Annotated in this window: 59 protein-coding genes and 1 pseudogene (1 of these 60 only partly in view); 28 read left to right on the top strand and 32 right to left on the bottom strand. The window is 70.0% G+C overall.

What is annotated here, in order from left to right:
• The 6 genes from rpsM to AVW09_RS02900 form a co-directional block, all read left to right on the top strand.
• Positions 1 to 273, top strand: the 3' portion of a protein-coding gene (rpsM, locus tag AVW09_RS02925) for a 30S ribosomal protein S13 (RefSeq protein WP_063256596.1). 102 nt of this gene lie to the left of the window's left edge; only the last 273 of its 375 coding nucleotides appear in the window; its start codon lies off the left edge, out of view; it ends in the stop codon at positions 271 to 273.
• A gap of 34 nt (positions 274 to 307) precedes the next feature.
• On the top strand, positions 308 to 706 hold the full coding sequence (gene rpsK, locus AVW09_RS02920) for a 30S ribosomal protein S11 (RefSeq protein ID WP_013583990.1): 399 nt from the start codon (positions 308 to 310) through the stop codon (positions 704 to 706).
• Between the two features lie 173 nt (positions 707 to 879).
• Entirely contained in the window at positions 880 to 1,869 is a 990-nt protein-coding gene (locus tag AVW09_RS02915; RefSeq protein ID WP_022879045.1) for a DNA-directed RNA polymerase subunit alpha, read from the top strand.
• Positions 1,870 to 1,911: 42 nt separating this feature from the next.
• The gene (gene rplQ, locus AVW09_RS02910) at positions 1,912 to 2,487 is read left to right on the top strand and encodes a 50S ribosomal protein L17 (RefSeq protein WP_063256595.1); all 576 of its coding nucleotides are present in this window, start codon (positions 1,912 to 1,914) and stop codon (positions 2,485 to 2,487) included.
• Between the two features lie 80 nt (positions 2,488 to 2,567).
• Entirely contained in the window at positions 2,568 to 3,425 is an 858-nt protein-coding gene (gene truA / locus AVW09_RS02905; protein ID WP_063256594.1) for a tRNA pseudouridine(38-40) synthase TruA, read from the top strand.
• 55 nt (positions 3,426 to 3,480) lie between these two features.
• Positions 3,481 to 4,176, top strand: a complete 696-nt coding sequence (locus AVW09_RS02900; protein WP_063256593.1) for an endonuclease/exonuclease/phosphatase family protein — start codon at positions 3,481 to 3,483, stop codon at positions 4,174 to 4,176.
• A 68-nt stretch (positions 4,177 to 4,244) separates the two neighbouring features.
• Here the strand turns inward: AVW09_RS02900 and AVW09_RS02895 are convergent, their stop codons facing one another.
• The 3 genes from AVW09_RS02895 to AVW09_RS02885 all read right to left on the bottom strand — a co-directional run bounded on the left by AVW09_RS02895 (position 4,245) and on the right by AVW09_RS02885 (position 7,095).
• Positions 4,245 to 4,844 (bottom strand): hypothetical protein, encoded by a 600-nt coding sequence (locus tag AVW09_RS02895; protein ID WP_063256592.1) that lies wholly within the window; start codon positions 4,842 to 4,844, stop codon positions 4,245 to 4,247.
• 135 nt (positions 4,845 to 4,979) lie between these two features.
• Complete coding sequence (locus AVW09_RS02890; RefSeq protein WP_063256591.1) at positions 4,980 to 5,234, bottom strand: hypothetical protein; 255 nt, start codon at positions 5,232 to 5,234, stop codon at positions 4,980 to 4,982.
• Between the two features lie 94 nt (positions 5,235 to 5,328).
• Positions 5,329 to 7,095, bottom strand: coding sequence for a DUF4012 domain-containing protein (locus tag AVW09_RS02885; protein WP_063256590.1), 1,767 nt, complete (start codon positions 7,093 to 7,095; stop codon positions 5,329 to 5,331).
• 85 nt (positions 7,096 to 7,180) lie between these two features.
• Here AVW09_RS02885 and AVW09_RS02880 point away from each other — a divergent pair, with 85 nt between their 5' ends.
• Complete coding sequence (locus tag AVW09_RS02880) at positions 7,181 to 7,807, top strand: hypothetical protein (protein WP_063256589.1); 627 nt, start codon at positions 7,181 to 7,183, stop codon at positions 7,805 to 7,807.
• Here the strand turns inward: AVW09_RS02880 and AVW09_RS02875 are convergent, their stop codons facing one another.
• Both AVW09_RS02875 and AVW09_RS02870 read right to left on the bottom strand, forming a co-directional pair.
• Positions 7,808 to 8,926 (bottom strand): diguanylate cyclase domain-containing protein, encoded by a 1,119-nt coding sequence (locus tag AVW09_RS02875; RefSeq protein ID WP_063256588.1) that lies wholly within the window; start codon positions 8,924 to 8,926, stop codon positions 7,808 to 7,810.
• Entirely contained in the window at positions 8,923 to 10,590 is a 1,668-nt protein-coding gene (locus tag AVW09_RS02870; RefSeq protein WP_082822784.1) for a sensor histidine kinase, read from the bottom strand. The genes AVW09_RS02875 and AVW09_RS02870 overlap by 4 nt, the downstream gene beginning before the upstream one ends.
• A 177-nt stretch (positions 10,591 to 10,767) precedes the next feature.
• Here AVW09_RS02870 and AVW09_RS02865 point away from each other — a divergent pair, with 177 nt between their 5' ends.
• The gene (locus AVW09_RS02865; RefSeq protein WP_063256587.1) at positions 10,768 to 11,571 is read left to right on the top strand and encodes a hypothetical protein; all 804 of its coding nucleotides are present in this window, start codon (positions 10,768 to 10,770) and stop codon (positions 11,569 to 11,571) included.
• A gap of 16 nt (positions 11,572 to 11,587) precedes the next feature.
• On the opposite strand, the gene AVW09_RS02860 is transcribed toward AVW09_RS02865, so the two are convergent.
• Positions 11,588 to 12,667: a hypothetical protein gene (locus AVW09_RS02860; protein ID WP_063256586.1), complete on the bottom strand. Its 1,080-nt coding sequence runs from the start codon at positions 12,665 to 12,667 to the stop codon at positions 11,588 to 11,590.
• A gap of 146 nt (positions 12,668 to 12,813) precedes the next feature.
• Here AVW09_RS02860 and AVW09_RS02855 point away from each other — a divergent pair, with 146 nt between their 5' ends.
• Complete coding sequence (locus AVW09_RS02855; protein WP_063256585.1) at positions 12,814 to 14,289, top strand: glycosyltransferase family 2 protein; 1,476 nt, start codon at positions 12,814 to 12,816, stop codon at positions 14,287 to 14,289.
• A 98-nt stretch (positions 14,290 to 14,387) separates the two neighbouring features.
• Here the strand turns inward: AVW09_RS02855 and AVW09_RS02850 are convergent, their stop codons facing one another.
• Together AVW09_RS02850 and AVW09_RS02845 are read right to left on the bottom strand one after the other, a co-directional pair.
• Positions 14,388 to 15,383, bottom strand: a complete 996-nt coding sequence (locus tag AVW09_RS02850) for a response regulator transcription factor (RefSeq protein ID WP_197462544.1) — start codon at positions 15,381 to 15,383, stop codon at positions 14,388 to 14,390.
• Between the two features lie 134 nt (positions 15,384 to 15,517).
• Entirely contained in the window at positions 15,518 to 16,540 is a 1,023-nt protein-coding gene (locus tag AVW09_RS02845; RefSeq protein ID WP_063256584.1) for a glycoside hydrolase family 6 protein, read from the bottom strand.
• Between the two features lie 140 nt (positions 16,541 to 16,680).
• On the opposite strand from AVW09_RS02845, the gene AVW09_RS02840 reads away from it, so the two are divergent.
• Positions 16,681 to 17,001: a DUF7882 family protein gene (locus AVW09_RS02840; RefSeq protein ID WP_063256583.1), complete on the top strand. Its 321-nt coding sequence runs from the start codon at positions 16,681 to 16,683 to the stop codon at positions 16,999 to 17,001.
• 6 nt (positions 17,002 to 17,007) lie between these two features.
• Here AVW09_RS02840 and AVW09_RS02835 read toward each other — a convergent pair whose 3' ends face one another.
• Positions 17,008 to 17,463 (bottom strand): MarR family winged helix-turn-helix transcriptional regulator, encoded by a 456-nt coding sequence (locus AVW09_RS02835; RefSeq protein ID WP_063256582.1) that lies wholly within the window; start codon positions 17,461 to 17,463, stop codon positions 17,008 to 17,010.
• 201 nt (positions 17,464 to 17,664) lie between these two features.
• On the opposite strand from AVW09_RS02835, the gene AVW09_RS02830 reads away from it, so the two are divergent.
• The gene (locus AVW09_RS02830) at positions 17,665 to 17,994 is read left to right on the top strand and encodes a DUF7882 family protein (protein ID WP_063256581.1); all 330 of its coding nucleotides are present in this window, start codon (positions 17,665 to 17,667) and stop codon (positions 17,992 to 17,994) included.
• 37 nt (positions 17,995 to 18,031) lie between these two features.
• On the opposite strand, the gene AVW09_RS02825 is transcribed toward AVW09_RS02830, so the two are convergent.
• The gene (locus AVW09_RS02825) at positions 18,032 to 18,325 is read right to left on the bottom strand and encodes a hypothetical protein (RefSeq protein WP_063256580.1); all 294 of its coding nucleotides are present in this window, start codon (positions 18,323 to 18,325) and stop codon (positions 18,032 to 18,034) included.
• Between the two features lie 170 nt (positions 18,326 to 18,495).
• On the opposite strand from AVW09_RS02825, the gene AVW09_RS02820 reads away from it, so the two are divergent.
• From AVW09_RS02820 to AVW09_RS17135, 4 genes and pseudogenes are all read left to right on the top strand, one after another.
• Positions 18,496 to 18,873: a DoxX family protein gene (locus AVW09_RS02820; protein WP_063256579.1), complete on the top strand. Its 378-nt coding sequence runs from the start codon at positions 18,496 to 18,498 to the stop codon at positions 18,871 to 18,873.
• A gap of 7 nt (positions 18,874 to 18,880) precedes the next feature.
• Positions 18,881 to 19,414, top strand: a complete 534-nt coding sequence (locus AVW09_RS02815; protein ID WP_063256578.1) for a 2'-5' RNA ligase family protein — start codon at positions 18,881 to 18,883, stop codon at positions 19,412 to 19,414.
• Positions 19,408 to 19,785, top strand: coding sequence for a PPOX class F420-dependent oxidoreductase (locus tag AVW09_RS02810; protein WP_269454544.1), 378 nt, complete (start codon positions 19,408 to 19,410; stop codon positions 19,783 to 19,785). Before AVW09_RS02815 ends, AVW09_RS02810 begins: the two co-directional genes overlap by 7 nt.
• A gap of 262 nt (positions 19,786 to 20,047) precedes the next feature.
• Positions 20,048 to 20,509 (top strand): annotated as a pseudogene (locus AVW09_RS17135) (FBP domain-containing protein); the annotation flags it as partial.
• A 94-nt stretch (positions 20,510 to 20,603) separates the two neighbouring features.
• Here the strand turns inward: AVW09_RS17135 and AVW09_RS02805 are convergent.
• Positions 20,604 to 21,422, bottom strand: a complete 819-nt coding sequence (locus AVW09_RS02805) for an endo alpha-1,4 polygalactosaminidase (RefSeq protein ID WP_063256576.1) — start codon at positions 21,420 to 21,422, stop codon at positions 20,604 to 20,606.
• Positions 21,423 to 21,461: 39 nt separating this feature from the next.
• Between AVW09_RS02805 and AVW09_RS02800 the strand changes: the two genes are divergently transcribed.
• From AVW09_RS02800 to AVW09_RS18305, 4 genes are all read left to right on the top strand, one after another.
• A complete protein-coding gene (locus tag AVW09_RS02800) occupies positions 21,462 to 22,451 on the top strand; it encodes a hypothetical protein (RefSeq protein WP_063256575.1) in 990 nt (329 codons plus the stop codon).
• A 104-nt stretch (positions 22,452 to 22,555) separates the two neighbouring features.
• The gene (locus tag AVW09_RS02795; RefSeq protein ID WP_063256574.1) at positions 22,556 to 23,812 is read left to right on the top strand and encodes a glycosyltransferase; all 1,257 of its coding nucleotides are present in this window, start codon (positions 22,556 to 22,558) and stop codon (positions 23,810 to 23,812) included.
• A complete protein-coding gene (locus tag AVW09_RS02790) occupies positions 23,805 to 25,931 on the top strand; it encodes a right-handed parallel beta-helix repeat-containing protein (protein ID WP_063256573.1) in 2,127 nt (708 codons plus the stop codon). Before AVW09_RS02795 ends, AVW09_RS02790 begins: the two co-directional genes overlap by 8 nt.
• On the top strand, positions 25,928 to 26,875 hold the full coding sequence (locus AVW09_RS18305) for a helix-turn-helix domain-containing protein (protein WP_063256572.1): 948 nt from the start codon (positions 25,928 to 25,930) through the stop codon (positions 26,873 to 26,875). The genes AVW09_RS02790 and AVW09_RS18305 overlap by 4 nt, the downstream gene beginning before the upstream one ends.
• A 28-nt stretch (positions 26,876 to 26,903) precedes the next feature.
• Here AVW09_RS18305 and AVW09_RS02780 read toward each other — a convergent pair whose 3' ends face one another.
• Entirely contained in the window at positions 26,904 to 27,869 is a 966-nt protein-coding gene (locus AVW09_RS02780) for an LLM class F420-dependent oxidoreductase (protein WP_063256633.1), read from the bottom strand.
• Between the two features lie 102 nt (positions 27,870 to 27,971).
• Complete coding sequence (locus tag AVW09_RS02775; RefSeq protein WP_063256571.1) at positions 27,972 to 28,985, bottom strand: TerC family protein; 1,014 nt, start codon at positions 28,983 to 28,985, stop codon at positions 27,972 to 27,974.
• Positions 28,986 to 29,263: 278 nt separating this feature from the next.
• Between AVW09_RS02775 and AVW09_RS02770 the strand changes: the two genes are divergently transcribed.
• Positions 29,264 to 29,449: a hypothetical protein gene (locus AVW09_RS02770; RefSeq protein ID WP_197462543.1), complete on the top strand. Its 186-nt coding sequence runs from the start codon at positions 29,264 to 29,266 to the stop codon at positions 29,447 to 29,449.
• A 242-nt stretch (positions 29,450 to 29,691) separates the two neighbouring features.
• The gene (locus tag AVW09_RS02765; RefSeq protein ID WP_063256631.1) at positions 29,692 to 30,384 is read left to right on the top strand and encodes an esterase/lipase family protein; all 693 of its coding nucleotides are present in this window, start codon (positions 29,692 to 29,694) and stop codon (positions 30,382 to 30,384) included.
• 45 nt (positions 30,385 to 30,429) lie between these two features.
• Here the strand turns inward: AVW09_RS02765 and AVW09_RS02760 are convergent, their stop codons facing one another.
• Positions 30,430 to 32,280, bottom strand: coding sequence for a DUF2207 family protein (locus tag AVW09_RS02760; RefSeq protein ID WP_063256570.1), 1,851 nt, complete (start codon positions 32,278 to 32,280; stop codon positions 30,430 to 30,432).
• Positions 32,281 to 32,360: 80 nt separating this feature from the next.
• On the bottom strand, positions 32,361 to 32,921 hold the full coding sequence (locus tag AVW09_RS02755) for a MarR family winged helix-turn-helix transcriptional regulator (RefSeq protein ID WP_082822783.1): 561 nt from the start codon (positions 32,919 to 32,921) through the stop codon (positions 32,361 to 32,363).
• Between the two features lie 91 nt (positions 32,922 to 33,012).
• Here AVW09_RS02755 and AVW09_RS02750 point away from each other — a divergent pair, with 91 nt between their 5' ends.
• On the top strand, positions 33,013 to 33,399 hold the full coding sequence (locus AVW09_RS02750; RefSeq protein WP_063256569.1) for a DUF7882 family protein: 387 nt from the start codon (positions 33,013 to 33,015) through the stop codon (positions 33,397 to 33,399).
• Between the two features lie 81 nt (positions 33,400 to 33,480).
• On the opposite strand, the gene AVW09_RS02745 is transcribed toward AVW09_RS02750, so the two are convergent.
• Genes AVW09_RS02745 through AVW09_RS02735 form a run of 3 tightly spaced genes read right to left on the bottom strand, consistent with a single transcriptional unit; the run spans position 33,481 to position 36,039 of the window.
• Positions 33,481 to 33,729: a hypothetical protein gene (locus AVW09_RS02745; RefSeq protein ID WP_063256568.1), complete on the bottom strand. Its 249-nt coding sequence runs from the start codon at positions 33,727 to 33,729 to the stop codon at positions 33,481 to 33,483.
• Positions 33,730 to 33,760: 31 nt separating this feature from the next.
• Positions 33,761 to 34,696, bottom strand: coding sequence for an aldo/keto reductase (locus tag AVW09_RS02740; protein ID WP_063256567.1), 936 nt, complete (start codon positions 34,694 to 34,696; stop codon positions 33,761 to 33,763).
• A 35-nt stretch (positions 34,697 to 34,731) separates the two neighbouring features.
• A complete protein-coding gene (locus AVW09_RS02735) occupies positions 34,732 to 36,039 on the bottom strand; it encodes a cell division initiation protein (RefSeq protein WP_197462542.1) in 1,308 nt (435 codons plus the stop codon).
• 373 nt (positions 36,040 to 36,412) lie between these two features.
• Between AVW09_RS02735 and AVW09_RS02730 the strand changes: the two genes are divergently transcribed.
• Entirely contained in the window at positions 36,413 to 37,123 is a 711-nt protein-coding gene (locus tag AVW09_RS02730; protein WP_063256566.1) for a DUF998 domain-containing protein, read from the top strand.
• 9 nt (positions 37,124 to 37,132) lie between these two features.
• A complete protein-coding gene (locus tag AVW09_RS02725; protein ID WP_063256565.1) occupies positions 37,133 to 37,324 on the top strand; it encodes a hypothetical protein in 192 nt (63 codons plus the stop codon).
• Positions 37,325 to 37,339: 15 nt separating this feature from the next.
• Here AVW09_RS02725 and AVW09_RS18155 read toward each other — a convergent pair whose 3' ends face one another.
• Positions 37,340 to 39,811 carry a helix-turn-helix transcriptional regulator gene (locus tag AVW09_RS18155; protein WP_082822782.1) on the bottom strand — a complete coding sequence of 824 codons (2,472 nt, stop codon included), beginning with the start codon at positions 39,809 to 39,811 and terminating at the stop codon, positions 37,340 to 37,342.
• A gap of 347 nt (positions 39,812 to 40,158) precedes the next feature.
• Between AVW09_RS18155 and AVW09_RS02715 the strand changes: the two genes are divergently transcribed.
• Positions 40,159 to 41,808: a polysaccharide biosynthesis tyrosine autokinase gene (locus AVW09_RS02715; protein WP_231901755.1), complete on the top strand. Its 1,650-nt coding sequence runs from the start codon at positions 40,159 to 40,161 to the stop codon at positions 41,806 to 41,808.
• A 67-nt stretch (positions 41,809 to 41,875) separates the two neighbouring features.
• Here AVW09_RS02715 and AVW09_RS02710 read toward each other — a convergent pair whose 3' ends face one another.
• Entirely contained in the window at positions 41,876 to 43,237 is a 1,362-nt protein-coding gene (locus AVW09_RS02710; RefSeq protein WP_231901752.1) for a sugar transferase, read from the bottom strand.
• A 450-nt stretch (positions 43,238 to 43,687) separates the two neighbouring features.
• On the opposite strand from AVW09_RS02710, the gene AVW09_RS02705 reads away from it, so the two are divergent.
• The 3 genes from AVW09_RS02705 to AVW09_RS18415 all read left to right on the top strand — a co-directional run bounded on the left by AVW09_RS02705 (position 43,688) and on the right by AVW09_RS18415 (position 45,277).
• Positions 43,688 to 43,963 (top strand): helix-turn-helix domain-containing protein, encoded by a 276-nt coding sequence (locus AVW09_RS02705; RefSeq protein WP_063256561.1) that lies wholly within the window; start codon positions 43,688 to 43,690, stop codon positions 43,961 to 43,963.
• Positions 43,964 to 44,054: 91 nt separating this feature from the next.
• A complete protein-coding gene (locus tag AVW09_RS02700) occupies positions 44,055 to 44,387 on the top strand; it encodes a hypothetical protein (protein ID WP_156495942.1) in 333 nt (110 codons plus the stop codon).
• A gap of 176 nt (positions 44,388 to 44,563) precedes the next feature.
• Entirely contained in the window at positions 44,564 to 45,277 is a 714-nt protein-coding gene (locus AVW09_RS18415; protein WP_063256559.1) for an arsenate reductase/protein-tyrosine-phosphatase family protein, read from the top strand.
• Here AVW09_RS18415 and AVW09_RS02690 read toward each other — a convergent pair.
• From AVW09_RS02690 to AVW09_RS02645, 12 genes are all read right to left on the bottom strand, one after another.
• A complete protein-coding gene (locus tag AVW09_RS02690; RefSeq protein ID WP_063256558.1) occupies positions 45,213 to 45,641 on the bottom strand; it encodes a VanZ family protein in 429 nt (142 codons plus the stop codon). The genes AVW09_RS18415 and AVW09_RS02690 overlap by 65 nt on opposite strands.
• A 52-nt stretch (positions 45,642 to 45,693) precedes the next feature.
• Positions 45,694 to 45,864: a hypothetical protein gene (locus tag AVW09_RS17525; RefSeq protein WP_156495941.1), complete on the bottom strand. Its 171-nt coding sequence runs from the start codon at positions 45,862 to 45,864 to the stop codon at positions 45,694 to 45,696.
• Positions 45,865 to 45,973: 109 nt separating this feature from the next.
• Positions 45,974 to 47,977, bottom strand: coding sequence for an ABC1 kinase family protein (locus tag AVW09_RS02685; RefSeq protein WP_063256557.1), 2,004 nt, complete (start codon positions 47,975 to 47,977; stop codon positions 45,974 to 45,976).
• A 21-nt stretch (positions 47,978 to 47,998) separates the two neighbouring features.
• On the bottom strand, positions 47,999 to 48,181 hold the full coding sequence (locus AVW09_RS18410) for a zf-TFIIB domain-containing protein (RefSeq protein WP_442922728.1): 183 nt from the start codon (positions 48,179 to 48,181) through the stop codon (positions 47,999 to 48,001).
• 138 nt (positions 48,182 to 48,319) lie between these two features.
• Entirely contained in the window at positions 48,320 to 48,526 is a 207-nt protein-coding gene (locus AVW09_RS02680) for a hypothetical protein (protein WP_063256556.1), read from the bottom strand.
• A 10-nt stretch (positions 48,527 to 48,536) separates the two neighbouring features.
• A complete protein-coding gene (locus AVW09_RS02675) occupies positions 48,537 to 49,124 on the bottom strand; it encodes a hypothetical protein (RefSeq protein WP_063256555.1) in 588 nt (195 codons plus the stop codon).
• Positions 49,121 to 49,711 (bottom strand): hypothetical protein, encoded by a 591-nt coding sequence (locus AVW09_RS02670; RefSeq protein ID WP_063256554.1) that lies wholly within the window; start codon positions 49,709 to 49,711, stop codon positions 49,121 to 49,123. The genes AVW09_RS02675 and AVW09_RS02670 overlap by 4 nt, the downstream gene beginning before the upstream one ends.
• A complete protein-coding gene (locus tag AVW09_RS02665; protein WP_156495940.1) occupies positions 49,708 to 50,097 on the bottom strand; it encodes a hypothetical protein in 390 nt (129 codons plus the stop codon). Before AVW09_RS02665 ends, AVW09_RS02670 begins: the two co-directional genes overlap by 4 nt.
• Positions 50,094 to 50,282: a DUF2273 domain-containing protein gene (locus tag AVW09_RS02660; protein ID WP_022878139.1), complete on the bottom strand. Its 189-nt coding sequence runs from the start codon at positions 50,280 to 50,282 to the stop codon at positions 50,094 to 50,096. Before AVW09_RS02660 ends, AVW09_RS02665 begins: the two co-directional genes overlap by 4 nt.
• Positions 50,279 to 50,752: an Asp23/Gls24 family envelope stress response protein gene (locus AVW09_RS02655; protein WP_063256552.1), complete on the bottom strand. Its 474-nt coding sequence runs from the start codon at positions 50,750 to 50,752 to the stop codon at positions 50,279 to 50,281. Before AVW09_RS02655 ends, AVW09_RS02660 begins: the two co-directional genes overlap by 4 nt.
• 183 nt (positions 50,753 to 50,935) lie before the next feature.
• Positions 50,936 to 52,261, bottom strand: coding sequence for a UDP-glucose dehydrogenase family protein (locus AVW09_RS02650; protein ID WP_063256551.1), 1,326 nt, complete (start codon positions 52,259 to 52,261; stop codon positions 50,936 to 50,938).
• 73 nt (positions 52,262 to 52,334) lie between these two features.
• A complete protein-coding gene (locus AVW09_RS02645; RefSeq protein WP_082822780.1) occupies positions 52,335 to 53,906 on the bottom strand; it encodes a sugar transferase in 1,572 nt (523 codons plus the stop codon).
• Between the last annotated feature and the right edge of the window lie 337 nt (positions 53,907 to 54,243).

The raw sequence follows: 54,243 nt of genomic DNA, 5'->3' as shown, positions 1-54,243 counted from the left end.
ACCGCGACCGGCATCAGCCCGGACGTCCGCGTCAAGGACCTCACCGACGACCAGCTGGTCGCGCTCCGCGACCACATCGAGGGCACCTACAAGGTGGAGGGTGACCTCCGTCGCGAGGTGGCCGCCGACATCCGCCGCAAGGTCGAGATCGGTTCCTACGAGGGCCTGCGCCACCGCCGCGGCCTCCCGGTGCGCGGTCAGCGCACGAAGACGAACGCGCGTACCCGCAAGGGCCCCAAGCGCACCGTCGCCGGCAAGAAGAAGGCGCGCTAGGCCTCCGCCGGCGCAGGATCCAGGAGAACCGCACATGGCACAGGCCAAGTCCGCCGCGCGCAAGCCGCGCCGCAAGGAGAAGAAGAACATCGCCGTGGGTCAGGCCCACATCAAGTCGACGTTCAACAACACCATCGTTTCGATCACCGACCCCTCCGGGGCCGTCATCAGCTGGGCCTCGTCCGGCGGCGTCGGCTTCAAGGGCTCGCGCAAGTCGACGCCCTACGCCGCAGGCATGGCGGCGGAGTCCGCTGCCCGCCAGGCGCAGGAGCACGGCGTGAAGAAGGTCGACGTCTTCGTGAAGGGCCCCGGCTCGGGTCGCGAGACCGCGATCCGTTCGCTCACGGCCGCCGGCCTCGAGGTCGGCTCGATCCAGGACGTGACGCCGCAGGCCCACAACGGCTGCCGTCCGCCGAAGCGCCGCCGCGTCTGACGCATCGTTCCCGGGGAGTGCTCGTCACTCCCCGGGAACGTTTGCGCTCCCGCGCACCCACAGACATCCGGATGCCGCCGACCGGTCGGTCATCGGCATCCTGCGAGTACAACTCAACACCTCACCCCATTACACGTGTCATATAGCGGGCACGTGATCGAAAGGAACACATAGTGCTCATCGCACAGCGTCCCACTCTGACCGAGGAGAAGATCGGGGAGTTCCGCAGCCGTTTCGTCATCGAGCCGCTCGAGCCCGGCTTCGGTTACACGATCGGCAACGCGCTGCGTCGCAGCCTCCTGTCGTCGATCCCCGGCGCGGCCGTCACGAGCATCCGCATCGATGGCGTCCTCCACGAGTTCAGCACCATCCCGGGCGTGAAGGAAGACGTCACCGAGATCATCCTGAACATCAAGCAGCTCGTGGTCTCGAGCGAGCGCGACGAGCCCATCACGGCCTACCTGCGCAAGACGGGTGCCGGCGAGGTCACGGCGGCGGACATCTCCGCTCCCGCGGGCGTCGAGGTGCACAACCCCGAGCTGGTCATCGCCACGCTGAACGACACCGCGAAGTTCGAGCTCGAACTCACGATCGAGCGCGGCCGCGGATACGTGTCGGCGACCCAGAACCGCAACGAGTACGCCGAGGCGGGCCAGATCCCGATCGACTCGATCTACTCGCCCGTGCTCAAGGTCAGCTACCGCGTCGACGCGACCCGTGCCGGTGAGCGCACCGACTTCGACAAGCTCGTCCTCGACGTCGAGTCGAAGCCGTCGATCGCCCCGCGCGACGCCGTCGCCTCGGCCGGCCGTACGCTCACCGAGCTGTTCGGTCTCGCCCGCGAGCTGAACGTCGAGGCCGAGGGCATCGAGATCGGCCCGGCGCCGGTGGAGACCGTCCTCTCGAACGAGCTGTCGATGCCGATCGAAGACCTCGACCTCTCGGTGCGCTCGTACAACTGCCTCAAGCGCGAGGGCATCAACACCGTTTCGGAGCTGGTCGCCCTCTCCGAGACCCAGCTGATGAACATCCGCAACTTCGGTCAGAAGTCGGTCGATGAGGTGCGCGACAAGCTCACCTCCCTCGGCCTGTCGCTCAAGGACTCGGTGCCCGGTTTCGACGGCGCTCAGTTCTTCGGCGGCTACGACGACGAGACCGTCTGACCCGTCGGACCCGACCGAACCTTCCTACTGGAGTAACACGACATGCCCAAGCCCACGAAGGGACCCCGCCTCGGCGGCGGCCCGGCCCACGAGCGCCTGCTTCTCGCGAACCTCGCGGCGGCCCTGTACACCCACAAGTCGATCAAGACGACCGAGACCAAGGCCAAGCGCCTTCGTCCGCTCGCTGAGCGCCTGATCACGTTCGCGAAGCGGGGTGACCTCCACGCCCGTCGCCGCGTTCTGTCGGTGATCGGTGACAAGGAGGTCGTGCACACCCTCTTCACCGAGATCGCTCCGCTGGTCGCCGACCGTGACGGCGGTTACACCCGCATCACGAAGGTCGGAAACCGCAAGGGTGACAACGCCCCCATGGCCGTGATCGAGCTCGTCCTCGAGCCCGTCACGAAGAAGCCGTCCGCGTCGAAGGCTGCTGCCGCCCCGGCCGCTGCCCCCGTCGCCGAAGAGGCTCCGGCGGAGGAGGCTCCCGTCGAGGAGACCGCCACCGACGAGACCCCCAGCGCCGATGAGGCTGCCGACGCCGGCGCCGAGTCGCAGGAGGAGGGCGCCGCCGCCGAGGCTGCCGCCGCCGACGCGGTCGAGGACGACGCCAAGGCGTAATCCCCGCTCTCGTACTGAGGCCCTGTCCCACCCGGGAGGGGGCCTCAGTCGTAGGCGGGCGGTGCGAATAGGGTAGACGGGTGCGCATCCGTCTCGACATCGCCTACGACGGCACGCACTTCCGCGGGTGGGCCCGGCAGCCGGGTCTGCGCACCGTGCAGGGTGTGCTCGAGGATGCTCTTGCCCGCATCGTCGGCGGGGATCTGCGCCTGGTCGTGGCCGGGCGCACGGACGCCGGGGTGCACGCCTCGGGACAGGTGGCTCACGTCGACCTCGACGAGGCGCAGGAGACCCGCCTCCCGCGACGTCGGCGTGACGGTGACGAGACGGACGCCGTGGCCGCCCTCGCGGGACGGATCCGCGGTGTCCTCGGCGCCTACCCCGACGTGACGGTGAGCCGCACCACCGCCGCCCCGGACGGGTTCGATGCGCGCTTCTCCGCGGTGTGGCGACGGTACTCCTACCGGATCGCCGATCTCACGACGGGATACGACCCCCTCGAACGATCCAGGACGACGGCCGTGAAGGCGCATCTGGACGTCGAGGCGATGGATGCCGCGGCCCGCAGTCTCATCGGTCTCCACGATTTCGCGGCGTACTGCAAGGCGCGGGAGGAGGCGACGACGATTCGAACGCTGCTCGAGTACGACTGGCACCGCGCTGCCGACGGTGCCGTCGTCGCGAACGTGCGCGCCGATGCGTTCTGCCACAGCATGGTGCGGGCCCTGGTGGGAGCGTGCGTGGCGGTCGGGGAGGGCCGGCTGGAGGCCGACCGCGTCCTCGCGATCCGGGATGCCGCTGAGCGCACGCCGGACACGAAAGTCCTGGCTGCACGTGGTCTCGTTCTCGCCGAGGTCGGATATCCCGCGGACGACCTGTTGGCCGCGCGCGCGGAACAGACCCGCAACCGCCGCGACGCGGACGAGATCGGTTCCTGAGCGTTCCGCAACCCTCAGGCCCCGCAAGGGTGCACCGCCCTAGGCTGGCATCGCCATGAAGGTCATTTCGTACAACTTGCGGAAGCATCGCGCGGCGGGGGAGCTCGCCGCTCTCGTTGATGCGCACGCCGTCGATGTCCTCTGTCTTCAGGAATGCGACACGCGTGACATCCCGGACGAGATCTCGGGGCTGCGCTTGGCGGAGGCCACTCAGCGCAACCGCCTCGGCCTGGCCGTCTACTATCGCGAGAACACGTTCCGGGCCGTGGAGGTGCGAGCGATCGCCTTGAAGAAGTCGCTTCACGACTATGTTCTGAAGCCCGCCGAGGAGCGAATGCTCGGCGTCCGACTCCGCGACATCGACGACGGCCACGAGATCATCGTGGCGTCCTTCCACGCCGCACCCCTCACGGCGTTGAACTCGCTCCGACGCCACCAGATCCGCACCGCGCTCGCGGAACTGCAGAATCTCGGGCCCGGCCTCCCGGCGCTCATGGTCGGGGACTACAACTACCCCGTCTTCAAGGAGAACCTGGGTCAGGCCGTCCGCGACCAGGGGTACGAACTGACGCTGAGCGACTCCCGCACGTACACGAGGTATCGCTTCTTCCGGGGGCACTACGACTTCGCGACGTCGATCGGGTTCGACATCGCACACATCCGAACCCTCCCACAGGGACTCAGCGACCATCTGCCGATCCTCATCACGGCGGAGGCAGCTGCGGCGACTCAGCCCACGGGCGTCGCCTGAGTCGTTGTCGTCGACGACGCAGCGGGGGCCGTCCGAAGACGACCCCCGCTGCGAGGTTGGGGCGCGTGTCAGGCGGCGGCGCGACGGCGCCGGGCGGCCGCGCCGATCCCGACCGCTGCTCCCGCGACGACGAGAGCGCCCCCGGCCAGCCACAGGCCGAGCGTGTTGTCGGTGTCGATGCCCGTGACGGCGAGACCGGCCTTCGACCCGGACGCGCTGCTGGGCGCGACGACCGTGATCTGCGAGTGCAGGACGACACCGCTCGTCGCACCGGTGAAGGTGAGGTCGTAGGTGCCGAGGCCGTTCGTGGGGAACGTGATCGGCACGTTGAGCTTGCCCTGCACGGCCTGTGTCGTCAGCGAGGCGTTGGTCTCGACCGCGGCTTTGACGAAGGCGAGCTTGGCGCCGCCGGCACTCTCACCCGTGATCGAGATCTGGATGCTCTCGGAGGTCGCGAACGGTGCGAGGTCGGTGGTGAAGGTGCTGGTACCGCCCGCGGTGATCGTGCTCGGGGTGGCGATGACGACGGCCGGATCGGTGTACGCGTGGGCGGCCGTGGGGGCCATCAAAGCGGCGGCCGCCAGCGAGAGCGCTGCGACGGCACGGAGGATCGTGTTCTTCATGGTGAGCCCCATCTCGGTGGCGGGTACGGCCGGGTAGGTGATCACGAGCGGGTCTTCGGGGACGCCGATCGTGCAGCCAGTCTCCCGAGGTCAGTGCCCAGGGGACCCGCCGTTTCGGGGCCTTTCACGCCGTGGCGTGGCGGAAATCACCCGCGTGCTGTGCGCGCGGGCCCACCTGAATCAGACGTCGAGATCGTTCCGGTGCCGACGAACGGTGGTGCCCACGGCGACCGCACCGCCGATGAGGGCGAGGGTCCCCCCGCCGATCCAAAACCCGAGAACGGGGGCGACGCCGCCGGTCGTGCTGACCGCGGCGTGCACGGGAGCATCGTCGGGGGAGCCCACCGTCGCCGCCAGGGCGCCGGTCGGAACCGAGAAAAGGGCGCCCGCGACGAGCGCAGTGGCGGCCAGGGAACGGACGATCGTCGTCTTCATGTGCACTCTCCAGCGTCGAGGACAGAAGTCCGAGCACGGCACGTGCCACGGGCCAGCGAATGCTCGCGCCCGACAGCGCGATCCGCCTCTTCGACTATCCCTCATTCGCGCACGGGGCGCCATCCACGGGGATTTCGGTTGCGTAAAGCGTCGGTGTCGACACCACCTCCAGACCGACGGTCGGCGGCGTCGCGATCCTCAGATTCAGAGTCGCGGACTCGCCGGGGGCAAGCAGCACCGACCACTTCAGCACCTCTCTTCCCCGGTCGTCTCCGCCCACGAATCCCGACGGCGCGCCGCTCCCGGTGGCCTGACGCCTGTCGACGTGGGCATCCGGCGGAAGAACGATGTAGACACCGGAGAGCGTTTGGCCGGCGGGCACGCCGTACGCGCCGCCACCGGTGACGTACCCGGGCAGCGTCGCCGGATCCGGAGCGTCGTTGCGGAGTGTCACGCGGAGGCCGGCCGCGCCATCGGCACACCACGTCGCGGCCATGCCTGTCCGCATGTAGTAGTCCATCTTGGAGCCCGTGCCATCGTTCAGGTAGACCCCGATGGAGGTGCGCCCACCATCGCTGTCCGGGAGCGACCCCTGCAGGTTCGTCCCGTCGAGCACGGACTGCTCGTCCGGGTCGGCGCTCCACACGAGCAGTCGGCGTTCGCTGCCGACGCGGGCGAGTGCCTCGACGAGAACGCCGGTGTCGGCACGCCCCTCGGCGAGGGCGCTGAAGACCGCCGCGGCGGCGGATTGGAAGAACACATCCTGGCTCTTCGGGTCGGGATACCGGCGGTAGACCTCATCGAGGAGGAGGGGAACGGCATCCGCGCTGGTCAGGACATCGCCCGTGGGGAGGGTCACCGGACCGGTCGCCTCCAAGAGCGAGGAGAGGGCGACGGCATCGACCGCGATCACACCGTCGACCTCCGTCCCGGTCTGCCGTCGCCACATCTCGCGCGCGAGGGGTGCACCGACCGCGAAGTCGGGCACCTGCGTCACGTCCTGGATGTACTGCGCGGGGCGATCGTCGAAGAGGGGTCGCAGACCATCGGGGATCGTCGCGACGGGCTGCCCTCCGCCCCCGTGGAAGTCGGCCGACGATGCCTGCGCGCTGAGGGAGAGGCGCCCGTCGTCGGCGTCGATCTGCGCGACGGCGCCGACGACGCCGCCCAGCGAACGCCACTCGGCATTGTTCTGGAACACCACGAGATACGACCTCGGCCGCTCGGACCCCAACATGGTCGGCAGGAGTTGCGTGGTGCGATGGAGCGCATCGACGGCGCCGTACGCCTCCGTGAGGATCTCGCGGGCACGGGCGAACAGGTCTGCGACGGACGGGAGCGCGTCGGCGACGTCGACGGACGACATCTCCGCCATCGCATCCGCGAGACTCGCTTGGGCCGCGCGGGCGGGCGGCTCCCACGAGGCCAGCAGTTCCACGTCGTACCCGCCTTCCGGCGTGCGCAGGGAACCCGAGGACAGGGCGGATGCCACGTCGCCGAGGCCCGTGAGGGCGCGCAGGGCCCGGTCGCCCGCGGCCGCCGCACCCGCCATCGCCGTCAGCTGCGGGCCGATCCACGGCACGGCTCCCGCCGCGGACCACACGGGGTCGTCCGTGAGCGCGTGCGCCGCCGCGAGGTCTTCGGCGCTCTCCCCGAGTGCGTCGGTCCATCCCATCGGGTCGTCGGCCGTGGTCACAGTACTCAGGGCGGCACGAGCGGCAGAAAGATGGCGATACGCCACAGCCCCGCGCACGGCGAGCCAGACGGCCGCCCCCAGCCCCAGGACCACTACGAGCGCGGTGAGGGTGACCAGCACCCGTTCGACGGAGCCGACGGAGCGGCGCGAGAAGCGAGGCGTCACGCGAGCACCCTAGGTGGTCGCACCGGCCTGCGCCGCCACCGCCCGGTCCGCCGCCTAGACTCGACAGAACATCACAGGAGGATTCATGGGGGATCGGGTGCGACGCGGCCGGGCCGTGCTCACCGCGTCCGGCGCGGTCACGATGCTTCTCGCGCTCGCCGCGTGCGGAGCGCCGCCGTGGGCCCAGGCCGGGGGAGAGACGACGCCGTCGCCCACCCCCTCGGCATCGACCGTGCCGGTTCCCGTGCCCGTGCCCAATGATCTGTCGAGCGGGTCGACCCAGAAGAAGGTCACCGCGGGGGCTATCGCGGCGACCGTGAACTACTGGTCGACGCTGTCGATGGACCGGTGGACCGCGTCGGCCCTGAAGCCGGTCAGCATCTCCATGGTCACGACCGTCACGCCGGACGACGGGCAGAAGGTGTACCTGCAGCGCGCGACCATGACGGCGGTGCCGGGCAATGCGACGCAGTCGTTCGCCCCGCTCGCACCACAGGTCGATCAGAGCAACCCGCCGGGGTACCTGGTTCTGTCGCCGTACAGCTACTCGCAGACCTTCAACGTCGGAGAGGTCCCGGCGGAGGCGACCTTCGTGACACTGCAGTTCACCTACGAGTTCCTCCTGCAGACCACTCCGACGTCGAGCGAGTTCGCCAAGCAGACCGCGAGCGATACCCTCACCGTCGCCATCGCGCCGTCCCCCGGCGGCTGATCACGCGCGGAGGCGCTCCCAGCGGTCGCCCCCGAGAGCCGTGGCGGTGAGGGCGGCGGCATCGGCCCGGCGCACGAGCTCCGCGAGGTCGTAGTCCGCCGACTCCGCCGGCACCCATCCTACGCTCGCCGACAGCTGGACCTCGGTCCACTCCTCGGCATCCATCTCGGTCACCCGGCGAAGAAGCGTGCGCACGTGTTCGCGCAGCACGGGACCGGGACGGCACACCACCGCGACCATGCGTCCGCGCGCCGGGCGCCCGAGGTCGGCCTCGGCGGGGAGAGAGAAGGCGACCAGGGTCTCGAAGGCGGCGACCACCCGGTTCCAGTTGTTCTCCCCGATCGTGCTCCGGATCTGATCCGGGTCGTCGAGGTGGATGGCGAGCACGGCCCAGGAGGTCTCCTGCAAGCGGCGGGCACGTGTGAGGCGATCGGCGGCCGTGACGGAGAACTGCGGCCACGAACTCGCCGCACGCGTCCCGACGGGGGACACCGACGTGAAGTACAGGATGCTGACCGTCGCGCACACGAGGTAGATCAGCATGGCGAGACCGTTGAGGATCCGGGGGAGCTGCAAGTCCTGGGCGTTCGACGGAAGCGCGAGGCCGGCCACGACGATCGCGACGCCCAGGGCGACGAACCCGCTCGAGGCCACCGTCAGAGGGAGCGCGAGTCGTTCCAACCGATCGGCGGCCTGACGCACCTCGACGATGGTCAGACCGGCGAACACCGCGGCACCCAGGAACGCCACGCGGAACGTCATCCCGTACACCTGGGGCTGGACGGCCAGGACGAACGCGAGGGCGGTCGCCGCCGACTGCAGCACCGCGATCCAGGGCAGCGCCGACACGTTCCGACGGGCGCGGAAGCCCGACCAGATGAGCGCCGGGGCGCCGAGCATGAGACCCAGGCCGGCCCGTCGGACCGCCTCGTCGTCCATCACCGAACCCGCCACCGAGATCCACGTGCTCGTCATCGCCAGCACGAAGGCGAGAGACCAGAGGAGGGCAGCCCGCGACGGGCGGTGGAGGAACCCCAGGCCGATCACCATGACCGTGGCGAGCGTGGCCACGGTGGCCTGCGCCAACCCCAGGTTGGCGAGTGTCTCCTGCGGTGTCATCCTTCGGCGGTCCCCGCCCGCGAGGGCAACCGCACGGTGACCGTGGTGCCGGTACCGACCTCGCTCTCGAGTTCGAGGGAGCCGCCCTGCTCCTCGATGATGCTGCGCACGATCCCCATCCCGAGCCCCGTGCCGGGCGTCGCGCTCTCGCGGGCGGCGCGGGCCCGGAAGTACGGGTCGAAGATCCGCGGCAGGTCTTCGGGATGGATGCCGATCCCGGTGTCGGCGAACGACAGTTCGACGTGATCGTCGAAGACCCTCCCCGTGATGCGGACGCTCCCGCCGCCCGGCGTGTACTTGATGGCGTTGCTGAGGATGTTGTCGAACGCCTGCCGCAGCCGGAATCCGTCCCCGACCACCTCCGCGGAGGCGGGGAGGTCGTCGCTCACGCTCACGCGACGGGCGGCCGCGGCTGGGCGGAACGACTCGAGGGACGAGGCGATGATGCGACTGGCATCCGTCGTCGTCGCCGTCTTCTCCTCGCGGAACACGCCCCGCGAGTTGGCGAGGATCTCGGAGATCAGGGTCTGCATGCGCTCGCCGGCACCCGCGATGACCTCCAGTTGCTCGCGCACCTTGGGTGTGAGGTCCGGTGCGTCCAGCGCCAGGTCGGCGTGCCCGATGATCGCGGTGAGCGGGTTGCGAAGCTCGTGGGACACGGTCGCGGCAAGTCGCTCGCGGGCCCGCTCGGCCTCGATCAGCGCGGTGATGTCGTGCACGATCAGCAGCGTGCTCTCGGGCTCGTCGGACGACACGAGGCGCCGAGTCGAGGCGGACAGCGCGTGCCAGTCGCCCTGCGCGTCGAAGAGCCAGACGCGTTCGTCCTCGAACTGCTCACCGCGCGCCGCGCGCGCGAAGGGACGGTCGGCTTCGGGCAGCGGCTCGCCCCGGAGCGTCGCGTACTCCACCGCCCCTCCCGGACGGGAGGGCTCGTCGCGCTCGATCCCGTAGAGGCTGACGTACGTGTCGTTCAGGGCGAGGACCTCGCCGTCGGCCGAGAGACGAGCGATCCCCGTGTCGAGACCGTTGAGCATCTGCGACACGCGACGCTCCTGTCCGGTCACCCGCTGCAGCGTCCCCTGGAGCCTGTTCGCCTGCCGTCGGAGAAGTTGTTTGAACGCGCGTGTCTGGCGCGAGGACAAATATGCCGTGATGGCTATGAACGTCAACGAGAGCAGCACGACGATCAGTCGGAGGGCCGTCACCGGTCCGGTGCCGTTGGCCGAGGCATCCGCGACGATGATCACGCCCACGGAGGCCAGCGCCGCGATCATCATGCTGAGGACGAAATGGGTGGCGATCCAGGTGATCGGGAAGACCCAGAAGAATCCGAATCGGAGGTCGGTGCCGAAGCTCAGCAGCCCGATCCCGATGATGTCGCCGAACGGGATGAGAGCCACCGCGTTCCGGGGCAAACGATGCCACGGAACCATGATCGCGACGGCGGTCAGGGCGATGACCACGCCCACCCCGGTGGAGAACGTCCACACGGCGAAGAGGGACGGCTCGAGCGCCTGGACGAGCAGCACCGTGATCACGACGCTCGCGCCGAGGACCAGCTGCAGCAGCCAGACGGAGCGAGTGCGGCTGCTCGGTCCGCCGGTGTCGTCGCCCTCCGCGGCGACGGGCGGTGTCGCCGACGGGACGCTCCTCACGGCTGCCATGTGATCGAGTGTATAGACGATGGTGTAGTCTTCTGCGCGCCATCCTGTCTCTGCTCGCCCTTTCGCGTCCTACCCGTCGCGTCGTCCGGTCAGACTCCCCCTGAGGCCTGCATCCCGCAGCGTGATGGTCGTTCATCGACCTCGGCGCGCCCGCGCCCTCAGACTCTGGAGAGACCCGTGAGCAGCTCCTCTCACCGCCGTGCCGTGCGCGCCCTCGCGCTCGCCGCCGTCGTCGCCCTCGGTGGACCGATCACCCTCAGTGGGTGCACGCAGGTCGTCGACGCCTTCAACGCCATCCAGGCCCAGACCTCCGGGGGCGGGCAATCCGTGGTCGTGGCGACCCCCGCCCCGCAGGCGACGTCGACGGCCATGCCGTTCGACTCGCGCTTCACGTACGACGGCTCGGTCTCGCTCTCGACCGAGGTGGCGGACGGACTGGAACTGCGCCTCGACGTGTGGGCGGACGATCCGAAGCGAACGATGGAATGGACGACGTCGAACGAGAAGCAGTTCGGCTTCGCGCTCAACGTGCACGACAACCGCGTCGACGAGAAGGCGGTCCTCGCCCAGAAGCGACGTGTCTACATCTCGTCGGTCTCCATCACGTCGCAGACGGCGCAGTCCAGCGGACAGGTGTCGAGCCCGTTCCAGTTCAGCGCCGACCCGCGCACCCTCGTGCCGTCGGACACGCTGCGCTCGGACCGCGGCCTGCTGCTCAACAGCTTCCAGGGCGGGCTCCTCGTGCCCTCGACCTCGATCCGTCAGCTGCCCAACGACACCTACGGCATCACGCTCGAGTTCGCGCTGAACATCTTCGTCGAGGGCACGGCCAACTCGGACACCTCCTTCACCCAACAGACGGTCTACCAGTACCTGCCGATCGCCATCTTCTCGTCGGACGGCTCCGCGGCGGCGAGTGAGCCCGCCGCCTCGACCACGAGCAACGGCCGTGCGCCCGGATGGGGTCAGACGAGCAAGTGACCGGATGTGCCGGGGCTCAGCCGTGGGGGACCACGCCGGAGCCCGGGCGCAGCCGCCGACTCTCCATGAGCAGCGACAGATCGTGCACGTCCGAGACGGCGTGGTGCTCGAACACGAGATCGGGCGTGTCGGAGTAATCGATCAGCGGCATATGGCCCGCGAACGCGCGCCGCACCTCCGACTCGGCCTCGGTACGCGGGACGGAGGCGTCCCGGAGGACGAACACCGTGTCCCGCGCCGGGACTCCGGCGGAGGAGTCGGGGAGGGCTTCGTGCGCCGCGTCGACGAGGACCGTGATCATCTCGTCCGCGCGCTCGCTCCGATGCGCCGCCCGGATGAGGTCGATCTCGGGGATGCGGACGACGAGGACGTTGATGCTCCCGTGTGTGCGGAGCATGTCGTCCGCGGTCCGGCGGAGGTTCCGCCGGTCGTGCGCGCGCGTACCCGGGGCCGGGTCGTCGTCGAGTTCACGTCCCAGCCGCACGGAGCCGTATCCCATGGCCACGATGGCCAACGCGCTGAGGATGGTCGTGATCTGCGTGGACGCGGTGCGCTCCCACAGGGGCGAGGACATGCCGGCGGTCACTCCCAGCACCACCCGGTAGAGGTTGTAGGCGCCGAAGACGCTCAGCGTGAGGACCAGAACGCTCGACCCGGATAGCTCGCTGAGCGGCCGTCGCGCGAACTCCGCAGCGGCCAGGGCCGCCAAGATAGCGAGCCCCGCGGTCTTGATCAGGGTGGCGTCGTCGAGCGGCACGACGAAGGTCACGGCGAGCATCAGGATGCCGGCGGCCCCGGTGGTCACGGCGCCGATGGCGCGGCGCGAATTGAGCCGCCGCGCTCCCGCCCACGCGAGACCGACGGTGACGACGTTCGTCGCGTTGCCGACGGCGGCGGAGAACGTGCCCCCGCCCGACGCCTCGATCACGTTGGCGAGCGAGCACGCGAGGGCGGCCAGCGCGGCGACGCCCATGTACCGGACGAGCTCGGCGCGGGGACCGCCGCGGTCGTCGCCGTGGCGTCCGTGCGCCAGGAACAGTGCGGCACCGGCCACCGATGCTGCAGCGATAGCGGCGAGGAGGTCGAGGACGACCATCGTCGGAACTCTCCCTGGGCCGGGCCCCGGGGGAATCTTGAGGAAACCTTGCGGGGACGGTGGTCATGTGCGGCGGTGGCCTTGCGGTGAACCTACCAGAGTGGGACCCGGCTGAACCGCCGCCCCACCGACAGGAAGACACCGCCATGACCGATGCGCGAAGCTTCGCCCCCCAGAGCCGGGCGCTCACCTACTCCACGGGCGCAGCGACCGGTCCGGTCGTCGAGGAGCACGCGTTTCCCGACGACTTCGCGTCGGTGCTCGAGCACGCGACGGTGCACCGGTCGACGATCGGGTGCATCATCCCGGCATACAACGAGGAGGAATCGATCGCGCAGGTGATCGAGGCGCTCCTCGGACAGACGCGCGTCCCCGATGTCATCCACGTCGTCGTCAACAACACCTCGGATGCCACGGTCAAGATCGCCTCCGAATACAGCGGTCCCCACGAGATCACGACCGAACTCGGCGAGCAGTTCACCGAAGTCTTCGTGCACGACATCGGCAAGAACCCCGACAAGAAGGTCGGCGCCCTCAACTACGGCTACTCGCTCGTCGAGGGCTACGACTACCTGCTGGGCGTCGACGGCGACACCATCGCCGACAGCAAGGCCGTGGAGTACCTCGAGACCGAGGCCGTCTCGGACTCCCGCATCGGCGGCATCTCGGCGATCTACACGATCGACGACAAGCCGATCAAGGGCATGATCGCCCGCTTCCTCACGGCCGGGCAGCGCACGCAGTTCGCCGCGTTCAACCTGCAGAACCTGCTCCGCGGGCGCAACATGGCGGTGCTCGGCGGCCAGTTCTCGATCTTCTCCACCAACGCCCTGCGCGAAGCGATGAAGCAGAACCACCAGGTCACCCCGTGGGTCAAGGACTCCGAGGTGGAGGACTCACTGCTGTCGCTGCAGATCAAGAGCGCCGGCTACCTCACGAAGATCAGCCCCTACGCCCGCGCCAACGTCGGCGGCATGACCACCCTGTCGGGCTACGACGCGCAGCAGGTCAAGTGGACCTATGGCGCCATCGAGCTCATGTGGCCGGGCCAGCGTGGTGACACCAAGGGGCAGCCCTTCCACCCGAACCTGCGCCTGCGGTGGTTCGAGAACTTCGGCATGCTGACCAACCTCTTCGTCCGCGTGGCGTTCCTCACGCTGCTCGCCGGTTCGCTGTCGATCCACGCCTTCGTCTTCTCGCCGCTGTGGCTGATCCCGCCGGTCGTCGCCATGCTGCTCAACCTGCGCATCGCGCGCACGATGGCCGCGGTGAACCGCACCGACGTGCTGTTCGCGGTGCTGTTCTTCCCCGCCGAGATCTTCATGTGGATCCGCATCAGCCACTTCGTGCGCTCGTGGACCCGCTTCCTCTCGCGGAAGAAGGTCGACAACTGGGCGATGCAGGCCAAGGCGGAGCGCGGTGGCGGCCTGGGTCACTGGGCGCCGATGGTCGTCCTCATCGCGGTCGCGATCGCCCTCGCCGTCATCTGGGTGCTGGTCGGTCCGGTCGTCCAGTCCTCGATCCTCTGGATCGGCTGGCCCATCGTCGGCGTCGTCACCGTCCTCCAGACGCTCCTCATGTTCTCCAAGCTCGTCCGTCGTCACCACGGATACAAGGTCTGATCGCGACCCGAACGCATCAGAAGAAACGGATGCCTCGGCCCTGGGGAGGGTCGAGGCATCCGTGATGTCTGGCGTCGTTCGCGAGGGAGCGAGGCGGATCAGGGGGCGGTCATCGTCTCCGACGTCAGTCGGTAGCCGACGCCGCGCACGGTCTCGATGTAGCGAGGGTTGGCGGGGTTGTCGCCGAGCTTGCGGCGGAGGTTCGTCATGTGGGCCTCGATCGCGCGCTTGTCGGCCTCGCCCACGAAGTAGCTCGTGACGTAGGACTCGCCGCGCAGGACCAGCGTGAGGTCGGCTTTGCTCCGCACGCGTCGCTTCGACTCCATGAGCGTCGCGAGCAGGTCGAACTCGGTGCGGGTCAGCTCGAGCTCGTACCCGTCGACCAGCACGACGCGGCTGTCGGGGTCGAGCCGCAGATCGCGGTGCACCACCCACGTTCCCCCGGTCGGGGTCAGGTCCCCGTGGGCCTGCGGAACGATCTCCGCTCCGGGGCGGGGCGCCAGATCGTTGCCCGGGGCGGTGGTCCAGGGCGCGGGGCCCTGCGACGACGGAACGACCACCGGAGCGCTGGGCGCCGGGGGCGCGGCGGGAGCCTGCTCGTACTGCGGGGCGGCGGGGGCCACTTGCGGGACAGGCTCGACGATCGGCCGGGCATGGGGGAAGGAAGGTCCGACCGAATCCTGGCGCGGTGCCGTCACGGCGGGCGCGCCCGCGCGGGGGCGGCGCAGGAGAGCCTCGATCCGCGCGCGCAGCTCGCGCGGGCGGAACGGCTTCACGACGTATTCGTCCGCGCCGGCGCCGAGTCCGAGCACGACGTCGGCCTCTTCTTCGAGCCCGGTGAGCATGATGATGTACGTGTCGCTCTGCTGGCGGATGCGGCGAGCGGCCTCGAACCCGTCGATACCCGGCATGTTCACATCGAGGGTCGTGATGAGGGGCTGATAGGCGATGACCGCGCGCACGCCGTCGATGCCGTTGCCGACGGACACGGTGGAGAAACCGGCCGATTCGAGCACCTCGACGAGGAGATGCCGGATATCCGGGTCGTCCTCGACGATCACGGCCGTCTTCAGCAGCTCTGTGCTGTCGCTCATCCCACCACTCTTCCGGCTTCGCACGTTCGCGTGCCCGCACTCTCCCCCGAGGTACGGCGGTCCGACTGCGACCGAGCGCCATCCTTACATATTTCGGGGCGTTGAAGGTTTACGCGCGCCCCAACCACTCGCGGTCAGCGACTCTCGCGGGTCAACTCGACCGCCGCATCCGGCCACCAGGTTCCGGCGGCGGGGCCCCCGTTGCACTCGCCGTCGCTCTCGCCGGGAGGCTTGATCCACAGCGTCGTATCCACGACGTCGTCCCCGTACGCGCCGCTGGGTGCCCCGACGAGGCGGTCGGCGGGGTTGCACCACTGCGCACCGGCGGGCCCCGCACCGTTGCGGGACGTGTCGATGATCGCGTGGGTTCCCCCCAGGAGGTCGGACAGTCGATGGGCATACGCGAACTCGTTGGCCGTGTCCTGGTAGTTCGAGACATTGAGCGCGACGCCGCGGACCTCGCCGAGGAGACCCGTGGAGCGCAACAGGTCTGCCATCTCGTTCGCGGGATGCCACGCCGAATGGCCGCCGTCCAGGTAGATCCAGGTGTCGACCCCGCGGATGTTCTCCACCGCGGTGCGGAGATATCCGGAGCGGTCCTGCAGCGAACCGCACGACGGGGCGAGAGCGATGCTGTCGGGCTCGAGCACCACGATCTTGCGCACGTCGGAGGCGTTCCGCAGCGCATCGCCGATGCGGGACGTCCACTCCCGGTAGGCGTCGGGGTCCAGCCCGCCGGCGGAGTGGTTGCCGCAGTCGCGGTCGGGGAGACCGTAGACGGCGATCGACATCGTGGCATCCTGGGCACGGGCTTCGGAGGCCAAGTGGGCCACACGGTCCCACACCTCGCCGACGGGATCGATCTCCGGTGTGAGCCAATAGGTGGTGGGCTGCGCGGCGAGCCACGTCGCCGCGTCCGCCTCGGGGGAGCCCGGCTGTTCCTCGGCCGCGGCCTTGGCCGCTTTCGATTCGTCCGGTGTCACGATGCGTGTGTCGACGGCCGGTGGTCTCGCCGACAGGGTCTGGAACAGATTCGTCACGAGGGAGCCGACCACGGCGATTCCGGCCAGGAGCGCGACGGCGACCACGACGGCCCCGCCCACCAGGACCGGCCGCGGAATCCGACGCCAGCGGCCCGGGCGGTGCGCTCTCCCCACCCCTGGGACTCTAGTCGAGGCCGCGGGGAGGGAGGATCGAGTCGTACTGCGACCGCTCTCCGGATCGATTCTGGACGGGATGCGAAAAGTGCTCCGTGCGTCAGCGATGATTAGCTGCGCCGAGCGGATACCCTTTTCCCGTGGGCAAACTGATTTACAACGCGCTCGGTCAGTCTTTCGACATCGAAGACCGGACGCTCGCCCATCTGCGGCTGGTGTTCATGAACAAGCTGCGTCGCGGTGAGCCTTTCATGTTCCACTTCCCCGTCGGCGACGGCAGCGGGACCCGAAGCCTCTGGATCCACCCGTCCATCCCCCTCGTGTTCCACTTCTACGGCAGCCGGCCACCGCACGTGAATCGTCGTTGGGTCGACGAACTCATGCACGAGGCGAGTTCGCCGAACGGGCTCACGGTCGTGGCGGAGCCGGAACCGGATGCCGTGGAGCCGGCCACGGCGTGAGCTCCGTCAGCGGCACTCGGCGTCGACGACCTCGCGCACACGGTCGAGGAAGTCGGCCAGCTGACTGGCGGCGCCGTCGGGAAGATCGAGAGCGAACTCTCGGATGCGTGCCGTGACGGGGTCGATCGCGTCGGCATCCGTGCTCCGGTCGAAGGGCACGACGAACTTGCTCCGGCGGTCCGCGGGATTCGCGACGAATCCGATCAGGCCACCGGCGGCCAGGCGGTCGAGCATGCCGGTCACCGATGCGGTCGAGACCGCCAGCGCCTGCGCGATCTCCGTCGGCGTCACCGTGCCGCCGTCGTCCGTCCGTTCGAGGATCAAGCGCATGGCCGCGCGTGCGTTCTCGCTGGGGCCGCAGTCGGTCTGACGCCGCCGCGCCAGCCGGGCCTCCGCCAACCGCAGTCGTTCGACGGCGCGGGCGGCGACCGTGGAGGGGTCGTCTTCGGTCACGATCGTCATGGCTCTCCTGTAAGGGTCCGGCCGCCCGATGCGACAGTCTAGTTAGGCAAACGAGATTCCAGTGGTGCGATACATCTGACGACGACCCGGGTGAGACGAAAGAAACTTGGCCGTCCACCGATATATCGCCGGAATTCACTTTGTGATAGTTAGGCAACCTAGTAAAATATTGAGTGCCGAAAACTCCGGAAGGAGACGCTCATGGGCCTACTGTTCTATGGCTCTTCCGAGCGCCCGATCCGGATCCCGGATCGCGTGCTCGCCCACGTGAAGGTCGTGATCGCGACCAAGCTCCGCCGCGGCGAGAGCTTCACCATGTCGTGGCGTCACCCCGAGGGTGAGGAGGGCGGCCGCAGCACGATCTGGATCCAGCCGTCGATCCCGCTGCGGTTCGTGTTCGGTTCCGTCGAGCCGGAGATGCTCGATCCGGGTCTGCTTCAGGCCTATGCCAACTCGGCGAACTCGTCGAGCGGTCTCACGATCGACGTGGACGTTCCGGCGACCGCGGAAGCGACGACGCGCCCCGCCTGAGACGGTGACGCGCGGCGCGCGTCCGGCACGCCGCACGTCAGAGCCGACCCGCCGCGTGGCGGTGTGCGATGAGCGACATCCACTGCATGCCGGGACACGGTGGCGCGGATCGCCCGCGCATGCGCTCCCACGCCTCCACGTAGATGCCCTCGAGAAGGGCGGCGGCCCGGTCGGCATCCCGTGTCAGAGTGAGGAGCACGGCGTACACGCGCGGAGACGTGGCGTCGTAGAACTCGACGAAGGCATCGCAGTCGCCGGTGGCCGCGCGGATGAGGAGCGCGTCCAGATCCGCGTCGCCGAGGGCAGCCCGCGGGCTGTCGGTGAGCGTCATGGGCACCTCCTCCGTCGACGTTTCCTCAGTCAACCGCGCCGTGCGCGACGCGTCCGGGGGTTGCGCTTCGCGGGCGGTTCGCGTAGCGGCCCTTGCCTCGGGTCAACGGTCCTTCGCGCCCGTCCGTCAAGCCCGGGTTCTGCGGCCCTCCGGCGCTCTAGCCTGACGGCATGAGAACGCTCGTCCGTTGGGCCCTGGCCCTGGCAATGACCTTCGCCGGTGTGGCGCACCTGACGTTCGCCCGGCGTGATTTCCAGGCGCAGGTGCCGGATGCCGTGGTCGAATACGGTCCGCTCGACCGCGACGCGGTGGTCGTGGCATCCGGGGTCGTCGAGATCGCCTTCGGAGTCGCGCTCGTGGCGCTCCCGAAGGAACGACGGCGGGTCGGCGCAGCTCTGTCGGCCTTCTACGTGGCGATCTTCCCGGGCAACGTGGATCAGTGGCGCAAGAAGCGCTCCGCCTTCGGCCTGGACACCGACCGTCGCCGCTTCACCCGCCTGTTCTTCCAGCCGCTGCTCGTGGCCGCGGCGTGGTGGTCGACGCGCTGACGCGCCGATGACCTCCGTCGTCAGCCTCGAACTGGTGCTCGACGAGGCCGCGGACGCCGAGATCCGGCGCGAGTGGACCCTGCTCGACGAAGCCGGTCTGCCGAGCCAGGTGCAGCACACCGGCGCGAGCAACCGGCCCCACATCACCCTTCTCGTCCGCACCGCCCTGGGGGATCTCGCGACGGAAACGCTCGAGCATCGTCTGCCCCTCGACCTCACCCTCGGCGCACCCCTGCTGTTCGGCACCGGTCGCACCCGTGTGCTGGCGCGGTCCGTCGTCCCCCGTGCGGATCTCCTGGCCCTTCACGCGGCCGTTCACACGCTCGCCGGACCGGGTGACGACGTTCCGCACACGGTGCCGGGGGAGTGGACACCGCACGTGACCCTGGCGCGGCGCCTTCCGCTCGACCGCGTGGGAGAGGCACTGGCTGCCGCACCCGGGAGTCCCGTCGTCGCCCGGGTCGGGGGCATCCGACGATGGGATGCCGGCACCCGGACGGTCTCGCACGTCGCCGGTCGTGGGACGCTGGAACCGTGCTGACCGACGACGCCCTCGCTTTCCTCGCCGAATACCACCTGGCCACGCTCTCGACCATCGGGCGTTCGGGACGCGTGCACGCGGTTCCCGTGGGGTTCACGTACGAGGACGGCGTGGCGCGGGTCATCGGGTCACGCGGCACCCAGAAGTTCGTCAATGCCGAGCGGTCGGGCCGCGCGTCCCTCTGCTCCGTCGACGGCGCACGCTGGATCAGCTTCGAAGGCCCGGCGCGCGTCACGGACGAGCCGACGGCGGTCGCCCATGCCGTGGATCTGTACGCCGCTCGCTACCGACAGCCGCGCGTGAATCCCGAGCGCGTCGTTCTCGAGATCGCCGTCGAGCGCGTGCTCGGATCGGCGCCCTTCCGCTCCTGAGGGGCGTACGCTCGATTCATGTCCTCTTTCCCCTCCGCGATGCCCATCGGGCGTGAGGAGGTCGTCGGCGCGCGCAGCGCCGACGGCAGAGGCGCGAACGGACCCGTGGTCCTCGCCGCCTGAGCGGCGACGTCGCGCGACCGGTCGGTCGCGCGCCCACGCACACCCGCGCGACGTCCGTCGGCGCGGGATTCTCCGTTCGCTCGCGCATCGGCGCGGGCACCCTCCGACCGGATCGTTCCGGTCCACCGATGGGACCCTCATGATCGCCCTCACCGAATCCACCCTCCGAAACAGTTTCGTCAACGTCTCGCTGCGCGAGCGCAAGGCGATCGTCGTGCCCGCCGACCTCGCCGACCGCGACTGGGACCGCCTCGACTACGTCGGCTGGCGCGACCCCAAGTCGCCGTTCCTCGGCTTCGTGGTCGCCGAGATCGACTCCGTCCCCGTCGGGCTGCAGCTGCGACAGGCCGAACAGCCCACCCGCTCGCGTCCGCAGTGCTCGTGGTGCTCCGACGTCACGCTGCCCAACGACGTCGTGTTCTTCTCGGCTCGACGGACAGGGCGCGCCGGCAAGGCCGGCAACTCCGTCGGCACACTCCTGTGCGCCGGGTTCGAATGCTCCGCGAACGTCCGGCGACTCGATCCGCCGGCGTACCTCGGCCACGATGTCGAGGCGGCGCGCGATCGTCGGATCGAGTCCCTCCGTGCCCACGTCGACGGGTTCTTCCGCGACCTCATGAGCGAGGGCTGGGCGGTCCGGGCCCCGGAGTCCGCGGCTCCGGGGCCTGTCCGGTCGCTCTTCCGGGTGTCGCGGCCTAGGGCTCGGGGCAGCTCGCGAAGACGTACTCGGCGGACCCGGGGGCCGCGAGTCGCCGGTCACGGAGCACCGTGGCCGCGGGGGTGGCCTCGTCGGCGCACATGTCCGCGAACGAGCGGGGCAGCTGGTCGCTGTACTCGATGTCGATCACCCGCGACCCGTACACGTCCGTGTAAGTGCCGCACTCGTCGAAGGCCGCGCACTCCTCGGCGACGGCGAAGTCGAAGCCCGCGGCATCCCGCAGCTCCCGCGCGAACTCCGCGGCGTTCTTCTGACCGGCGGCGAGGCCCATCTCGTGCGCCACCCTCACGAGCGCGGTCGCGACCGCGGCATTGTCCTGGAGCGTGAGCGCGCCGTCGGTGCGGGTGAACGTGTCGAGGTTGTCGAACTCGACCGCGCGGAAGCCGGATGCCGCGCACCCGCGTACCCAGGGAGCGACGTGCGCCACGACGCGATCCCGTTTCTCCGCGGTGGACGTGTCGGCGAGACGTTCGTCGGGCCAGTCGGGGTCGATGACCGGTTCCCCATCGCGTTCGAGGAGGGTCCCCTTCGGCCAGTCCGCGCTCTCGCCGGGCTGGGTCTGGAAGGCGTTGACGTAACAGACCGAGTACACGCCGTCAGCCGGTTCGGCGGTGCGGTCGCGGACGACGAGGCCGACACCCTCCGCCGGGGGATACGGCTCACCGAGCTGATAGTCGATGCGGGCACCGATCGGGAAGGCGACCGTTCCGCCGGGCGGTGTCGCCTCCGCCGGCGCGCACGCGGTCAGGGCGAGGACGAACGCGGTGATGCCGGCGAGGTGGAGGGCGCGCGGCATGCGACCACCCTACGGGCGTTGCCTGGGATACTCGACGCGATGAACCGCACCGTCGCCGCCGTGATCGCGCTCGCCGCCGCCGTGACCGCGCTCGCGGGGTGCGCGCCCGAGCCCGCGGCGCAGCCGGCCGCGACGATGGTCCCCTGCGCGCCCGGCGCCGTCGCCGTGGGGGAGGGGGCGGAGTCGCTGCAGGCCGCCCTGGACGCCGCGGTTCCGGGAACCGTGCTGCAGCTCTCCCCGACGGTGTACCGCGGGCGTTTCCGCGCGGCCGTGGCCGCGACCGCGGAGGCGCCCATCATCCTGTGCGGCTCGGCCGGGACGGTGCTCGACGGCGGCGACGTCGCGGACGGGTACACGTTGCATCTCGAGGGGGCGGCCTACTGGGACATCCGCGACCTCGACGTGCGCGGAGGCCAGAAGGGGGTGGTCCTGGATGCCACGACCCACTCGACTCTGAGCGGGTTGACGATCTCCGACGTCGGCCAGGAGGGTCTGCACCTGCGCGCCGGGAGCGCCGACAACACCGTCCGCTCGGTGACGATCGAACGCACCGGTCGGACGGATCCCGAGTTCGGCGAGGGCGTGTACGTCGGATCCGCCGAGTCCAACTGGTGCCGGTACACCGAGTGCGGCCCCGACCGCAGCGACCGCAACACCTTCACGGATCTCGTCGTCGCCGACACGACAGCAGAGGCCCTCGACGTCAAGGAGGGCACGACCGGCGGGGTCGTGCGCGACTCGTCGCTGTCCGTCGGCTCCGCGTCCGTCGTCGACAGCGTCGTGGACCTCAAGGGGTCGGAGTGGCGGTTCGAGGGCAACACCGTCGCAGGATCTGTGGATGCCGTGAGCATCCACGCCATCCTCGCTCCGTGGGGGGCCGCGAACATCGTGGCGGGGAACGACCTGCGTCCGGGGGCGGGCGGCGTCGGGGTTGCGGTCGTCGGTCCGGCCCGTGGACAGGGCAACGTCGTCGGCTGCGACAACAGCGTCCCGGCGGGCGTGTCGCTCACGGACGTTGCGTGCGCGTAATGCGGACGCGGTAATCTTCACTGTCTCCCCGGGCCGCCATTCGGCGTATCCGCCGAACGTCACGGGGAGAACAGGTGGGTCACGGGTCATTCGGAGAGCAGCTGATGTGGCTGCTGCCGTTCGGATATCTCGGCATCGTCTCGTGGGGTTTCTGGATCGTCCGCAAGGTCCTGGCCGCGACGTCGCGCCCGGTCCGCAACGACTTCCGGACCACGACCACGGTCGTCGTCCCGTCCTTCCACGAAGACCCCGACGTCCTCCTGCGGTGCCTGCAGACGTGGGTGCGGCAGGGGCCGTCGCGCATCATCATCGTCCTCGACGTCGCCGACGTCGAAGCGCAGGAGCGGATCGAGGCGCTGCAGATCCCGACCGTCGAGGTCGTGATGTTCCGGCACCGCGGCAAGCGTTCGGCGCTGGGTGTCGGCATCCGCATGGTGGACACCGAACTGATCGTGTTCATCGACTCGGACACCGCGTGGGAGGACGGCATGCTCGACGCCGTCCAGATGCCCTTCATCGATCCGGCGGTCGGCGCGGTCAGCACGCGGCAGAACGTCTACCTGCCGAAGTCGAGTGTGTGGCGCCGGGTCGCGGACTGGATCATCGACCTCCGCTGCACGGACTATGCCCCCGCGATGGGGCGGTTCGGTGGCGTGATCTGCGCGTCGGGCCGCACCGCGGCCTACCGCACCTCGGCGATCCAGCCCCGCGTCGAGGACCTGGAGCACGAGATCTTCCTCGGCAAGGAATGCGTGGCGGGGGACGACGGGCGGATGACGTGGCTCGTGCTCTCGCAGGGTTTCCGCGTCGCGCATCAGGACAGTGCGCGGGCGCTGTCGATGTTCCCGGGCACCTTCCGGGCCTTCGTGAAGCAGCGCGTCCGCTGGAGCCGCAACTCCTACCGGTGCTACCTCACCGCGATCCGCCACGGCTGGATCTTCAAGGTGCCGCTGATCTCGCAGATCACGATGATGCAGATCCTGCTGACACCGTTCACGATGTTCGTCGCTCTCGCGTACGTGGTCCTGGCCGTGCGCACGGAGCACCCGACGATCGGCCTGATCCTCGCGATCGTGTGGATGTTCGTCGGTCGTGGCATCCGCGGGATGTCCCACCTCTGGCGGCGTCCGGAAGACATCGTCCTGCTGCCCCTCGTGACGCTCGTCATCATCTTCGTCTCGCTTCCCATCAAGGTGTATGCGCTGGTCACCATGAACAAGCAGGGGTGGCTCACGCGTTCTGCCGACACGCAGGGCGGGGAGGGACAGACCGAGGCGAGCCTGGGCGGCGAGGGACAGTCCGGCGCGAGCGTCGGTCTGGGCGCGCCCGCCCCGTCGGTGACGGACCAGGCGCGTGGCTGACGACGGCGCCCTGACCGCGGTCGAGCGCGGCGACACGCATCCCGCCATCCGCGGGGTGGCTCGCGTGATCATGGTGATCGCCGTGATCGTGCTCGTGGTCGGCGTCGTGCTCGTGGGGAACTTCGTCCACACGGGGACGTTCCTGCCGTGGTTCCGCGCCGACGCCCCGAGCGGCCCCGTCGTGGGGGAGGCCCCGACCCCGGATGCCACTGACGCCCCGGCCGCTCCGAAGACCCCGGCCGAGCTGGTCGCGGCCGAGGACGCGCGGCTCACGGCGGTGGCGGCGCTCGCGCCCGGCGACCCGGCCCTCGTGGACCAGTGGAATACCGTCGTGCTGGCGCCGAAGAACGGGCAACCCACGACATACGCTCTCGCCGATCTCGGCGCCCTGGGTGCGGTACGTATCGACGACGAGCGGACCATTACCGTCGTGCGGAACATCGTGGTGCGCCGAGGGGCGATCCTGGACATCACGGCCTTCGGAACAATGCGCATGGAGAGTTCGCCGAAGGGGACGACGAGCATCGTCGGGTGGGGAGGAATCATCCACCTCCTGGGCGCGGAGACCGACCCGCTCGTCATCACGTCCTGGGACGACGCCACGGCGGCGCCGGATACCGACGAGACGGATGGACGGGCGTACCTGCGCGCACGCGACGGCGTGTTGACGGTGGGATACGCGGAGGTGCGCGACCTGGGCTTCTGGAGCGGCCGCACCGGCGGTCTCGCCGTCACCGGAACCGGCGACGATCGCGCCTCGGCGGGAATCGTCTCGACCAAGATCACGGGGCTGCACTACGGGGTGTTCTTCTCCGACACGACCCAGGCCGGGATCCAGGACAGCACGATCGAGAACTCCACGCTCACCGGTATGGAGGTCACCAACGGATCCTCGGACACCACCGTGGAACGGACCACGATCACCGGGTCCGGCGGCGACGGGATCTCCATCTCGCGGCAGTCCCCGGGCACGAAGATCACGGACAGCACGGTGTCCGGCTCCACGGGCTGGGGGATCCGGGTCGACGGCTCCGCTCTCGCCGACGGCCCCACGTCGGGCGGATACGGGCTCAGTCCCACGAAGGGGTTCACCCTCACCGGCTCGCACGTGCGGGACAACCGCGATGGTGGCGTGCGGGTGATCTCCACCGACACGACGGAGATCCGTGGCACGGAGGTGGCGGAGACCCGCAGCGCAGTGCTCGTCGAGGGGCCGTCGACGGGCCTCACGGTGGCCGATGCCGATCTCGCGTCGTCCGACCTGCGGGCGCTCGACGTCTCCGGGAAGATCACGGATGCCACGGTGTCGGACTCCCGCCTCTCCGGCCGCCGCATCGCGGTGGAGCTCACCGGGGCGGCCGTGATCATCCGCGACAACGACGTGCGAGTGGCATCCGGGTTCGGAATCGAACTGGCCGAGGACGCCCGCGCCGACATCACGGGGAACACGTTCCACGGCGTCGGGCAGGACGTCGTCGCGATGTGGTCGGGCTCGCGCACGATGCAGGCGAACAACGTCCAGACCGACTGGACCTTCCAATGGGCGTGGGTCGGGTGGATGAACGACCACCCGATGATGTGGATGTGGGCGCTCGTGCTGCTGATCCCCGCCATCGGCGTTCCGGTGCTCTGGCGTCGGCGGCGCGAGCACCAGAAGCTCCGCAAGCTCCTGCACGAAGCGCTCCTGCGGCACGGCGAAGAGCAGAAGGCCGCCTACGCGGGGCGTTCGCCGATCCCGACGTGGGCGCCGCCGATGGCATCCCAGCGGGTCGTCATCCCCGAGCCGGTCGCCGTGCCGGGTCCGGGCGTCGCGTGGGAGACCCCGACCGTGGTGCCCACGGGCGCCGGCTCGCGCGGACCCGCCGTCCGGCCGGCCTCCGCTCCGGCCGCGGGGCCGCGCCCCGCGACACAGCGACCGCGCTCGTTCGCGGACCTGCGCACGGGCCCGCTCGAGGGTCGCACGTTCGCGTCCCTGCAGCAGTTCGCCGTGGCCGCGGTGCTCGAAGGCGGCTATTCCGTGCCGACCATCGCGCGTCTGTTCCGCATCCAGCAGTGGAGGCTGCAACAGTGGGTCGAGGAGGCAGCGCGAAACCCGATCGGCGGAGGAGGTCGGCGGTGACCGAGGAGCACGAGGACGACCGTCTGAACGCGGTTCTGCACACACTCGGGGAGCGGGTGCGAGCCATGCGTCTGGCCCGCGGCATGTCCCTCACGGCGCTGTCCTTCGAGGCCGAGCTGTCCGAGCAGCGCCTCCGTTCGATCGAGGCCGGCCGCACGGCCGTCCCCCTGGCGGTGCTCGTCGCACTCGCCGACGTGTTCGAGGTCGGCGTATCCGATCTGTTCGGCGACGCGGTCGCCGGGCCGCCCACGTCCGACGCGATCGATGCGCCGAGCGCCAGTCCGCACGTGGTGCCGAGTCCCGTGATCTGGGGCGGCGAGCTTCCTCCCGCTCCGTGGATGACGTCGGCGCCGTCCCCGGCCGCCGCTTCCGCCGTCGCGGAGACACCGCTCACGAGCCCGCCCGTCACGCCGGCCGCCGTGGCCCGGCCGAGGATGGCCCCCGCCGCGCCCGTCGGCGGGCCGGCTGAGCCGTTCCCCGCAGCCTCCATGCCGATGCCCCGGGTCGAGCGGTTCCCGGCCGCGGGGTTCTCCCCGCACATCGCTCCGGGGACGGAGGTGCTCCCGCCGGCGCCGTGGCAGACGGTGCACGCGGGACCCCCGGCGGCCCCGCCGCCCGCGCCGACGGAGCCCGCCGCGCCGGTTCTCCCTCCACACGCCCCGTCGGTGGCGCCGAGGGTCCACCAGCGCGCCGCCGAGCGGGGGATGCAGAACGCTTCCGCCTACGTGTTCGTGGCTCCCGGCGCCGGTTCCGCCACGGTGCCCCGCACGTTCGCGGACCTTCGCGTGGGGCCGCTGGGCGGGCGCAACTTCCGCTCGTTGCAGGAGTTCGCCGTGGCATCCGTGGTCGAGGGCAACCATTCGATCGCCGACGTCGCCCGCGTCTTCCGAGTGCCGGTGTGGCGGCTCGAGCAGTGGGTGCGCGAAACCGGCCACGCGGTCTGAGCGCGACCGCGCGACCGGATGCGGCGCGTCAGAGAGCGCGGAGCTTCTCGAGCAGCGGTGCGGCGATCTCGTCCACGAAGCGCTGCTGCTGCTCGTCGCCCACTTGGACGATCGCGATGTCCGTGAAGCCGGCGTCGAGGAACGGGCGGACGCTCTCCGCCAGTTCGTCGAGATCCGGCCCGCACGCGATGGAGGCCGCGACATCCTCGGGGCGCACGAACTGCGAGGCCCCCGCGAACCCCGCGGGGGTCGGAAGGTCGGAGTTCACCGCCCACCCGCCGGCGAACCACCGGAACTGGTCGTGGGCGCGGGCGATCGCGGCATCCTTGTCGGGGTCCCAGCTGATCGGGATCTGACCGATCTTCCGCGAGTCGCCGTCGTGGTGCTCGTCCCACCCGCGGACGAGGTCGGCTTCGGGCTCCGTGGTGATCAGGTGGTCGCCGAGCGGGGCGAACCGCTCGATCGAGTGCTCGCCCGAGACGGCGACACCGATCGGTACGCCGCCCTCGGGGGCGTCCCACACCCGGGCCGAGTCGACGCGGAAGTACTCTCCGTCGTACGTCACCAGCTCGCCGGTGTGCAGTGCCCGGATGATCTCGATGGCCTCGACGAGCATGTCCTGGCGGGCGAGCACGGCCGGCCAGCCTTCGCCGACGACGTGCTCGTTGAGGTTCTCGCCCGAGCCGAGGCCGAGGGTGAACCGTCCGTCCGACAGCAGTTGGAGCGTCGCGGCCTTCTGGGCCACGACCGCGGGGTGGTACCGGATCGTCGGGCACGTGACGTACGTCATCAGCTCGACGTCGGTGGTCGCCTGCGCGACGGCGCCGAGCACCGTCCAGGCGTAGGGAGCGTGGCCCTGCGAGGTCAGCCAGGGGGAGTAGTGGTCGCTCGAGACGAGGAAGTCGTAGCCGGCGCGCTCCGCGCCGACCGCGTACTGCACGAGTTCCCGGGGGCCGCTCTGCTCGGTCATGAGGGTGTATCCGAAACGAGTCATGCCGTCACGGTAGGTCGACCGGCTGCGGTCGCCCGCGGGGTTGCGCTCCGCCAACGGATCGGCAACGGGTCCACGACGGGTGTCGTGGACCCGTTGCCCGGTTCAGTGTCCGGGGGCGTCGACGGCCTTCTCGCCCTCGAGCCGCTTCTTCTCGGCATCCCTCCGCGTCTTGGCGAGGCTGGCGACGGTCGCCACCGCGACGGTCGCGGCGATGAACAGCAGCGAGAGCCAGATCGGGATCTCGGGCACCCACAGCAGCGGCTCTCCGCCGTTGATGAACGGCAGCTCGTTGACATGCAGCGCATGGAAGACGAGCTTCACGCCGATGAACGCCAGGATGACGGCCAGCCCCTGCGACAGGTAGACGAGACGCTCGAGCAGACCGCCGATCAGGAAGTACAGCTGGCGCAGGCCCATCAGGGCGAACGCGTTGGCGGTGAAGACGATGTACGCCTCGTTCGTCAGACCGTAGATCGCGGGAATCGAGTCGATCGCGAAGACGAGGTCGATAAAGCCGATCGCGACGATGACCAGGAGCATCGGGGTGACGAAGCGCTTGCCGTCCTTGTGCACGGTGAGCTTGTCTGCGTTGTACTCCTCGCTGACGGGGAGGATGCGGCGGACGAACCGCATGAACTTGCCGTTCGCGGGGTCGCTCTCGCCGTGCGCGAAGGCCTGGCGGTACGCGAGGAAAAGCAGGAGCGCACCGAAGATGTAGAAGATCCACGAGAAGTTCTCGATCAGCGCCGCACCGACGGCGATGAACGCTCCGCGCATGATCAGCGCGATGACGATGCCGATCATCAGCACCTTCTGCTGGTACTTCTTGGGCACCGCGAAGCCGGTCATGATGATGAGGAACACGAAGAGGTTGTCGATCGACAGCGCCTTCTCGGTCAGGTAGCCGGCGAAGTACTCGCCGCCGAACGTCCAGCCCGAGAACACGCCGATTCCGACGCCGAAGAGCAGCGCCAGGCCGATGTAGAACGCCGACCAGCGGGCGGATTCGCCGACGGTGGGTTCGTGCGGCTTGCGCACGTGCGCGAAGAACTCGAAGACGAAGAACGCGATCGTGATCGCGATCGTGATGATCCAGATGAGCGGGGTGACACCCACGCGGGCCTCCAAGGGTTTTGGTGTACGTCGAAACACCAAGGTCTCTTCCGCTCGCGATGCGAGCCGACGCCCCGGGCTCACGATGTCGTGTGCCGTATTGACGGGATCGTCGCGTGGGAATACTCCCCTTGCTGACCTCGATGGTACGGCACGTCGGCGGATCCTGCCCGAGCGATCGCTGGGAAGCCTGGCATGCCCGTGTGCGGCTCGCAAGCCCCGGTCCGCGCGGGGGGCTTCACCCCAGGCTGGCGGGAACCACACCGATCGAGGAGGACACCGTGGAAGATCGCGAACCCACCCAGGACGCCCCCGTGATGGACGGCGCCGACGAGGCCACGCCCGAGGACAAGAAGGCCGGTGCGCGGGAACAGCGCGCCGCCGATGCCGCGGTCGGCGCCGATGCCGCCGACGCGGAGCTCGACGACGACCTGCGCAGCATCCGCGGGTACGGCGAAGACCGCTGAGATGACGACCCCGTCCGGAGCCGATTGGGGGTTCGGCTCGACGGACGGGGCGTCACTGCGCCTCCGAGGGCGCCTCCGCGCCGGCGATGCCGGGGCTGGATGCCACTGACGGTACTCGCCCGGCTCGCTCGAACGGCGCCTTCTCAGCCGATCCCTAACCGTCACCGCACGATCTTCCGGAAAGCGCCCTGCGCAACCCCGATCCGCCATTGCGACGCGTGATCGAGGATGAGGGGATGCCGATGGATGCCGTACCCGTGGCGCCGCGTTGGCGGCGAGGCATCCGTGACCTCGTCTGGTGGGGTCAGGACTACGTGTACGCCCTCGCGGCGCAGATGCGAGCCATGGGTCCGGGCCGCCCGGACGATCTCACGACCGGAACGAAGCGACCGCTCGTTCTGCTGCCCGGCATCTACGAGACCTGGCGGTTCCTCCAGCCGCTCGCCGATGCGCTGCACGCCCGCGGACACCCGGTCCACGTGGTGGCCGGCCTAGGGTCCAACCGCCGCCCGATCGCCGAGTCCGCGCGCCAGGTCGCGGATCTGCTCGTCGGTCGCGATCTGAGCGACGTCGTCCTCGTCGCGCACAGCAAGGGCGGATTGATCGGGAAGCACCTGCTCGCCTTCGATCCCGCGGGGTCGCGGGTGCGGGCGATGGTGGCGGTGGCCACGCCGTTCGGGGGGTCCCGGTACAGCCGCCTCATGCCCACGCCGTCGCTGCGCGCCTTCCGATTCGGGGACGCCACGATGCGCGCGCTCGCCGCGGCCGCCGACGTCAACAGGCGGATCGTGTCCGTCTACGGTGCGTTCGACCCGCACATCCCCGAGGGCAGCGAGCTCGCGGGTGCCCGCAACGTCAGGCTCGACGGCGGCGGCCACTTCCGGGTGCTCGCGGACTCGCGCGTGATCGCCGAGGTCATCCGCGCGGCCGAGTGAGGCCGTCGTTGCGGTGGTCTTCCGCGCGGAGCGGGCGGTGCCCTATCAGCGGCCCCCGCCCCCGCCCCCGCCCATTCCGCCGCCCGAGAAGCCGCCGCCGAACGAGCCGCCGGAGAAGCTCCCCGATCCGCTGACCGGGGGTGCCGGGCTGGTCCCGGTGTGCAGGGCGGACAGCGACGAGGCGAATGCCGCGCTCGAGAATCCGTTCGGCCCCGAGTACCAGGCGAGGTCCGCCCCGGCGTCGCGCGCCTGGGTCGCGAGGACGTCGGCCCATTCCTTCTCCACGCCCCACACGACCGCCCACGGCAGCAGCTTCTCGTGGAGGTGGAGCACCTGGACGGGGTCGTCGAGTCCGGTGGGCCGCCGCTCGGCGCCCTCGGGACTCTGCAGGACCCGCATCCGGTCGGCCTCGGCCAGCGCCAGGTAGTCGCGCAGCCCGAGCAGGTGGTCGCGCGCCGGCGCACCGGCATCCGTCACTCGATCCGACCACCGGATGACCACGAAGGTCAGGATGCCGGCGACCGCCGTCACCGGGACGGCCGCGATCTGGCACCAGGCCGGCGTCGTGCCGACCGAGGTGATGAGGAGCGCGGCGAGGGCGAGGCCGAACGCGACGACGGCGATCACGCCGGCGAGGACGCCCGCGCTCCGAGCGGGACGCTGCATCCAGCCGCGGCGGCGCACTTCGGCGGCCGCGACCGGGAGGAGGTCGCGCAGCCGGTCGCCCGCGTCACTGCCGGGGCTGTCGAGCGCGACGCGCTGGCCCGGCATCGGCGTGTCGCCGAATATGGCGCCGAGGACACCGGCGCGCAGCGGTGTCGCGCCGGCCCCGCTCACGTACTCGAGAGCCAGTGCGTCGTCGGCCGCGGGGTCCTCGACCACGCGCAGGTGTCCGGCGACGGCGGCGTCGAGGACGGCGGCGGGGATCGCCGCACCGGTGCGGCGCACGAGGTGCGCACCCTCCAGGACGTCGGTGTCGGTCGGCGGGGTGTATTCGACGACGATGATTCCGCGGCCGGGCGCGTCGCGGTTCCTACGGCGCGAGAACGCGGCTGCACCGAGCGCGGCGGCGCTGGCGCCCAGGGTGCCGATCGAGAGCACCGACAGTGCGGGCGCGGCATCCACCGAGAATTGCTCCTCGGGAGTGCGGACCACCTCCCCGGGCACGAACGTCCCGCGGCTGAAGCCGACGGAGATCGTGACGTTCTCGCCGGGGCCGAGGTCGGACGATGCCGCGGAATACGCGACCTCGCCTCCCGCCTCGACCTCCCGTGAGATGTCACACCGATCCGTCGAGTTCTGCGCTCCGCGGTAGCAGGACGCGGCGCCGTCGAGGGTCGCGTCGGCGAGCGTCGGGTCGATCGTGAGTTCCACGCTGACGCGCCCGAACGGCTGACCCCACTCGGTCCCGTTGATGTCGCGATAGAACTCGTCGGCGTCGGTGTCGGCGAAGGACCGGATCGTGTCGCGCTGCGTGTAGGAGATGACGTAGGTCTGGATGCCGTGGACGTAGGAGTCGTCCCCGGTGAGAACCCGCACTTCGCGTCGGTCCGTCTCGATCTCGTACGGGATCGACGTTCCGTTCGCTCCCGTGACCGAGACGATCTCCGTGTGCAACGGCACCCCGTCGTAGTCGTCCGGGATCGCCCGGATGATGCCGCGGTTCTGATCCTCCTCGGGGAAGCGCGCGACAAGGGTCTCCGTAACGGCGAGCTCTGCGTGCCCGTCCGCGGCGCGGGAGAGGGTCATGCGCGCGTCGAACGAGTCGAAACGGAAGTCCTCGACATCCGCGTGCGCAGGCACGGGTCGAAAGAGCGAGAGTGCCAGCAGCCCCAGGAGCATCACCCCTGCCAGCAGCGGACGCATCGAGCGGAGTCTGGGGCCGAGGACGTCCATGCCTCGACGCTATCGAGAAGCTCCCGCCGACGACTCCGTCGCGAGGCGGATTGTGCGGATGTCGGGTCCCGAGGCCGCGATCACGCCGCCGTGGGCGTCGTCGGGGCCGCGACCGCGGGGCGGGCGGTACGGCAGCAGGGCTCGCGCGTGGCGGCGCAGACCCCGTCGACGGCGCAGCGCATGCGATCGAGGAACGCCGTGACGATGTCCGCTTCCGCGTCGCTCATCCCGCGCGTTGCGCGCATCATTCGCGCATGCATGTCGCCGAGGGTGTCGCGCATCTCATCCTCGGACTGCTCGGTGCCGCGCACGAGGATCTTGCGGCGGTCGGTGGGATGCCGTTCCCGGCGCACATGTCCTGTGCGCTCCAGTCGATCGAGCAAGGCGGTAATGGATGCCGTTGACAGTCCCAGGTGGCGAGCGAGGTCGGCCGGCGTCGCATCGCGTCCGGAGGCCGTGGCCCGCGTGAGGAAACGGAGGACCCGCAGTTCGTTCTCGCCCATCGCCATCGCGTCCTGAGTGCGGCGGCGCATCGCCATCTCCGCCGAACGATACGACCGGAGGGACTGCATCACGCGCGATCCCCGACGGTCGTCGGAGTCGCCGCCGTACCAGTAGGGCGCGGGGGATGCGGATTCCATGAGCCTCTCCGAATTCAGCCTGATATCTCGCTTGCTTATTCGCTAGTCTACCTAGTAAGTTTGCGAACAAGCAAAGACGGAAGGGAACATCATGGCGAAGCTGTTCTACGGAACGACCCCCGAGCCCATCACGATCGACGATCGGATGCTGGCGCACGTCAAGGTGGTCGTGGCCACGAAGCTGCGCCGTGGTGAGAGCTTCACGCTCTCCTGGACGCACGGTGCTGGCGAACCGGTCGGCCGTTCGACGATCTGGCTGCAGCCGTCCATCCCGCTGCGATTCGTCTTCGAATCCGAGCAGCCCGAGACCCTCGACCAGAATCTGCTGAAGCGGATGGCGAACGACGCCAACTCCTCCCGCGGGTTGAGCCTCGACATCGACATGGATCAGCAGGTCGTCGCGGACCGCCCCGCCGCCGCCGGGCCGACGCAGACCCGGCAGCGGACTGCGCCTCGTTCGCTGGTCCGCGCGGCATGAGCGCCGCTCGTCGTCGCGTCGATCAGTCGGCCGTGACCCATCCCCCCTTGTGGGACGTTCCGACGGAGCCGCTGGCGATCATCACTCCGGCGACGGCGGCCGGTCTGGCGGGCTGACCTGGTCGGAGCCCGGGCGCTCCATCGAAGATCGTGCTCCGGGTTCTCGTCGTGTGAGCACGATCGCCGCGACGAACAGCACGGCACCGATCACAGCGAACACCGCCTTCGGCCCCGTGGGGCCATCCGCCGGCAGAGCGAGCGTCGGGATGGCGACCACAACGGCGGCCGCGGCGGCGGTGACCGCTCCCCACGGCGAGGTTCTGCCCGGCATCCCGATTCCCCCTTTTTCTCCCCGAGTCCGATCAGGGGACGACGTAGCCCGCGGCCCGCACGAGGCCGTACCACTCGGCTCGTGACAGCACGATGTCCGCCCCGACGGCGGCCTCGACGACCCGATGGGGCGTCGTCGTTCCGAGGACGACCTGGATTCCGGCGGGATGCCGCGTGATCCAGGCGACCGCGATGGCGATCGGCTCCACTCCGTATCGGGCGGCGAGTTCATCGATGACGGCGTTGAGTTCCGCGTAGGCGGGGTCGCCGAGGAAGACGCCGCCGCCCCGGGTGCCCTGGAGGGGAGACCACGCCTGCAGAGTGATGCCAGCCAGACGGCAGTACTCCACCAATCCGCCGCCGTCCAGAACGGCCGACTGCGGGGTCCCTTCCATATTCATCGCGAGGCCCTGGACGACGACGGGCGCGTGCGCGATCGAGAGCTGGACCTGGTTGGCGACGATCGGCTGGCGTACCGCCGTTCGGAGGAGATCGATCTGCCGCGGGGTGTGGTTGGAAACGCCGAACGCCCGCACCTTTCCGGACGCCTCGAGCTCGTCGAACGCGCGGGCGACCTCCTCCGGCTCCACGAGGGCGTCGGGGCGGTGCAGCAGCAGGACGTCGACATAGTCCGTCTCCAGCGCACGGAGCGACTCCTCCACGGATGCCACGATGTGCTCGTACGAGAAGTCGAAGTACGGCCCGTCGCGGACGATGCCCGCCTTGGTCTGGAGGCTGATCTCCGCGCGTTCCGACGGGCTGAGTCGGAGTGCCTCCGCGAACCGCCGTTCCGCGGAGTGCAGCTCTCGGGCGTAGATGTCGGCGTGATCGAAGAAATCGATTCCGGCCGATCGCGCGGCCGAGTAGAGCTCGCGGACGTCCTCGTCGCTCTTGCCGTCGATGCGCATCATTCCGGCGACGACGGAGGGGACGGCGGGACCCGAGGGGCCGAGGGGGACGGTTCTCATCGCTCCACGTTAGCCCTCGGAGGTCTCCGCGGTCGTCAGTCGAGCGGCGTCGCCTCGTCGTCGGCATCCGATCGCTCATCCGCCGCGGCGGGCGTGCCCCGCGGCGCCGCCCTCAGCAGCTCGTTCATCTCCGCCAGGAAGCTCCCCAGCTGCTTTTGCTGCCAGCGGAGGTCCCGCGTGCGGTCCTCCGCGTTGCGGAGAACCGTCGAGGTGTGGCCCGAGATGGCATCGGCGATGCGCTGCGCCTTCTCGCGGGCGTCGTCGAGGATCTCGCGTGCCTGCACCTGGGCGTGCGTGACGACCTGCTGCGCCTGGGCGCGCGCCAGCCGTTCGTGATCATCGGCGCGGGCGCCGATGCGGCGGGCGTGTTCCAGAGCGGACTCCACCTGCTCGCTCGCGTCCGCGGTGATCCGCTCGGCGTGCGCCACGGCCTGGTTGTGCAGCACGAGGAACTCCTGCTGCGCCTCGTCCTGCCGTCGCGTCAGCGACTCCTCGAACTCCAGGACGCGCGCGGTCATCTCGCGGACGTCGCTCTCCGCCTTGGCCCGGAGATCCGTGGTCTCTCGAGAGACGAGAGATCGGAGCGCGGCGGCGCCCTTCTCGGCCTCGGTGCGCACCGCTGCGGCCTCGCGCTCGGCCTGCGCGACCTTCTCCACGGCGTGTGCGCCCTCGCGCTCCAGGCGCGCGGCGTGCGCGGTGGCCTCGGTCTCGATGCGCAGACGCACCTGCTCGGCATCGTGCTGCGCCTCCGTCCGGATCCGCTCCCGCTCGGCGACGGCGTCGTCGCGGATCTGTGCGGCTTCGTCGCGCGCGGCGGCCAGGAGGCGCTCGGCCTGCGCGGCGGCGTTCTGGACGAGAACGCCCGCCTGCTCCTCGGCGACCCGGAGGATCGCCTCGAACTGCTGGCGGGCCTGGGCGGGATCGGCGCCATCGCCGTCGCGGTCCGCGACGAGATCGCCCGACAGGGCGCTGACCTGGGCTTCCGCCTCGGCCGCACGCGCGGAGGCCGCGCGCACCTGTTCCTGGAGCCGGCCGGTCTCCTCGGTGTGGTGGCGCACCGACTCCGCGAGCTCGGCATCGTGGTCCGCGCGCTGCTGCGCGAACATCGCCTCGGCGCGGAGCTTCTCACGGTGGGCACTGTCCTCGGCGGTGCGGACGCGCTCACGCAGGATCCGCATCGCGTCATCGACGGCCTCACGGTCGTACCCCCGGAAGCCGACGGGGAAGCTCGGGATGTCCGCGTCGTCGTCGCGTCGGAGGAGTTCGTCGAGGGGGGAGTCGGGCACGGCCTCGTCGCCGGGGGATACCGGCCGTCGGGCGGATCCGGGCTGGTCGTCCGTCATGGGAGTTCCTCTCGAACGTCGACGCGTTCCTGCGGCGCCGGCGGCACCCTGTGGCGAACGCGGGACCGATGCCCGAGCGGAAGGGGATGCGCGGTCTCGAACCGGGTGCCGTGGCTACGAAACCGCGCATCCATGATGAGCGATCGACATGAAGAGAAGGGATCTTGGGGGAGAACCATTCACGATCACTCGACGACGACGATGCCACGTGAGTGGGGGCATCGTTCCGCTCGAGGGGAATACCTCACCCGAGAGATCGCCCATCCGGCCTCCGCCTTACGACCGCTCGGATCGATTTCCTGCGCCCGTCGCCGTCCTGGACGATGTCGGCGCGATATCGTGACGGAATCCCTCGACGACGCCGGAGCCGCCCATGACCGACACGATCGTTCGGTCGACCCGACCCGCGGTCCGCCCCGGACGCCGCCGCGTCGTCCTCCTCGCGGGAGTCGGCGGCACAGCCGCTTTTCTCAGCGCGGCGCTCATCTGGCTCAGTCGGCTGTGGGATCCCAGCGTCCATTACGTGAGCCAGCTCGGCGCGACGGGGATGCCGACGGCCCCGCTCTTCAACTCCGCACTCCTTCTCCTCGGGATCGCGGCCGTGCTCGTCGACCGCGCACTGCTGCATCGGCCGGAGGTCTACGTGACGGGATGGCCGATCGCGGCGACTCTGGTGGTGTGCGGAGCGTGCTTCGCGGTGGCATCCGTCGTCACCTGCTCGCCCGGATGCCCGGTGCCGTTCACACCCGGGGCGCTGCCGCAGGACCTCATCCACATCAGCGCCGCTGTTCTCGGGTTCGTCCTCGCGATCGTCGCGATGGCGCAGGTCGCTCTGCTGCGGCGCCGACCCTGGATGCGTCGGGCGAGCCTGGCGACGCTCGTCGCCGTCGGCCTCACGTCTCTCACGGGTGCGATGCTCGCGCTCTTCCGCGGCGACACCGTCCTCGGCGGGAACCTCGAGTTCACCGCGGCGACGCTCGCGATCGCCTGGTTCGGTGTGTTCGGCCTCCAGGTGGTCGCGGACGAGCGCATCACCTCAGCCCGTGCCGTCGGGGGACACCGGGAGCCGGATGCCACGGGATAGCGTTCTCTCATGACGAGATCCCGCCTGCGCCGCATCCTCGTCCTGCTCGCGCCGGTGGCGGCCGTGGTCGTCCTTCTCGTCGTCGTCCACGGAGCCGGGATTCCTCTCACGGTTCCCGGCGTGATCGTCGTGGTGCTGCTGCTGGTCGTCGGCCGTCTCGTCTTCGCGGTGACGCGGAAGCGGCGCGCCGGCCGTCGCTGACCGGCGCGCCGCTCCTCACGCGTCGCTCTCGGCTTCGATCAAGCCCCACGCGTGCGCGGCTCGGATGGCGCTCGCCCGATCCGACACCTCGAGCTTGCGGTAGAGGCTCTGCAACTGCGTCTTGACGGTGTTCGGCGAGACGACCAACGCGCGGGCGATGTCCGCGATCGTCGAGGTGGGGGTGAGCTGGGCGAGCACGACCTGCTCCCGCTTCGTCAGGTGAGGAACGCTCACGGAGGAGGCGAAGAAGGAGGCGCGTTCGGACACGCGGTCCCGTGCGCTGGGCGACAGGAGCCGGAGTACCAGCCCGCGATCCTCGGGCGCCACGGCGCTCCAGGGGCTCCACAGGTCGTGACGAGCGCTGAGCGCCTCCGCCCGCTGAGCCGTGGAACGGTGGGCGGCCGTCCCGTTCAGTCGGACGTCGGCGACCATGCTCACCACGAGACTCTCGAGGGCTGCTCGGGGCGACGAGTCCTGGTGAATGCCCCACTTGACGCTCATGACGTACGCCTCGTGCGCGCGGCCCGCGTACAGCTGGGAGAGCGCGATCGCGGGCGCGGTTGCGGCGGACAGGCCGAACGGTCCCTCGAACAGCGCGAGGGCCTTCCGTGCTTGGCGCAGGGCGATGAGGACCTTCGCTCGGGCCGTGAGCAGCTGGATCGATTGGAAGTGCGACGGAGGGGTGCTCCGCGTGCGAGCCATCCACGATCGCAGCATCCCGAGGGCGTCCGGGGCGGCGCCCGAGAGGAGGAAGGCGACGGCCTGGATCGACGCCGCGAACGGCCAGAGTTCCCGAGCGCCTCCCGTCGCCGTCATGGAGTCGAGCAGCTCACGGGCGCCACCGGCGTCCCCGCGTTCGAGTCGGAGCCATGCATCCGCGAGACGCGTGCCCTCGCCCCACGGCGACGGGAGCCAGCTGTCCTCCTGGTCGGCGTCGCACAGAGCCCCGGCCGCACGGACGTCGCCCTCGAGGAGCGCCACGATCGCGAGCACTCCCCGCGCTCGCAGCCGCCGCGCCGGTGGGGCCAGGCGCTCGACCTGCCCGAGCGCGAGGCTGGCGTCGCGGAGCTTCCCCATCGCGAGGTGGGTCATGCCCACCTGGTACCAGCCCTCCGCGATGACGTCCTCCGCGAGGGCCGGGCGCTTGCGGAGGACGTCCACGAGCAGGGCCGCGGACTCGGTCGCCAGGGCGAATCGCCCGGCGGCCCGCAGGAGGTTCACCCGCATGATGAGGGCCTCGACGTTGTGCTGAGCGGCCGCCTTGGCCTCGGGGAGGCGACCGAGCGCGCCGACGACGAGCGCGGGCGTCTCGGCGGATGCTGCGGTCTGGTCGTCGACGGCGAGGAGAGCGTCCACCGACACCGGATCGAAGCCGACGTTGCTGCGGAGCATCTCCGTCAGCGCCGCGAAGGCCGAGGCGTCGCGCGCCCAGATCTCGGGCCCGGCCGAACGCAGAATCGATCCCAGGGTCGGCCACTGCCCGGCATCGACGGCGAGCTGCGCGGCGCGCAAGGGCTCCCCGGCGGCGACCAGGTGGTCCAGGAGACGCAGGCGTGCGTGCTCGACGAGCTCGGGCGCGCCGGCGGTGATCTCGCGGAGCCACTGCGTCCGCACCGGCTCGGCCAGAACGAGACGCGTCGTGCTGGGCCAAACGAAGCCGGCGTCCTGCAGCTCCGTCAGGAGCTCGCTCGTGGTGCCGGTCGTGGAGTCGATGCCGATCGCATCCGCCAGCTCCACGTTGATGTACGGAGCCACGGCCAACAGGCGCACCTCATCGGTGATCGGCGCGGAGAGGTGCGCCTCCATGTCCGCCGTCAGCGCCTCCGCCGCGTAGTCGGCGATGGCCTCAGCCTCGTCCCGCGTGCGGAGGGGCAGCCCCTCCAGGCGGAGTCGTGAACTCGCGAGCTGAGCGAGCGCCGGCCACCCGTGCGTCCGTCGCATCAGGACGTCGATGGCGATGTCCGTGGTCTCGATGCCGTTGAGCTCCAGCACGAGGGTGAGCTCGTCCCTCGACATCAGGAGATCCGCCGGCGTGAGCACGTGCACGTCGAATTCGAGGGCGACCAGCGGGCTCTCCAGGCGAGTCACATGGCGCGTGGCGACGACCACTCGAAGGGCGGGGTCCGAGCGGAGGAGCTCCAGGATCGCGGCGGAGTCGATGCCGGGCCCATCGGTGAGGTTGTCCAGGAGCAGGACGTGCTGCGGCGGCCCGTCGCGGAAGGCCGCGGCCACTCGCTCGAGCGTCTCCGAGTCGACGACGCCGGCATCGAGGAGCTGGATGCCGATTCCCGGGTCGTCCTCCAGGGCGCCGGCGAACTGACGGAGCAACGCGCTCTTCCCGACTCCGGCCGGACCGCGCAGGAGAACGACGTCGCTCTCCAAGGCGGTGCGGAGTGCCGAGAGGGTCACGGTCCGCGGCGTCCAAAAGCGGCTGGACCGCCGGGCGGCGCGAGCGGCTGTGGGAGGGGTGTCCAGATCGATCAGCATCGTGTTCTCCAACTCTCAAGACGGTTGTGTCGACGGCCCGGGTTCGGGTTGCGGGCGGCGAGGAAGCGCGGGGCGGGCGGTGCGCTTCACCCGATCTTTGGGCTGATGTTCGCCCTCGCCTGACCCAGAGGGAGCGGTTTCATCCCCGTCGTCATCCCGCCTTCACCCCACCGACATCACACTTTGCAGGCCCGTCTCACCATCGGCCGACGGCGGTGGTTCCCCCTTCGCTTCGCCCGCTTCGCGGGCTCGGGGGCGCGTGGAGCGGCTCGGCGGAGCGTGCCTAAGCTGCCCACCGGCCCGACACTCCGAGGCGGGCCGAGGCGAAAGGCGGAACCCGAGTGGACATGCAACGCGTTGCGCGAATCCTGCGCGCGTACTGGAAGACGATCGTCGCCCTGACGATCATCGGAGGGCTCGCCGGTCTGGCATGGAGCGCGCTTCAGCCGCGGGTGTACACGGCTGACGCGAGCGGGTACGTCGCCAGCGTCTCGTCCGACGGGTCGACGGGTGCCGCTCTCGCCGGGGACACCCTCGCGCTCTCGAAGGTGAAGTCCTTCATCGACATGGGCTATTGGCGAGCGGTGGCCGAGACGGCGCGCGACGAACTCGGCATCGCCGACAGCCCCGAGTCCCTCGTGGAGCGCGTCCACGTCTCGAACCCCGTCGACACGGTCAACGTGCGCGTCGAAGCGACCGGTCCGACGCCCGAGTCGGCGCGCGATCTCGCGCAGGCCTGGCTGCACGGCATGACGGTGCAGGTCGACCAGCTGGAGTCGACGGGCGGCGGTCGAGGAGCCGTGCGTCTCGTCGCGGGTGATTCGGCGCGGTTGCCGTCGGCGCCCTCGTCGCCGAACGTCAAACTCGATGTCGCCGTCGGCGCGATCGTGGGCGCCGTGGCCGGCGTCGTGTTCGCCCTGGTCCGTCGCGCATTCGACCGGCGGGTGAGATCGGCGCGCGACATCTCCGACGCCGTCGACGCCTCGGTGGTGGGCATCCTGCCCGTCGACAAGGAACTCGCGGCCGGTCGCGCGGTGTTCTCGTTCGACGACATCCGCGACGGCCGTGGATCTTTCGCCCACAAGGAGGCGGTGCGCGAACTGCGGACCAATCTGCAGTACGTCGATGTGGACCATCCCGCCCGGGTCATGGTCGTGACGAGCCCCCTTCCGGGTGACGGCAAGTCGACGACGGCATCCAATCTCGCGGTGAGCATCGCGGCGACGGGGCAGTCCGTCATCCTCATCGACGCAGACCTGCGTCGACCGGTGCTGGGTGCGACCTTCGGATTCTCCGACGACGTCGGACTCTCCGATGTCCTGGCCGGGCGTGCGCGCATCGATCAGGTCGCACACCAGGTGGACGAACACGGACGTCTGTTCATCGTCGCGGCCGGTCGCACGCCTCCGAACCCGAGCGAGATGGTCGGATCGCAACGCATGCAACAGCTCGCTCGGGGGCTCGCCGACGACATGGTCGTCATCATCGACTCCCCGCCGACGCTCGCCGTGGCCGACGCCGCGGTCATCGCGAGCTGGGCGGACGGCGCGGTGCTCGTCGTCACGGCCGGACGAACCACGGACGACATGCTCGTCCGGGCGGTCGGCAACATCGCCAAGACGCGGGGGAGGCTGCTGGGGGTCGTGCTCAACCGGGTGCCCCTTCGCGGCGTCGATTCGAGCTACTACGGAACGCAGTACGGCGGCTACTACGGCTACGGGGTGCCCACTTCGGGGGCGGCTCGCACGGTCTGGTGGCGTCGTCTGCTCCGCCGCGGTGAGTCGGCGACGCCCGGCGCCGACGAGGCGGCACCCGGGCCCCGGCGGCGCTCGACGGACCTGCCGCCGGACAACGTCAGCGGTTTGCGCACCCTCTCGCCGCGGCGGAACGTTCCAGCCCTCCCGGGTGATCCGGGTCGTGAAGGACGGGAGGCCGCCGGTACCGCTCCGCAGAGCGCGCGCGACGACCTGCCGTCTCGCCGGCGGCAGCGCGGCTGACCGCCGCGTCTGCGGAGAACGTCGAAGGCGCCGGTCCCCTGAGGGGCCGGCGCCTTCGGCGTGTGACTCAGTGCGCGGTGTCTCCGGGAGCAAGCACCGCCTTGACGGTTCGGAACAGGATGACGATGTCGCCCACGAGCGACCAGTTCTCGACGTAGAAGAGATCGAGACGGATGGAGTCCTCCCAGGACAGCGTCGAGCGTCCGCTGACCTGCCAGAGGCCGCTCATCCCCGGCCGGACGATGAGGCGTCGACGGGCGTCATCGTCGTAGAAGGCCACCTCCGCGTCGCGCTGTGGGCGAGGTCCGACGAGGCTCATCTGGCCGATGAGCACGTTGATCAGCTGCGGGATCTCGTCGAGGGAGTATCGCCGGAGGATCCGGCCGACCGGAGTGATGCGCGGATCGTTCTCGACCTTGAACAGCGGTGACCCCTCGCGCCCCTGTGCGGCGAGCAGCTCGGGAAGGCGTGCGTCCGCCCCGTCGATCATCGAGCGGAACTTGAGCATCCCGAAGTGATTCCCGCCCTGCCCGACGCGTTCCTGACGGTAGAGGACCGGTCCCGGGCCGGAGAGGCGCACGAGGGCGGCCAGCATCAGCAGCAGCGGGCTGAGGGCGACGAGGAGGATGAGGGACCCGGCGATGTCGAGCGCGCGCTTGAGCACGCGCTGACGGGTCGAGTACTGGGGGGTCTCGACGTGGACGAGCGGGAGGCCCGCGACCGGACGCGTGTGGATGCGCGGACCGGCGACGTCGGTGAGGTTCACGGCGACGATCAGGTGCTGCCGTCCGGGCTCCAGGCTCCACCCGATCCGCCGGATGTCGTGGGCATCGAGGTGACCTCCTCCCGTGACCAGCACGCTGTCGGCATCGAGCTCGTCGAGACGTCGCTGGAGGTGCCGGGCGTGCGCGTCGTCCCAGGGCTCCGCGTCGTCGGAGGGGACGAGGTGGACGCCGACGACGGTGAGGCCGACGCCCGGCTGGCGCATGATCTGGGCCGCCACGCGCGCGTTCTCCTCGGCGCTTCCGACGAGGACGACCCGCGCCGACATGTCGCCGTTCCGGCGGCGCGCGGTCAGCCACGAGCGGGCCGCCGTTCGGGTCGCCAGCAGCGCGGCCGTCCCGACCGGGAGACTCAGGAGGAAGTACCCGCGGGAGAGCTCGATCGAGGACAGATAGGCGATCATGGCGACGAGTCCGAAGAGTTGGAGCGACGCGGCGATGACGAGGCGGTGCTCTACGACACCGTGACCGACCACACGGGGGAGGCGCGTTCCCCACAGCGTGAGCGCGAGGAACCAGGCGATGCACAGAGCGCCCGAGACCGTCGTGTAATCGATCGATGACGCGCCCACGCCGAGAGGTTGCGGTCCGAGCCAGATCAGCTGGGTTCCGAAGACGGCCCCGGTGATGACGAGCGCATCCGTCACGGCGAGCAGACGGGCGAAGCGCGTGTGCCACGGGCGTCTTCGCGCCGTTCGTGATGGGGTGAAGGTTTTCGCTATGGCTGGTGAAGCCAACGACGAGGTGGCGAGATCCATGGGTCCTCCGCTGATCGGGCTCAGTGGCCGGAGATGATGCGCCTCTGGGCTGGAACAGGAGGCGCGGGGTTCGGGCACTCTGTCATCCGACAGATGCGCGCTCGGGCTGCCCCCGATCGTGGCGAGCGGGGTGAACAGGGGTGTGGAGTGATCAGCCCCGGGGGTCTCGCTGCCCGGGCGCGGCCCTCATGCGCGCCGGTGTCGACGGGATCGCCCCGGCCGTCACCTCGAGCGGGAAGCGCGTCACCCCGGAGAATGCCCGCCCCCGGCGCTCCACAAGCGGACCATGGGTATGTTTACATGTTCATGTGCGCGTAGGCGACCGGTCAAGCTGGGTGCATGACCGACGCGCCGGATCCCTGGAACGAGTTCGCCCGCCAGTTCGGTGCCCGTCTTCTGCAGGCCCGCGGCCAGCGAGGCCTTTCGCAAGAGCATGTCGCCCATGCCGCCGGGCTGGCCACGTTCACCTACCGCAAGCTCGAGCGCGGCGAATCCAACCCGGGGACGCCGGCGAATCCGCGCCTCCGGACCATCGTCAGCCTGGCGGAAGTGCTGGGGATCGGCCTGTCCGACCTGCTTCCGGAGCCGCCGGAGGGCATCGCGCCCGGTCGCTGACGGCTGTGTCGGAGGCTCGTGCTTCACTTCCTCTGTGCCCACCGATGATCGGGTCGCCCTCGCGGGTGGCCCGAAGAGAGAGGTGTTCGGCATGAGCGATTCCGATGTCCATCCCCGCCCGGAGACCGCGCGCTGCGGGTTCGCGTGGTGTACGACGCTGCACGGCAGTACGGTCCATCCCGACGACGAGGCGCACCGGAGCGCGGGCATCGCCTTCGCGGCCCGCGTGCGCGGTGTCGACGAGAAGGGGCGTGGAAGGGATGTCGATGTGGAGGTGGGTGTGCTGCGCCGTCCGGATGACGCGGACGACTGGATCGTGATCGAGGTGGCGGGCGGCGGCCTCGCGCTGAGCCTCAGCGGTGCCGCCGAGCTCAGACGGATCCTGACCGAGGATCCCGGGATCGGCCGGGCGCTGTCGTCCTGAACCCGACGCGGACGCACTCGGCGGGGTGATTCACCCCTGCCCGAGGCGTTCCGGTCGCCGCCGGGGTGTGCGCGCACGCCGAGCGGGGGCGGTGAACTGGAGGAGCGCGAGCATTCCGCGCGTCATCCCAAGAGAGGGGAACCGTCATCTCCACAACGCCGACGCGCGTCCTCATCGTGTGCACCGCCAACGCGATCCGGTCTCCCTTCCTCGAGCATCTGCTCCGGGCGCGTCTCTCGGGCACGGGCCTCACCCCGCCCGTCATCGAGAGCGCCGGTTCGGCCGCCCGTCCGGGTCGCCCCGCAGAACCGCGAATCGTCGAGATTGCTCGGGCCTATGGTCTCGACCTCGACGGTCATCGGACCCGCCGACTCGACGAACACGTGCTTGCGTCGAGCGCGCCGGTCCTGTGCGCGGCGGCGATACATCGGCGCGCCGTGCTCGACATGCGCCCCGATCTCTTGGATGCGACCTTCACCGTCCGCGAATTCTCCCGACTCTTGAGTGAGCAGGTCGATCCGGTGGGGGAGCGCGGCGATTGGGGCGCGTTGGCGCGGGCGGCCGCGCGGCATCGTTCGAGCCCGCGGAGAGGCGCCCGCGGCGATGACGACCTCGTCGATCCCATCGCCCAACCCGCCGAGGTGTGGGCCGAATTCGAGCGGCACGCGGTGGAGGCCGTCGATCGGATCGTCCACCACGCGGTTCGCCTTCTCGGCCCGAATGGCTCGGCCTCCCGCATCGACCAGCCTCCGCGCACGCGACGCGAGTGGCGTGCGGCACGTGCTCTGCTCGATTCTCCGCAGACGGAGCGGGAACGCCCGCCGTTCAGCGGTGGGGCGTGCGCCTTCGGTGAAGACGTCGCGCGACCGAAAGTCCCACCGCGCCGATGACCCCACCGACGGTGTTGGCCGCGACGTCCACGACGCTCGAGGTGCGCCCCGGGAGGAACACCCCTTGCGCGATCTCGACCAGCAGGGGCACGACCCATGCCACTCCGAGAATCACGAACGGACGCCCGGGGAGCACGGACGCGAGGATCACTCCGAACGGCACGAAGAGCACGACGTTCAGGGTCGGCTCGACGCCGAACGGGAACGCCGCGGGCGCGATCTGCAGAAGCGCGGCGTACACCGGCCCGGCGTCAGCGTCGACGTGATCCGGCCAGAGCAACAGCAGCGCGAGTACGACGACATAACCGGTGGCGAGGACGGTGGCGGGGCCTCGCGCTCGAGCGGGACGTACCGTGATGCGCATGCCTCACGGTAGGCATCCCGATCATCGCGGACGCCCGGGCGAGGTCACGCGATCACAGGGTGATCGCGGCGCTCAGCGAGGCAGGCGAGGGCGCGGCGTCGAGCGTCCGCGCTTCCTCGGTGTCGGCTCGGGCGATCATGCGGCCGAGTCCGATTCCGGCGGCCAGCGCCGCGACGATCCAGGTGGCGATGCCGATGACCACGGCAACGATGACAAGAACCATGGGACTTCTCCTTTGGAGTCCGGTGGTGCACAACGGGTAACTGGGTGAAACTGTAGCGGTCCGATGAGGTTCCTGAAGAGACTGCCGCGCCGCGACGAAATGCGGTATGTCATCTCCGCCGAGCGAAGGTTCGCCGTACGACGCGAAGAAGGCCGAGGAAGCCGAACAGTCCGATCACGGCGCCGAGGATGGCGAACAGCGTCACCGAGCCCCCGAGGACCGGGCCACCGCCCGACACGACGAGCACGACGGCAATGACGACGGCGGCGATCGAGACCAGCGTCGTGGCGAGCTCCGAGGTGATCCTGCTCAGGATGCCACTGGTGTCCGTGCCGTCGTCCGAGCGCAGGGTGATGCCGATCGAACCGCGCTCGATGCCCGTGAGCAGGGCTTCGAGTCGTTGCGGCATCCGCTGGAGGCGAGCGAGGGAGATCACCCCCGTCGCCTGGAGGTCGGTCGCGAGGCGGCTCAGTGAGATCGTCCGACGGAGGAGCGCCGGCATCAGCGGCAGGGCGCGACCGACCATGTCGTAGTCCTCGACGATCACGCGGAGGCATCCCTCCAGCGTCGCGAAGCTGCGCAGGGCGGATGCCAGTTCCCCCGGCAGGGCGATGCGGTGCTGCCGGATGACGTCCACGATCCGCGTGAAGATCGACCCCTGCCCTGCACTTCGCACGTGTTCGGCGGTGAGGACGACGCCGACGTCGTGGCGGAAGGCATCCAGATCCACGTCGTCGGGGGCATCGACGATGAGCAGGAGCGCGTCTGTCGCCGCGACGTCGTTCTCGCTCAGGGCCGCGAGGAGGAACGCCGTCATGTGCTGGCGGCGGCTGCGTTCGATGATGCCGACCGCGCCGAAGTCGATCAGACCGAGCGTTCCGTCGGCGGTGAGAAGCACATTGCCGGGGTGCAGGTCGGCGTGGAAGACGCCGTAGACGAGGATCTGTTCGATGACCGTCGTCATCAGGACCTGGGCGAGATGGTCGCGCTGCTCTGCGCTCAGCGACGCCAGGTGGTCGGCGGAGTCGCTGAGCGCGGCACCGTCGACGAACTCCATGGTGAGGACACGGGTGCTGGAGGCATCGGGGAAGGCGGCCGGCACGGTGACGAATCCCCGTCGGGCGGGCTCGGCGTCGTCGATGCGCTCGATCGTCGCGCGGATCATCTCGGTGTTGCGGGCTTCGATGCGGTAGTCGAGCTCCTCCAGCAGGGTCGTGGTGAACCCCCGGGCGACGGACTCGATGTGAAGATCGCGACCCACCCGGGTGCGCGCCTGGGCGCGATGCGCCAATCGTCCGATGATGTCGGCATCCGCCTCCACCTGCGCCCGCGCGGCGGGCCGCTGCACCTTCACCACGACGCGGGTCCCATCGTGCAGGACCGCGCGATGCACCTGTGCCACTGATGCGGCGGCGAGGGGCTCACGGTCGATCTCGGCGAAGATCTCATCGACGGGGCGGCCGAGGTCGGTCTCGATGACCTCGCGGACCATCTCCCATCGGAGGGTCGTGGCGTTCGTCTGGAGGGACGCCAGAGCGCTCAGGTACGGCTCCGGGATGAGGTCGCGGCGCGTCGAGAGCACCTGGCCGAGCTTGACGAAACTGACCCCGGCGTCATTGATCGTGGCGACGATCGCGCGGGCCCGCTCCTCCGAGGTGCTCAGTTGCTGTTCCACGCGCGAATGGCCGCCGTGGAACAGCCAGCCCACGCCGTGTCGCGAGGCGATCGCCAGGATCTCCAGATAGCGACGCGTGCGCTTGCGTTGACGGAGCGCGGCGCGGATCACATCGATCGGATTCGGCAGAGGCCGCGTCGGAAAGATCGCCTCGCTCGCGACCAGGGCGGCGACACCGAGAGCGAAGACCCAGCTCACCGAGAGGGCTATGAGCCCGATCCAGAGCCAGACGTCGTCCGCCGCGAGCGTCGCACCATCCGGCATCCCGGTCTGGCGGAGCACCCATCCCGCGACCGGGACGCCGAGGAAGAAGACCAGGAGGCCGACCACGATGCTGCGCGGCCACCCGACGGCGGTCCCGAGGATCTGACGGGCGACGAAGCCCACGAGGATCGCGCAGACGATCGCCACGAGGGCGATGAGGAGGGTGACGACCACGGGGTCAGCGTAGCTGGCGGGTCACGCGATGCGAACGAGCTCGCATCCGGGGCACGCCCACACGTCCGACGACGCGCGGCGCCGGGGCTGGAGTGTGTGCAGGCATCGAGGGCATCCCGGGGGGAAGCCGTCGGCGGTCCCGTCGTCGCGAGGGATGGGAGACCTGTCAGCCGAGGGGGAGGGGGGATGGTGCGGGAAGAACATCGCAGCCTTTCTGTCGAGGGCATTTTTACATGCGCATGCGACAGGAGGTGCGCTCCCTCCACAGGGAGCCCGCGCGAACCCGAACGGGGGAGGAGTGCCCAGCACCCTCCCCCGTTCGACGCGCTGATCGCGCCTGCTCTAGTGGCGGAGCTTCCGGAGCGCCTTCGTCGCCCTCTTCTCCGCCTTCGCGGCGGCCCGACGTCGGCGCGAGCGCGGGTCGTCCCACAGGCGGACCAGCTGGTGCCCGACCGACTCGCGACTCTTCACCTGGACGCGGCCGGCACGCGTGCCGAGGACGTAGGCCGCGACGCCGACGACGCCCACGGCGATGATGCGGTTGCGCATGGCATCCCTCCTATTGCAGACGCTTCTGATCGTGGGCGAGCTTCGCGCGCAGGCTCGAGTGCACGGAGACGAAGGTGCGGAACTGCTGGCCGGTCAGGGTCGCGAGGTTGGTCACGAGCGTGTCCACGTCTTCCGCGATGCGGCGGGGAGACGTGTTCTGTCGAGGCGTGACGCTGACGTGCAGCACCGTCTCCTTGCGGACCTCGTTCGACGCGATGCGCGAGACGAGGATCTCGTCGCGCTCGTCGAGCGAGTTCTTCAGCGCGGCGGCGGCGAAGCCGTCCGTAACGGTGATGCGACCCGTGTCGCTCTCCGTGCCGGTGGACTGGAGCGGGACACGGCGCTTCCCGCGCACGGCGCCCACGGCGATGAGCACGAGCACGAGTGCGATCACCGCGAGGGCGGCGATGGCACCGATTCCGAAGGCGGGTTCGCCGATACCCTCGGCCCAGCCGCGGATGCCGTCGGCGGTCCGTGTCCACGCGTCGGCCCAGCCCGGCACCGCGGCGACAGCGATGACGAGAGCGCCGAAGGCGAGCAGGACGGCGGCCACGATGAACAGCACGATGCGGTTGAGGGCGCGGTTGGTGTTCCTCATCGGGAGTTCTCCTTCCCGGTATCGTCCGGACGCGCCACGCGTACATGCGTGCGTACGGACGGGCTCAGGCGGTAGGTCGCCACCTCGTCCTCCACGATCTGACGGAGGCGATCGGCATCCACGGGGATGCCGAGGGGAGGACGCACGGTCACATCGACGGCGCGGTGCGCGACACCGACGACGACGTTCTCGCGAGCGATCCCGGAGGCCAGGCTCAGGTGCTGAGCGAGGGCGGAGGCCACGACGCCGTTGTCCACGACGACGGCACGCTCCCCCCATGCCATCTCGTGCCGCGAGAGGCGGCCCGGGGCCACCGCGATCACGAGCACGATGAGGCCGACGAGAGCGATGACGGCACCGACGACGATCTGCCCCGCGGGAACGAGCGCGGACGGCAGCCCGGCGAGGGCGTCGAAGGCGGCCCCGGGCGTCACGAGCAACGGCGGCCGGCCCGCGAGCGACAGGGCGATCTCGACCGCGGCGTATACGGCGGCGAGGATGAGCAGCACGACGACGACGAGCATCGCACCGGTGCGGGGCGAATGCGTCTCGCGGCGCACGACGGTGCGCAGAACGGAATCCGTCATCTCACCCTCCTTCTCTTCGGGGTCGTCGCCCCGGCGATGGTCAGATCCACGCGCGACACCTCACGCCCGAACAGGCGGGTGAGGCGGTCGTGGAGGTCGCGCTGGATGCCGTGCGCCGCCTCCAGGACGGGCGTCGCTGCGCGCACGGCTTCGGTGTCGTCCAGACGCGGGATCGGGAACGGTGCCCGCACGCGGACCACGACGGTGTCGCGGGACGCGGCGATGTCGACGGACACGTCGGCGCGGTCCACACCGATCGTCTCGGCGGCGGCCTGCTCGGCCGCTTTGCGGAATACGCGGTCGGCGACGTCCACTCGACCTGCGGTACGCACGGGGACCCCGCCCCCCGGGATGGCGGAGGCCACCCCGGGAAGCGCGGTGGTCACGATGTGCTCCGACCCGAGAATGCGTTGGCGATGCTGCGGATGTCGATCTGTCCGGAGACGATCCGACCGACGACCGCACCGATCGCCATGAACAGGGCGACCAGGAGGAAGCCCCAGAATCCGAAGATCAGCGCGGCCGCGGCCAGGACGAGGCCGACGAGGGCGCCGGTGACGGTCGGGTTCATGACACGCGCGAGGGGGTCGAGTCGTCGTCATCGTCACCCGGGATGTGGATGTCGTTGACGTCGACGTTGACCTCGACGACCTCGAGGCCGACGAGGCGGCTGATGGCACCGGCGACGCGGGCGCGCACCTGCTCGGCCACCTCCTGGATGGGGGCCGGGTACTCGACCACGATGGTGAGGTCGGCTGCGGCCTGCGTCTCGCCCACCTCGACCTTCACGCCCTGCGTCAGGTCGGTGGCGTTGATCGCGTCGCGGATCGCGCCGAAGGCGCGGGCGCCGCCGCCACCGAGGGCGTGCACGCCGGCGACCTCACGCGCGGCGATACCGGCGACCTTGGCCACGACGGAGTCGGCAATGGTGGTCTTGCCTGCGGTGTCCGCGGTGGGTGTGGCGGAGCCGGTGAACGCGCGGTCGACGCGCGACGTCTGCGACGCGGCGACGGATGCCGCGGGCTTCTCTTCGATAGCCATCGGAGTGTCCTTCCAGTACGTTCTGCCCCGGCGATCCCATCGATCCCGGTGCAGCGGTGTTCGCTTACTGGTGAGACGTGCGCCGCGGGTGTTTCGTCACGCCGTGGCCGGAAGTTTCTTCCGCGCCCGCCGCAACGATGAACGCCCCGGCGATGCCGGGGCGTTCATGCATTCCGGGGTCGGTCAGGGGCGACCCATGCCGTAGTACGTCCAGCCGGCGGAGCGCCAGGCGGCGGCATCCAGGCAGTTCCGGCCGTCGACGACGATGCGACCGGCCGTGAGCTCGGCGGCGTGCGCCGGGTCGAGCTCGCGACGGTACTCGTCCCACTCGGTGACGACGATCACGGCGTCCGCGTCGCGCAGGGCCTCGTCGCGGTCCTCGACGTAGGTGAGCTGCGGGTGGATGCGACGGGCGTTCTCGATCGCGGCCGGGTCGGTCAGGGTGACGTCGGCGCCGAGCCCGTGCAGGCGCACCGCCACGTCGAGAGCGGGGGAGTCGCGGATGTCGTCGCTGTGCGGCTTGAAGGCGGCGCCGAGGACGGTGACCTTCTTCTCGAACACCGAGCCGCCCAGGGCCTGGACGGTGAGATCGACGGCGCGATCACGGCGGCGGAGGTTGATCGCGTCGATCTCGCGGAGGAAGGCCACGGACTCGCCCCGGCCGAGTTCTTCGGCCCGCGCCGAGAACGCGCGGATGTCCTTGGGCAGGCAGCCCCCGCCGAATCCGATGCCGGCACCGAGGAAGCGACGCCCGATGCGCGCGTCGTGACCGATCGCGTCGGCGAGAGTGGTCACGTCGGCGCCGGTCACCTCCGCGATCTCGGCCATCGCGTTGATGAAGCTGATCTTGGTGGCGAGGAACGCGTTCGCCGAGACCTTCACGAGCTCCGCGGTGGCGTAGTCCGTGACGATGAACGGAGTGCCCTTGGCGACGGACGGGTGGTAGACCTCGCGCAGCACGTCGGCGGTGCGGGCTCCCTCCTCGGTCGGGCCGCCGTCGGCGCTCGGCACGCCCGCGACGAGACGGTCGGGGTCGACCGTGTCCTGCACGGCCCATCCCTCACGCAGGAACTCCGGGTTCCAGACGAGGGTCGCACCTCGCTCGGATACGCGAGGCGCGAGCGACTCGGCCGTACCGACCGGCACGGTCGACTTTCCGGCGACGATGTCCCCTTCCGAGAGGAAGGGAAGCAGGCCGTCCACGGCCGCGTGCACGTAGGTGAGGTCGGCCGCGTAGCCACCGGGCTGCTGCGGCGTCCCGACACCGATGAAGTGCACCTTCGCGCCCTGCGCCGCGGACATGTCGGTGGTGAACGACAGGCGGCCCGACTGGATGCCCTCGGTGAGGATCTCCTGGAGTCCGGGCTCGAAGAACGGCGCCTCTCCCTTCGAGAGCGCGGCGACCTTCCGCTCATCGACGTCGATTCCGACCACTTCGTGTCCGATCGAGGCCATCGCCGCCGCGTGAACGGCTCCCAGGTATCCGCAACCAATCACAGAAAGACGCACGGGTCTCCTCCAGCTCTGTACCGAGACGGCGCGCGGGTGCCACGCCGTCGACCCACGCGGGAGCGCGGGGAGTTCACGCGGCCGTCTCGCCCGGCGCCAGCGCGGCACGGGCGGTCTTGCCGAGGATCACGAAGTCGCCGACGAGAGTCCAGTTCTCGACGTACGACAGATCCAGACGCACCGACTCCTCCCAGGACAGGGACGAACGACCGCTCACCTGCCACAGACCGGTGATACCGGGCTTCGCGAGGAATCGACGGTGCACGTGGTCAGCGTAGAGGGCGACTTCGGACGGCAGCGGCGGTCGCGGGCCGACGAGCGACATCGATCCGCCGATCACGTTGAACAGCTGGGGAAGCTCATCGAGGCTGAACTTCCGCATGATCCGACCGATCGGCGTGACGCGCGGGTCGTTCTTCATCTTGAAGAGCACTTCGTTGCCGGCATCCCGCTCCTGCTTGGCGAGCTGTTCCAGCATGTCCTCGGCGTTGACGACCATCGAACGGAACTTGATCATCGTGAACTCGCGACCGCGGAAGCCGACGCGCTTCTGCCGGAAGAACACCGGACCCTCGCTCGAGAGGCGCACGGCCATCGCGAGGAACGCCAGGACCGGGCTCAGGAGGATGACGCCGATGACGCTCGCGACCAGGTCGACGGTGCGCTTCAAGAACACCTGCCCGCGGGAGAAGCGCGGGGTCTCGACGTGGATGAGGGGGAGTCCGGCGACCGGGCGCGTGTGCAGTCGCGGGCCGGCGATGTCGATGATGCTCGGCGCGAGCACGAGGTGCTGACGGCCCGCCTCGAGACTCCAGGAGATCTGCTTGACCTTGTCGGCGGGCAGCTCGTCCGCACTGGTCACGGCGACCGTGTCCGCACCGGTGACCTGGAGCGCGCGTGACACGTCGCCCACGTGCCCCATGACGGGGATGTCCGTCCCCGGGATCGTGTCGGCGACCTTGCCGCTGGGGACGCACGCTCCGACGACGCGGTAGCCGGCGTTCGGGTTGCGCGCGAATTCCCGGGCGACCTGTGTCACGGAGGGGAGGGAGCCGACGAGCAGCACGTGGGCGGAGTACTTCCCCCGCGACCGCTGGACGACGAGCCACTTGCGCCAGAGCCACCGCGTGAAGACCAGGACCAGGATGCCGACGGGAAGACTGATCAGGAGGTATCCGCGGGCGATGTCGATCTGGGTCAGGAAGGCGATGATCGCGATCGTCCCGAACAGGCGGAAGCTGGAGTCGACAATGCGGATGTACTCCTGCGAACCCGTGCCGATCACGCGGTCGCTGCGCGAATCGATGAAGGAGAGCGCCCACATCCACGCGACGATCAGCACGGCGGAGAAGAGCCAGTAAGACAGGTCGGAGATCCGGCTGTCGTGACTGGCCGCGATCGCCGCGTTCCCGGTACCGAACCAGGCCAACTGGGTGCCGTACACGACCCAGATCAGCGCGGCCAGGTCGGTGATGATGAGGTTGCGCCGGTAGCGCTGGCGCCACCGGTCGCGCGTGGCCGCCGAGCCCCGCGGTTCACGGTCGAGGAATGATGCGCGGATCGGTGTTGCTGTCGCCACATCATCGATGTCGGCGACGGCGCCCTGCGACGTCGGTGTCGCGCCGACCTTGAGGTCAGACGTCACAGTGCTTTGGCCCCTTTCTCCGGGTCATCCGGATCGTGGTTCACGTGGTGAACGATAACAGCCTGAACTCACCCCGTGAATCACCCCTGTATGAACGAATTGTTTCCTGAGGACGCGGCGCGGTCACCCCGAATTTCCGCGAATGTCATCGTTGTCCTCCGAACGGGGGACGCGGTTCCGTGGCCTGTCCGGCGGTGCGGCCGCGGTCCCCGTCGGGGTCGAAACACCCCTCCGGGTGAGCCCCTCCTCGGCGCGACACCCGCGCCCGGTACACTCGCTCCCGGTTACGGCGCGCGGACGCCCGCGACCGCGACGCCCGGGGGGGGGGGGGGGGGGG

It is taken from the genome of Microbacterium sp. T32 (genome assembly GCF_001619615.1).
Lineage (GTDB): Bacteria > Actinomycetota > Actinomycetes > Actinomycetales > Microbacteriaceae > Microbacterium.
Note: the sequence above shows the minus strand (reverse complement) of the source record. Positions and strands in the feature narration are given on the sequence as shown.

Excerpts from the sequence above, each read along its gene's own strand:
- rpsK (WP_013583990.1), top strand. The coding sequence starts at position 308 with ATGGCACAGGCCAAGTCCGCCGCGCGCAAGCCGCGCCGCAAGGAGAAG.
- rplQ (WP_063256595.1), top strand. The coding sequence starts at position 1,912 with ATGCCCAAGCCCACGAAGGGACCCCGCCTCGGCGGCGGCCCGGCCCAC.
- AVW09_RS02900 (WP_063256593.1), top strand. The coding sequence starts at position 3,481 with ATGAAGGTCATTTCGTACAACTTGCGGAAGCATCGCGCGGCGGGGGAG.
- AVW09_RS02890 (WP_063256591.1), bottom strand. The coding sequence starts at position 5,234 with ATGAAGACGACGATCGTCCGTTCCCTGGCCGCCACTGCGCTCGTCGCG.
- AVW09_RS02880 (WP_063256589.1), top strand. The coding sequence starts at position 7,181 with ATGGGGGATCGGGTGCGACGCGGCCGGGCCGTGCTCACCGCGTCCGGC.
- AVW09_RS02875 (WP_063256588.1), bottom strand. The coding sequence starts at position 8,926 with ATGACACCGCAGGAGACACTCGCCAACCTGGGGTTGGCGCAGGCCACC.
- AVW09_RS02870 (WP_082822784.1), bottom strand. The coding sequence starts at position 10,590 with ATGGCAGCCGTGAGGAGCGTCCCGTCGGCGACACCGCCCGTCGCCGCG.
- AVW09_RS02860 (WP_063256586.1), bottom strand. The coding sequence starts at position 12,667 with ATGGTCGTCCTCGACCTCCTCGCCGCTATCGCTGCAGCATCGGTGGCC.
- AVW09_RS02855 (WP_063256585.1), top strand. The coding sequence starts at position 12,814 with ATGACCGATGCGCGAAGCTTCGCCCCCCAGAGCCGGGCGCTCACCTAC.
- AVW09_RS02850 (WP_197462544.1), bottom strand. The coding sequence starts at position 15,383 with ATGAGCGACAGCACAGAGCTGCTGAAGACGGCCGTGATCGTCGAGGAC.
- AVW09_RS02835 (WP_063256582.1), bottom strand. The coding sequence starts at position 17,463 with ATGACGATCGTGACCGAAGACGACCCCTCCACGGTCGCCGCCCGCGCC.
- AVW09_RS02830 (WP_063256581.1), top strand. The coding sequence starts at position 17,665 with ATGGGCCTACTGTTCTATGGCTCTTCCGAGCGCCCGATCCGGATCCCG.
- AVW09_RS02825 (WP_063256580.1), bottom strand. The coding sequence starts at position 18,325 with ATGACGCTCACCGACAGCCCGCGGGCTGCCCTCGGCGACGCGGATCTG.
- AVW09_RS02820 (WP_063256579.1), top strand. The coding sequence starts at position 18,496 with ATGAGAACGCTCGTCCGTTGGGCCCTGGCCCTGGCAATGACCTTCGCC.
- AVW09_RS02815 (WP_063256578.1), top strand. The coding sequence starts at position 18,881 with ATGACCTCCGTCGTCAGCCTCGAACTGGTGCTCGACGAGGCCGCGGAC.
- AVW09_RS02805 (WP_063256576.1), bottom strand. The coding sequence starts at position 21,422 with ATGCCGCGCGCCCTCCACCTCGCCGGCATCACCGCGTTCGTCCTCGCC.
- AVW09_RS02800 (WP_063256575.1), top strand. The coding sequence starts at position 21,462 with ATGAACCGCACCGTCGCCGCCGTGATCGCGCTCGCCGCCGCCGTGACC.
- AVW09_RS02795 (WP_063256574.1), top strand. The coding sequence starts at position 22,556 with ATGTGGCTGCTGCCGTTCGGATATCTCGGCATCGTCTCGTGGGGTTTC.
- AVW09_RS02780 (WP_063256633.1), bottom strand. The coding sequence starts at position 27,869 with ATGACTCGTTTCGGATACACCCTCATGACCGAGCAGAGCGGCCCCCGG.
- AVW09_RS02765 (WP_063256631.1), top strand. The coding sequence starts at position 29,692 with ATGGATGCCGTACCCGTGGCGCCGCGTTGGCGGCGAGGCATCCGTGAC.
- AVW09_RS02760 (WP_063256570.1), bottom strand. The coding sequence starts at position 32,280 with ATGGACGTCCTCGGCCCCAGACTCCGCTCGATGCGTCCGCTGCTGGCA.
- AVW09_RS02755 (WP_082822783.1), bottom strand. The coding sequence starts at position 32,921 with ATGGAATCCGCATCCCCCGCGCCCTACTGGTACGGCGGCGACTCCGAC.
- AVW09_RS02750 (WP_063256569.1), top strand. The coding sequence starts at position 33,013 with ATGGCGAAGCTGTTCTACGGAACGACCCCCGAGCCCATCACGATCGAC.
- AVW09_RS02745 (WP_063256568.1), bottom strand. The coding sequence starts at position 33,729 with ATGCCGGGCAGAACCTCGCCGTGGGGAGCGGTCACCGCCGCCGCGGCC.
- AVW09_RS02740 (WP_063256567.1), bottom strand. The coding sequence starts at position 34,696 with ATGAGAACCGTCCCCCTCGGCCCCTCGGGTCCCGCCGTCCCCTCCGTC.
- AVW09_RS02735 (WP_197462542.1), bottom strand. The coding sequence starts at position 36,039 with ATGACGGACGACCAGCCCGGATCCGCCCGACGGCCGGTATCCCCCGGC.
- AVW09_RS02730 (WP_063256566.1), top strand. The coding sequence starts at position 36,413 with ATGACCGACACGATCGTTCGGTCGACCCGACCCGCGGTCCGCCCCGGA.
- AVW09_RS02725 (WP_063256565.1), top strand. The coding sequence starts at position 37,133 with ATGACGAGATCCCGCCTGCGCCGCATCCTCGTCCTGCTCGCGCCGGTG.
- AVW09_RS18155 (WP_082822782.1), bottom strand. The coding sequence starts at position 39,811 with ATGCTGATCGATCTGGACACCCCTCCCACAGCCGCTCGCGCCGCCCGG.
- AVW09_RS02715 (WP_231901755.1), top strand. The coding sequence starts at position 40,159 with ATGCAACGCGTTGCGCGAATCCTGCGCGCGTACTGGAAGACGATCGTC.
- AVW09_RS02705 (WP_063256561.1), top strand. The coding sequence starts at position 43,688 with ATGACCGACGCGCCGGATCCCTGGAACGAGTTCGCCCGCCAGTTCGGT.
- AVW09_RS02700 (WP_156495942.1), top strand. The coding sequence starts at position 44,055 with ATGAGCGATTCCGATGTCCATCCCCGCCCGGAGACCGCGCGCTGCGGG.
- AVW09_RS02690 (WP_063256558.1), bottom strand. The coding sequence starts at position 45,641 with ATGCGCATCACGGTACGTCCCGCTCGAGCGCGAGGCCCCGCCACCGTC.
- AVW09_RS17525 (WP_156495941.1), bottom strand. The coding sequence starts at position 45,864 with ATGGTTCTTGTCATCGTTGCCGTGGTCATCGGCATCGCCACCTGGATC.
- AVW09_RS18410 (WP_442922728.1), bottom strand. The coding sequence starts at position 48,181 with ATGTTCTTCCCGCACCATCCCCCCTCCCCCTCGGCTGACAGGTCTCCC.
- AVW09_RS02680 (WP_063256556.1), bottom strand. The coding sequence starts at position 48,526 with ATGCGCAACCGCATCATCGCCGTGGGCGTCGTCGGCGTCGCGGCCTAC.
- AVW09_RS02675 (WP_063256555.1), bottom strand. The coding sequence starts at position 49,124 with ATGAGGAACACCAACCGCGCCCTCAACCGCATCGTGCTGTTCATCGTG.
- AVW09_RS02670 (WP_063256554.1), bottom strand. The coding sequence starts at position 49,711 with ATGACGGATTCCGTTCTGCGCACCGTCGTGCGCCGCGAGACGCATTCG.
- AVW09_RS02660 (WP_022878139.1), bottom strand. The coding sequence starts at position 50,282 with ATGAACCCGACCGTCACCGGCGCCCTCGTCGGCCTCGTCCTGGCCGCG.
- AVW09_RS02655 (WP_063256552.1), bottom strand. The coding sequence starts at position 50,752 with ATGGCTATCGAAGAGAAGCCCGCGGCATCCGTCGCCGCGTCGCAGACG.